The 55,374-nt window shown below is 42.1% G+C and carries 70 protein-coding genes, 3 tRNA genes and 1 pseudogene (1 of these 74 only partly in view); 53 read left to right on the forward strand and 21 right to left on the reverse strand.

Going from position 1 to position 55,374, the window contains the following annotated elements:
* From A9957_RS06635 to A9957_RS06660, 6 genes and pseudogenes are all read left to right on the forward strand, one after another.
* Positions 1-512 (forward strand): annotated as a pseudogene (locus A9957_RS06635) (hypothetical protein); the annotation flags it as partial.
* Positions 513-551: 39 nt separating this feature from the next.
* Positions 552-1,439, forward strand: coding sequence for an HD domain-containing protein (locus A9957_RS06640; RefSeq protein ID WP_292343602.1), 888 nt, complete (start codon positions 552-554; stop codon positions 1,437-1,439).
* 22 nt (positions 1,440-1,461) lie between these two features.
* Entirely contained in the window at positions 1,462-2,241 is a 780-nt protein-coding gene (locus A9957_RS06645) for a winged helix-turn-helix domain-containing protein (protein ID WP_292343604.1), read from the forward strand.
* A gap of 73 nt (positions 2,242-2,314) precedes the next feature.
* Positions 2,315-2,530: a hypothetical protein gene (locus A9957_RS06650; protein WP_292343605.1), complete on the forward strand. Its 216-nt coding sequence runs from the start codon at positions 2,315-2,317 to the stop codon at positions 2,528-2,530.
* Positions 2,531-2,589: 59 nt separating this feature from the next.
* Positions 2,590-3,138, forward strand: coding sequence for an Hsp20/alpha crystallin family protein (locus A9957_RS06655; RefSeq protein WP_258082523.1), 549 nt, complete (start codon positions 2,590-2,592; stop codon positions 3,136-3,138).
* 34 nt (positions 3,139-3,172) lie between these two features.
* Positions 3,173-3,544, forward strand: a complete 372-nt coding sequence (locus A9957_RS06660; protein ID WP_105459974.1) for a response regulator transcription factor — start codon at positions 3,173-3,175, stop codon at positions 3,542-3,544.
* Here A9957_RS06660 and A9957_RS06665 read toward each other — a convergent pair.
* On the reverse strand, positions 3,541-4,566 hold the full coding sequence (locus tag A9957_RS06665) for a methyltransferase domain-containing protein (RefSeq protein WP_292343607.1): 1,026 nt from the start codon (positions 4,564-4,566) through the stop codon (positions 3,541-3,543). The genes A9957_RS06660 and A9957_RS06665 overlap by 4 nt on opposite strands.
* Positions 4,567-4,969: 403 nt before the next feature.
* On the opposite strand from A9957_RS06665, the gene rpl3p reads away from it, so the two are divergent.
* The 29 genes from rpl3p (at position 4,970) to A9957_RS06810 (ending at position 21,020) form a co-directional block, all read left to right on the forward strand.
* Complete coding sequence (gene rpl3p, locus A9957_RS06670; RefSeq protein ID WP_292343609.1) at positions 4,970-5,983, forward strand: 50S ribosomal protein L3; 1,014 nt, start codon at positions 4,970-4,972, stop codon at positions 5,981-5,983.
* A gap of 5 nt (positions 5,984-5,988) precedes the next feature.
* Positions 5,989-6,750, forward strand: coding sequence for a 50S ribosomal protein L4 (rpl4p, locus tag A9957_RS06675; protein ID WP_096711762.1), 762 nt, complete (start codon positions 5,989-5,991; stop codon positions 6,748-6,750).
* On the forward strand, positions 6,747-6,995 hold the full coding sequence (locus tag A9957_RS06680) for a 50S ribosomal protein L23 (RefSeq protein ID WP_096711761.1): 249 nt from the start codon (positions 6,747-6,749) through the stop codon (positions 6,993-6,995). The genes rpl4p and A9957_RS06680 overlap by 4 nt, the downstream gene beginning before the upstream one ends.
* Before the next feature lie 11 nt (positions 6,996-7,006).
* The gene (locus A9957_RS06685; protein WP_096711760.1) at positions 7,007-7,720 is read left to right on the forward strand and encodes a 50S ribosomal protein L2; all 714 of its coding nucleotides are present in this window, start codon (positions 7,007-7,009) and stop codon (positions 7,718-7,720) included.
* A gap of 13 nt (positions 7,721-7,733) precedes the next feature.
* Positions 7,734-8,147: a 30S ribosomal protein S19 gene (locus A9957_RS06690; RefSeq protein ID WP_096711759.1), complete on the forward strand. Its 414-nt coding sequence runs from the start codon at positions 7,734-7,736 to the stop codon at positions 8,145-8,147.
* 11 nt (positions 8,148-8,158) lie between these two features.
* Entirely contained in the window at positions 8,159-8,614 is a 456-nt protein-coding gene (locus tag A9957_RS06695) for a 50S ribosomal protein L22 (protein ID WP_072359999.1), read from the forward strand.
* Between the two features lies 1 nt (position 8,615).
* Complete coding sequence (locus A9957_RS06700) at positions 8,616-9,560, forward strand: 30S ribosomal protein S3 (protein WP_292343611.1); 945 nt, start codon at positions 8,616-8,618, stop codon at positions 9,558-9,560.
* The gene (rpmC, locus tag A9957_RS06705; protein WP_105459977.1) at positions 9,560-9,763 is read left to right on the forward strand and encodes a 50S ribosomal protein L29; all 204 of its coding nucleotides are present in this window, start codon (positions 9,560-9,562) and stop codon (positions 9,761-9,763) included. The genes A9957_RS06700 and rpmC overlap by 1 nt, the downstream gene beginning before the upstream one ends.
* Position 9,764: 1 nt before the next feature.
* Positions 9,765-10,073 (forward strand): ribonuclease P protein component 1, encoded by a 309-nt coding sequence (gene rnp1 / locus A9957_RS06710; protein ID WP_105459978.1) that lies wholly within the window; start codon positions 9,765-9,767, stop codon positions 10,071-10,073.
* A gap of 5 nt (positions 10,074-10,078) precedes the next feature.
* Positions 10,079-10,408, forward strand: a complete 330-nt coding sequence (locus tag A9957_RS06715; protein WP_105459979.1) for a 30S ribosomal protein S17 — start codon at positions 10,079-10,081, stop codon at positions 10,406-10,408.
* Positions 10,405-10,803, forward strand: a complete 399-nt coding sequence (locus tag A9957_RS06720) for a 50S ribosomal protein L14 (protein WP_105459980.1) — start codon at positions 10,405-10,407, stop codon at positions 10,801-10,803. Before A9957_RS06715 ends, A9957_RS06720 begins: the two co-directional genes overlap by 4 nt.
* Positions 10,804-10,813: 10 nt before the next feature.
* Positions 10,814-11,167 (forward strand): 50S ribosomal protein L24, encoded by a 354-nt coding sequence (gene rplX / locus A9957_RS06725; RefSeq protein ID WP_096711754.1) that lies wholly within the window; start codon positions 10,814-10,816, stop codon positions 11,165-11,167.
* 4 nt (positions 11,168-11,171) lie between these two features.
* Entirely contained in the window at positions 11,172-11,882 is a 711-nt protein-coding gene (locus A9957_RS06730) for a 30S ribosomal protein S4e (protein ID WP_096711753.1), read from the forward strand.
* Between the two features lie 4 nt (positions 11,883-11,886).
* The gene (locus A9957_RS06735) at positions 11,887-12,384 is read left to right on the forward strand and encodes a 50S ribosomal protein L5 (protein ID WP_096711920.1); all 498 of its coding nucleotides are present in this window, start codon (positions 11,887-11,889) and stop codon (positions 12,382-12,384) included.
* Complete coding sequence (locus A9957_RS06740) at positions 12,384-12,536, forward strand: 30S ribosomal protein S14 (protein WP_013037793.1); 153 nt, start codon at positions 12,384-12,386, stop codon at positions 12,534-12,536. The genes A9957_RS06735 and A9957_RS06740 overlap by 1 nt, the downstream gene beginning before the upstream one ends.
* A gap of 11 nt (positions 12,537-12,547) precedes the next feature.
* On the forward strand, positions 12,548-12,940 hold the full coding sequence (locus A9957_RS06745) for a 30S ribosomal protein S8 (RefSeq protein WP_013037792.1): 393 nt from the start codon (positions 12,548-12,550) through the stop codon (positions 12,938-12,940).
* Between the two features lie 18 nt (positions 12,941-12,958).
* Positions 12,959-13,489: a 50S ribosomal protein L6 gene (locus A9957_RS06750; RefSeq protein WP_096711752.1), complete on the forward strand. Its 531-nt coding sequence runs from the start codon at positions 12,959-12,961 to the stop codon at positions 13,487-13,489.
* A gap of 14 nt (positions 13,490-13,503) precedes the next feature.
* On the forward strand, positions 13,504-13,929 hold the full coding sequence (locus A9957_RS06755; RefSeq protein WP_096711751.1) for a 50S ribosomal protein L32e: 426 nt from the start codon (positions 13,504-13,506) through the stop codon (positions 13,927-13,929).
* A gap of 1 nt (position 13,930) precedes the next feature.
* The gene (locus A9957_RS06760; RefSeq protein WP_096711750.1) at positions 13,931-14,377 is read left to right on the forward strand and encodes a 50S ribosomal protein L19e; all 447 of its coding nucleotides are present in this window, start codon (positions 13,931-13,933) and stop codon (positions 14,375-14,377) included.
* A 46-nt stretch (positions 14,378-14,423) separates the two neighbouring features.
* The gene (locus A9957_RS06765; RefSeq protein ID WP_072561679.1) at positions 14,424-14,945 is read left to right on the forward strand and encodes a 50S ribosomal protein L18; all 522 of its coding nucleotides are present in this window, start codon (positions 14,424-14,426) and stop codon (positions 14,943-14,945) included.
* A gap of 9 nt (positions 14,946-14,954) precedes the next feature.
* Entirely contained in the window at positions 14,955-15,590 is a 636-nt protein-coding gene (locus tag A9957_RS06770) for a 30S ribosomal protein S5 (protein ID WP_096711749.1), read from the forward strand.
* A gap of 2 nt (positions 15,591-15,592) precedes the next feature.
* Positions 15,593-16,054: a 50S ribosomal protein L30 gene (locus A9957_RS06775; RefSeq protein ID WP_096711748.1), complete on the forward strand. Its 462-nt coding sequence runs from the start codon at positions 15,593-15,595 to the stop codon at positions 16,052-16,054.
* Between the two features lie 4 nt (positions 16,055-16,058).
* Entirely contained in the window at positions 16,059-16,493 is a 435-nt protein-coding gene (locus tag A9957_RS06780) for an uL15m family ribosomal protein (protein WP_096711747.1), read from the forward strand.
* A gap of 87 nt (positions 16,494-16,580) precedes the next feature.
* Positions 16,581-18,059 carry a preprotein translocase subunit SecY gene (gene secY, locus A9957_RS06785; RefSeq protein ID WP_292343613.1) on the forward strand — a complete coding sequence of 493 codons (1,479 nt, stop codon included), beginning with the start codon at positions 16,581-16,583 and terminating at the stop codon, positions 18,057-18,059.
* Positions 18,060-18,076: 17 nt separating this feature from the next.
* A complete protein-coding gene (locus A9957_RS06790) occupies positions 18,077-18,727 on the forward strand; it encodes an adenylate kinase (RefSeq protein ID WP_105459983.1) in 651 nt (216 codons plus the stop codon).
* A gap of 12 nt (positions 18,728-18,739) precedes the next feature.
* Positions 18,740-19,378, forward strand: a complete 639-nt coding sequence (locus tag A9957_RS06795; RefSeq protein WP_292343615.1) for a DUF106 domain-containing protein — start codon at positions 18,740-18,742, stop codon at positions 19,376-19,378.
* On the forward strand, positions 19,379-19,918 hold the full coding sequence (gene cmk / locus A9957_RS06800) for a (d)CMP kinase (protein WP_292343617.1): 540 nt from the start codon (positions 19,379-19,381) through the stop codon (positions 19,916-19,918).
* Positions 19,899-20,927 (forward strand): RNA-guided pseudouridylation complex pseudouridine synthase subunit Cbf5, encoded by a 1,029-nt coding sequence (locus A9957_RS06805; protein ID WP_292343619.1) that lies wholly within the window; start codon positions 19,899-19,901, stop codon positions 20,925-20,927. Before cmk ends, A9957_RS06805 begins: the two co-directional genes overlap by 20 nt.
* A gap of 10 nt (positions 20,928-20,937) precedes the next feature.
* Positions 20,938-21,020 (forward strand) — tRNA-Ser (locus A9957_RS06810).
* A 52-nt stretch (positions 21,021-21,072) separates the two neighbouring features.
* Here A9957_RS06810 and A9957_RS06815 read toward each other — a convergent pair.
* Complete coding sequence (locus tag A9957_RS06815) at positions 21,073-21,567, reverse strand: inorganic diphosphatase (protein WP_096711742.1); 495 nt, start codon at positions 21,565-21,567, stop codon at positions 21,073-21,075.
* A 169-nt stretch (positions 21,568-21,736) separates the two neighbouring features.
* Here A9957_RS06815 and A9957_RS06820 point away from each other — a divergent pair, with 169 nt between their 5' ends.
* Positions 21,737-24,394: an HAD-IC family P-type ATPase gene (locus tag A9957_RS06820; RefSeq protein ID WP_292343621.1), complete on the forward strand. Its 2,658-nt coding sequence runs from the start codon at positions 21,737-21,739 to the stop codon at positions 24,392-24,394.
* Positions 24,395-24,758: 364 nt separating this feature from the next.
* Here A9957_RS06820 and A9957_RS06825 read toward each other — a convergent pair whose 3' ends face one another.
* Positions 24,759-24,938: a hypothetical protein gene (locus A9957_RS06825; protein WP_292343622.1), complete on the reverse strand. Its 180-nt coding sequence runs from the start codon at positions 24,936-24,938 to the stop codon at positions 24,759-24,761.
* A gap of 99 nt (positions 24,939-25,037) precedes the next feature.
* Positions 25,038-26,261: a glucosyl-3-phosphoglycerate synthase gene (gpgS, locus tag A9957_RS06830; RefSeq protein ID WP_105459988.1), complete on the reverse strand. Its 1,224-nt coding sequence runs from the start codon at positions 26,259-26,261 to the stop codon at positions 25,038-25,040.
* Positions 26,262-26,674: 413 nt separating this feature from the next.
* Here gpgS and A9957_RS06835 point away from each other — a divergent pair, with 413 nt between their 5' ends.
* The 5 genes from A9957_RS06835 to purQ all read left to right on the forward strand — a co-directional run bounded on the left by A9957_RS06835 (position 26,675) and on the right by purQ (position 29,013).
* Positions 26,675-26,947, forward strand: coding sequence for a tetratricopeptide repeat protein (locus A9957_RS06835; protein WP_096711738.1), 273 nt, complete (start codon positions 26,675-26,677; stop codon positions 26,945-26,947).
* A gap of 21 nt (positions 26,948-26,968) precedes the next feature.
* A complete protein-coding gene (locus A9957_RS06840; protein ID WP_367121906.1) occupies positions 26,969-27,301 on the forward strand; it encodes a tetratricopeptide repeat protein in 333 nt (110 codons plus the stop codon).
* Positions 27,302-27,416: 115 nt separating this feature from the next.
* The gene (locus A9957_RS06845; RefSeq protein ID WP_181079125.1) at positions 27,417-28,004 is read left to right on the forward strand and encodes a CDP-alcohol phosphatidyltransferase family protein; all 588 of its coding nucleotides are present in this window, start codon (positions 27,417-27,419) and stop codon (positions 28,002-28,004) included.
* Between the two features lie 68 nt (positions 28,005-28,072).
* Positions 28,073-28,324, forward strand: coding sequence for a phosphoribosylformylglycinamidine synthase subunit PurS (gene purS / locus A9957_RS06850; protein WP_072359950.1), 252 nt, complete (start codon positions 28,073-28,075; stop codon positions 28,322-28,324).
* A complete protein-coding gene (purQ, locus tag A9957_RS06855; RefSeq protein ID WP_096711736.1) occupies positions 28,321-29,013 on the forward strand; it encodes a phosphoribosylformylglycinamidine synthase I in 693 nt (230 codons plus the stop codon). The genes purS and purQ overlap by 4 nt, the downstream gene beginning before the upstream one ends.
* Here purQ and rnhB read toward each other — a convergent pair whose 3' ends face one another.
* Genes rnhB through A9957_RS06870 form a run of 3 tightly spaced genes read right to left on the reverse strand, consistent with a single transcriptional unit; the run spans position 29,014 to position 34,048 of the window.
* The gene (rnhB, locus tag A9957_RS06860) at positions 29,014-29,661 is read right to left on the reverse strand and encodes a ribonuclease HII (protein WP_128754216.1); all 648 of its coding nucleotides are present in this window, start codon (positions 29,659-29,661) and stop codon (positions 29,014-29,016) included. It abuts the gene before it with no gap.
* A gap of 14 nt (positions 29,662-29,675) precedes the next feature.
* On the reverse strand, positions 29,676-31,880 hold the full coding sequence (locus tag A9957_RS06865; RefSeq protein ID WP_292343638.1) for a type II secretion system F family protein: 2,205 nt from the start codon (positions 31,878-31,880) through the stop codon (positions 29,676-29,678).
* A gap of 14 nt (positions 31,881-31,894) precedes the next feature.
* Complete coding sequence (locus A9957_RS06870) at positions 31,895-34,048, reverse strand: type II/IV secretion system ATPase subunit (RefSeq protein ID WP_292343641.1); 2,154 nt, start codon at positions 34,046-34,048, stop codon at positions 31,895-31,897.
* Between the two features lie 186 nt (positions 34,049-34,234).
* On the opposite strand from A9957_RS06870, the gene pheT reads away from it, so the two are divergent.
* Positions 34,235-35,851 carry a phenylalanine--tRNA ligase subunit beta gene (pheT, locus tag A9957_RS06875; RefSeq protein WP_128754214.1) on the forward strand — a complete coding sequence of 539 codons (1,617 nt, stop codon included), beginning with the start codon at positions 34,235-34,237 and terminating at the stop codon, positions 35,849-35,851.
* A gap of 33 nt (positions 35,852-35,884) precedes the next feature.
* Here pheT and A9957_RS06880 read toward each other — a convergent pair.
* The 6 genes from A9957_RS06880 to A9957_RS06905 all read right to left on the reverse strand — a co-directional run bounded on the left by A9957_RS06880 (position 35,885) and on the right by A9957_RS06905 (position 40,762).
* A tRNA-Arg gene (locus A9957_RS06880) sits at positions 35,885-35,982 on the reverse strand.
* 56 nt (positions 35,983-36,038) lie between these two features.
* The gene (locus A9957_RS06885; RefSeq protein ID WP_105459995.1) at positions 36,039-36,812 is read right to left on the reverse strand and encodes a sulfite exporter TauE/SafE family protein; all 774 of its coding nucleotides are present in this window, start codon (positions 36,810-36,812) and stop codon (positions 36,039-36,041) included.
* A gap of 6 nt (positions 36,813-36,818) precedes the next feature.
* Positions 36,819-37,502, reverse strand: coding sequence for a TrkA family potassium uptake protein (locus tag A9957_RS06890; RefSeq protein ID WP_105459996.1), 684 nt, complete (start codon positions 37,500-37,502; stop codon positions 36,819-36,821).
* A gap of 13 nt (positions 37,503-37,515) precedes the next feature.
* Positions 37,516-38,520, reverse strand: a complete 1,005-nt coding sequence (locus A9957_RS06895) for a TrkA family potassium uptake protein (protein WP_096711729.1) — start codon at positions 38,518-38,520, stop codon at positions 37,516-37,518.
* 18 nt (positions 38,521-38,538) lie between these two features.
* The gene (locus tag A9957_RS06900) at positions 38,539-40,212 is read right to left on the reverse strand and encodes a site-2 protease family protein (protein WP_096711728.1); all 1,674 of its coding nucleotides are present in this window, start codon (positions 40,210-40,212) and stop codon (positions 38,539-38,541) included.
* Positions 40,213-40,318: 106 nt separating this feature from the next.
* Complete coding sequence (locus tag A9957_RS06905; protein WP_292343643.1) at positions 40,319-40,762, reverse strand: ester cyclase; 444 nt, start codon at positions 40,760-40,762, stop codon at positions 40,319-40,321.
* A 334-nt stretch (positions 40,763-41,096) separates the two neighbouring features.
* Here A9957_RS06905 and A9957_RS06910 point away from each other — a divergent pair.
* From A9957_RS06910 to A9957_RS06935, 6 genes are all read left to right on the forward strand, one after another.
* Positions 41,097-41,182 (forward strand) — tRNA-Leu (locus A9957_RS06910).
* 467 nt (positions 41,183-41,649) lie between these two features.
* Positions 41,650-41,964, forward strand: a complete 315-nt coding sequence (locus tag A9957_RS06915; protein ID WP_096711726.1) for a DUF6951 family protein — start codon at positions 41,650-41,652, stop codon at positions 41,962-41,964.
* Between the two features lie 78 nt (positions 41,965-42,042).
* A complete protein-coding gene (locus tag A9957_RS06920) occupies positions 42,043-42,897 on the forward strand; it encodes a universal stress protein (protein WP_096711725.1) in 855 nt (284 codons plus the stop codon).
* A 5-nt stretch (positions 42,898-42,902) separates the two neighbouring features.
* On the forward strand, positions 42,903-43,958 hold the full coding sequence (gene arsB, locus A9957_RS06925; protein ID WP_128754211.1) for an ACR3 family arsenite efflux transporter: 1,056 nt from the start codon (positions 42,903-42,905) through the stop codon (positions 43,956-43,958).
* A 66-nt stretch (positions 43,959-44,024) separates the two neighbouring features.
* Complete coding sequence (locus A9957_RS06930; RefSeq protein WP_292343644.1) at positions 44,025-44,879, forward strand: fumarate hydratase; 855 nt, start codon at positions 44,025-44,027, stop codon at positions 44,877-44,879.
* A complete protein-coding gene (locus A9957_RS06935; protein WP_096711722.1) occupies positions 44,864-45,439 on the forward strand; it encodes a FumA C-terminus/TtdB family hydratase beta subunit in 576 nt (191 codons plus the stop codon). The genes A9957_RS06930 and A9957_RS06935 overlap by 16 nt, the downstream gene beginning before the upstream one ends.
* Here the strand turns inward: A9957_RS06935 and A9957_RS06940 are convergent.
* A complete protein-coding gene (locus A9957_RS06940; protein WP_292343645.1) occupies positions 45,432-45,710 on the reverse strand; it encodes a hypothetical protein in 279 nt (92 codons plus the stop codon). The genes A9957_RS06935 and A9957_RS06940 overlap by 8 nt on opposite strands.
* Before the next feature lie 102 nt (positions 45,711-45,812).
* On the opposite strand from A9957_RS06940, the gene A9957_RS06945 reads away from it, so the two are divergent.
* A complete protein-coding gene (locus A9957_RS06945; protein ID WP_292343646.1) occupies positions 45,813-46,976 on the forward strand; it encodes an MFS transporter in 1,164 nt (387 codons plus the stop codon).
* A gap of 1 nt (position 46,977) precedes the next feature.
* On the opposite strand, the gene A9957_RS06950 is transcribed toward A9957_RS06945, so the two are convergent.
* On the reverse strand, positions 46,978-47,106 hold the full coding sequence (locus A9957_RS06950) for a hypothetical protein (RefSeq protein ID WP_258082526.1): 129 nt from the start codon (positions 47,104-47,106) through the stop codon (positions 46,978-46,980).
* A 537-nt stretch (positions 47,107-47,643) separates the two neighbouring features.
* Between A9957_RS06950 and A9957_RS06955 the strand changes: the two genes are divergently transcribed.
* Together A9957_RS06955 and A9957_RS06960 are read left to right on the forward strand one after the other, a co-directional pair.
* Positions 47,644-49,164 (forward strand): AMP phosphorylase, encoded by a 1,521-nt coding sequence (locus A9957_RS06955; protein WP_096711719.1) that lies wholly within the window; start codon positions 47,644-47,646, stop codon positions 49,162-49,164.
* Between the two features lie 42 nt (positions 49,165-49,206).
* The gene (locus A9957_RS06960) at positions 49,207-49,734 is read left to right on the forward strand and encodes a tRNA (cytidine(56)-2'-O)-methyltransferase (protein ID WP_096711917.1); all 528 of its coding nucleotides are present in this window, start codon (positions 49,207-49,209) and stop codon (positions 49,732-49,734) included.
* Position 49,735: 1 nt separating this feature from the next.
* Here the strand turns inward: A9957_RS06960 and A9957_RS06965 are convergent, their stop codons facing one another.
* A complete protein-coding gene (locus tag A9957_RS06965; RefSeq protein ID WP_164909016.1) occupies positions 49,736-49,885 on the reverse strand; it encodes a hypothetical protein in 150 nt (49 codons plus the stop codon).
* 9 nt (positions 49,886-49,894) lie between these two features.
* Positions 49,895-50,635, reverse strand: a complete 741-nt coding sequence (locus tag A9957_RS06970; RefSeq protein WP_292343648.1) for a Nif3-like dinuclear metal center hexameric protein — start codon at positions 50,633-50,635, stop codon at positions 49,895-49,897.
* 305 nt (positions 50,636-50,940) lie between these two features.
* Here A9957_RS06970 and A9957_RS06975 point away from each other — a divergent pair, with 305 nt between their 5' ends.
* Both A9957_RS06975 and A9957_RS06980 read left to right on the forward strand, forming a co-directional pair.
* Positions 50,941-51,732, forward strand: a complete 792-nt coding sequence (locus A9957_RS06975; protein WP_096711717.1) for a nicotinate-nucleotide pyrophosphorylase — start codon at positions 50,941-50,943, stop codon at positions 51,730-51,732.
* A 9-nt stretch (positions 51,733-51,741) separates the two neighbouring features.
* Complete coding sequence (locus A9957_RS06980) at positions 51,742-52,515, forward strand: DUF364 domain-containing protein (protein ID WP_096711716.1); 774 nt, start codon at positions 51,742-51,744, stop codon at positions 52,513-52,515.
* Between the two features lie 9 nt (positions 52,516-52,524).
* On the opposite strand, the gene A9957_RS06985 is transcribed toward A9957_RS06980, so the two are convergent.
* The 4 genes in view from A9957_RS06985 to A9957_RS07000 are tightly spaced (at most 9 nt apart) and all read right to left on the reverse strand, a layout consistent with a single transcriptional unit that may run on beyond the window.
* The gene (locus A9957_RS06985) at positions 52,525-53,295 is read right to left on the reverse strand and encodes a formate dehydrogenase accessory sulfurtransferase FdhD (RefSeq protein ID WP_292343649.1); all 771 of its coding nucleotides are present in this window, start codon (positions 53,293-53,295) and stop codon (positions 52,525-52,527) included.
* A 2-nt stretch (positions 53,296-53,297) separates the two neighbouring features.
* On the reverse strand, positions 53,298-54,605 hold the full coding sequence (locus A9957_RS06990; protein ID WP_292343651.1) for a formylmethanofuran dehydrogenase subunit B: 1,308 nt from the start codon (positions 54,603-54,605) through the stop codon (positions 53,298-53,300).
* 1 nt (position 54,606) lies between these two features.
* On the reverse strand, positions 54,607-54,996 hold the full coding sequence (locus A9957_RS06995) for a molybdopterin dinucleotide binding domain-containing protein (protein WP_096711714.1): 390 nt from the start codon (positions 54,994-54,996) through the stop codon (positions 54,607-54,609).
* A gap of 9 nt (positions 54,997-55,005) precedes the next feature.
* On the reverse strand, positions 55,006-55,374 hold the final stretch of the coding sequence (locus A9957_RS07000) for a formylmethanofuran dehydrogenase subunit C (RefSeq protein ID WP_292343653.1). The gene runs 441 nt beyond the window's last position; 369 of the gene's 810 nt are visible here — the last part of the coding sequence; its start codon lies beyond the right edge, outside the window; it ends in the stop codon at positions 55,006-55,008.

The following is a 55,374-nucleotide window of genomic DNA, read 5'->3' on the forward strand; positions in this document are numbered from 1 at the left end:
ATATGATGGCAATTGTATCCAATGATTCTGCTTCTCTGCAGTTGACTGACGCAGGTCCTCATTCCAAACTTGGTGAACTGATCTGTAAATGTGTAAACCAGGTCCTTTTAAAGGCCCTGGATCAGCAATCAGGTATATCAACTGTTTCCCAGAGGGATATGCTCGTAAGGCTTGATAGGTTTGGGATTGATGAAAAATACTTCTGGAAAGTTTCGACATCCCTTGAAGGGGAAAACAAAAAAGGTCCATTTTATGACAATCTCAGGAACATTTCACGTAATCCTGTTATGGTTGCATTGATTTCTTCTATTCTCCATCTTGTCGATGAATTGAGGTGGGGTTTGATCCCTGAAAACAGTGCAAAGAAAGTAGCTTTTTCCCAGATGGGTCAACTGGACAATATTTTGAATTTGGGTGTAGATGTTCCTTATGATTATTTGCTGGATCCGAAAGAATCAATAATTGAGAACTGGGTAAGAGTTACTTCCTGGATTGTAAAAAGAAATGTTTAATTCCTTTACTATAATATTAATATAAAAACGGGATTTACCATGAATCTGAGAAATTATATAGCCACTTATTGTACCGATTCTAAGAAAAAGCCAACAGGTGTCATAGTTCATAGCGCAGAAATAGGAGAACAACTTCCTGAATTGCCGGATCGCTTTTTCTACATGGCCGAGTGGTCTGATGTGCCTTCCAGGCGTATATGGAAAAGTGAACCTTATCAGTCAGTATTGATTCATGAAAATGGGCAACTCATCATACACGAACACCTCAGAAAAGCCAACTTCCGGATTCATCTGCTGGAGCTGGAAGAGAAATACGAGACCTCCTCACGAGCGGGACATTTCGTACTTTCAATCCCTGAAGCTTTCGAGTTTGCCTATAATGCACATCGGGATACAGCAAGACGATGTTCCAGGACACCCTATATCTCTCATCCAATGGACGTTGCATCCATCCTCTTAAAGAACAGTGCCCCTGATATAGTTGTAATTGCAGGTCTGCTGCATTCGATCAAAAAAGAGTCTAAAATAGATATGGTTGAAGTGGAGAATAAGTTTGGTGAGACGGTTGTAAATTTTGTAAGAGCAGTATCTGAATTGGACCAAACAGATGATCCCTCCCTGTTATCTGTTGATGAAAATATGTGGAAGGAGCGCAATGAAGCCTGCCTGAAGGCACTTGATGGTGTTGGAAGGGATGTCAAACTCCTATTCTGTGCCGGCAAACTTGCCAGCATCAGGGATATGAGGGATGAGGAAAAATTTCATGGAAATATAACATGGAATCATTTTGTAGTAGGAAAAGAATCTTATAAATGGTATTATAACCGATTGCTACGGTCCTTTGAATCCCCTCCTCATAGTATTATCGATAGCCCAATGTATAAACAATTGAAAGAATGTGTCAACCAGTTTTTCAGTGATGCTTGATTTTTTGTTTTGTGGTACTAATATGGGTGTATCTATAATCGAGCTTGTATGTCGCTCGGAAAAACGGAAAAACTTGCTTGTCTATCTAAAAGATGGCCCCCGTAACCTGGCCGCTATCAATAAGGCTCTTGATGTCACATCAACCGGTGTGCTCCCTCAGATAAAGCTTCTTAAAGATAATGATATTGTTATACAGAAAGATGATGAATATGAACTGTCTATTTTTGGTAATATTGTAGTGCAGAAGATGTTGCCGATTTTTAAACTGACCAGGACACTTGAAAAGAATCCGGAATACTGGTTTTCCAGGGATATTTCCACCCTTCCAATGCAATTTATGGAAAGACTGGGTGACCTGGAGGATTCAGAGGTCATTGAACCGGATATCAATTCTCTCTTTGATCCGCCTCAGGAATTGATAGACTATTTGTTTGTAAGCCGGCATGTTACAGCCATCACTTCTTATTTCCATCCTTATTATGTCAATCATTTTATGGGACTTGCTAAAAAAGGCGTGGAGATAAACCTGATTTTCTCCAATGATGTCTATGAACGCATTGCTGAAGATTATGGTGAAGAGGCAGAGTTTTTTTTTGGAAGAGGTAATACCAATATATATATCCACGAGGAGGATTTGCCGGTAGTTAGTATGGTCTGTGCGGAGGGGTTTTTCCTGTTGTCCCTCCTTAACCAGAAAGGAATATATGATCACAATAAACTTATCAGTATCAGTGAAGAAGCTGTAAAGTGGGGACATGACCTGTTCGAATACTGTTGCTTTGATTCACAAAAGAAGGAATGATTACTATTGTCCTGCGTTGATTATTAATACATGAAACGAAATAGTATTTATATGATAATGGTGGAGTTAAAGCTTGAAGAGTGTTAATTTGATGCCCAAAACCCTCGACATTGCAGAATTCAGAAATATGATAGAAAAAACTAAAAAGTTGCACGAAGACCTTTCTTCTCTATCCCATAAGATGGATGATGAGGTAAAATGCGATAGGGATTATGGGTTGTCCCGGCGCTCTTCTGAATTATATTATAAATCTGATTTACTTTCTGCCGATAAACGCAAGGGTAAGTAATCCTTGCTCATGTGCGGCTTTATGGCCAAATATATCTAAGTGACAAGTATTTACTATTTATGGAACGGGTCAATATGGCAGATAAAAAGAAAGGAAACAATCCGTCTGGCAGTGATGATTCTTTCAGTGATATTACTGATATGATCGAACAGATGATACAGAGATTCGGAGTAGGTATAGAAGAATTCTCTGATGAGCCTTTCATTTATGGTTTTTCTATTACACAACGTGCTAATGAGGATCCTGAAATCAGGGAATTTGGCAATATCCCATCTGATTATAATGATTTTGAAGAAGAAATTGATCCTTTAGATGGTCCCGTATCCATAGATGAGAAAAAGCCTCTGATAGACGTTCTTGAAATAGACGGGCAAGTGTATGTTACCGCAGAAATTTCGGGTATGTCCAGAGATGATATTTCTGTCTGTGCAACAGACCAGTACCTGGAGATCAATGCTTCCAATAAATATTATACATATTCCGAAACTCTCGAAATGCCTCTAAAAGTAGATCCTAATAGTGCAAAAGCAACTTTCCATAATGGTGTTCTTGAGGTAATTTTTTCTGTTAGGGAAGAAGCCGGGAGAGTGGATATTAAAATTAATTAACCCTTCTAATTAATTTATTTTGGTGGTGCACCAGGTGGATTGTTTTGGGAAGAAAGTACTTGTAGTGGATGACGAAGCGCATTTACGTGACCTTCTTCAAAATTTGTTGGAATTGAATGATATTTCTACATCGTGTGCTTCCAGCGGGGAAGAATGTCTTTTGATGCTTGAATCATCTCTGCCGGACCTTGTCCTTCTTGATGTTATGATGCCGGGTATGGATGGGTGGGAAGTTTTCCACCGCATTAAAGAAAAGTATGAACATTTACCAGTTGTTCTTCTGACTGCCAGGAATCATGATTTTGACAAAATGATGGGATTGGATATTCTCAAAGCTGAGGATTATATTACCAAACCCTTTGACAACGATGAACTCATAGAATGTGTTTGTAACCTTCTGGATTAATCTTTTTCAACAAGTGGCTGGCAGATAATCGCAGAATTGTCAGTAATATAGAGATGAATTGTCTTATCGCCATTTAATCCGGTTTCTATACGGTTACGGAAATTCCAGTAATTGTCAGGGTCGATTTTTCCTCTTATCAATGCATTTTTGGCATTTAATTCTTTGAGTTTCCTATTGATATCTTCAACAGATACCTTTGTCTCTGCCAGCACAACATACTGATTTTTAAGCAAGGGGGACTTCAATTTTTCATCAGATGTCATTAATGCCCTTTTCGAATCAATTCGGAACAAATATGTCCTATTATCTCCCTTTCTCATTTTTTCTGCAAGTTCGGGCAACAGCTCTGCTTTCACAACAGATGGTTCTGGTTCATATGCAAATTTTTTAATTATTTCCGATTCAGGGATTTCTCCTGTCCCGCTGCCACACAATGATTCTTCGGAAGGAAGTGTGATGGCGGATCGATTGCATTTTTTGAGATGGTTGAAGTATAGTGTAAGGCGATTGATTTTGCCATTAAGGGACAGGTATTCCATTTCACAATCAAAGGGAATTCTTTCTGGAGTCAGCTGGGGGGGTACTTCAAAGGCGAATCCTTTTGCCCGGGATGAATAAGCATTAATCATATCTTCTATGGATGGTGTAATGCTTGAAAGTAGGCGCCTCTTCTCTTTAGGGGGCCTTGCAGGATCAGAAAACACGACATCGAGTTCAGGAAGTTTATGTATTATTTCGGGGCCAAGGGCGTCACCACAGATAAATTCGACATTGTCCACTCCATATAACTGGCAGTTCTTTTTGGCATGTTCTATCTTTACAGGGTCGATTTCTATGGCATAGACTTTTTTGCACTCCTTTGCAAAGAAAATGGTCTGTCCGCCGATACCACAACTTATATCCGCCAGAACGTCACATTTAAGTCTTCTGGCCCGGTACTTTGCTACAATTTCGGGAGTAGCAAAGCGTAATCCATCATGATCAGAACTTATCGGTTTGGTGAATTTGTCTTTGTTTTTCATTGCATTCCAATGGTTTATTGGTGCTTTTAAAGGTGTTGTTTCCTGTATCACTGTTTTTGGTCCAAAGCATTTATATACCTAATATGACATCATACAGCCCAAGCTGAGAATATAGTATGTAGATGATACATACTTCGCAGGTAGGCAAAAAGTGTGGAAATGTAGGATTTAACATAGACCATCAGTGGGCCAATTCAATGAAAGCCCCCATGCATGCGCGTTGTGTATGTGTGGATGGTAGATGTGTAAATCTTTTTGTGATGATGTTGCAGTATTGCTGCTCCTATCCGCATAACGTAGAATATCCATGTTGAGCTCAAACCTTGATAGGTAGCCAACACACTTTTTTGTTAATTCAACCTGCGTAAGCGATTGAACATAAAAAAACTCAAGGAGAATACAAGTGCCAACAATACATAGACCAAGGCGAGGTTCTCTAGCGTTCAGTCCACGCAAAAGAGCAAAGAGCCACATCCCGAGGTTCAGGTCATGGCCTGAGGCTGAAGGTGAGCCAAAATTGCAGGGATTTGCAGGTTACAAGGTCGGAATGACCCATGTAATTATGATTGACGACGCCAAAAACAGTTTGACTGAAGGCGCTGAAATTGCCGTACCCGTTACTGTTATCGAAACACCGCAGATCGGTATTGCAGCAATACGTGCCTATAAGGATACTCCTTATGGAGAAAAAACAATTTCAGAGGCATGGTCAGCAAATCTGGATGGCGACATTGGACGCAGGATAAAAACTCCCAAAAATTACGATACAGAAAAATCACTTGAAAATATGGCTTCCTTTGTGGAAGAAGGGAAAGTTTCCGAGATTCGTGTGATCACATATACAATCCCCTCTTCAGTAAGGGGAATTCCCAAGAAGAAAGCGGATATTATGGAAACTGCAATTAGCGGTTCCGATGTAAAAGCCAAGTTTGAGTATGCAAAGTACATACTTGGCAGCAAGGTTGGAATCTCTGATATCTTCTCGGAAGGTAATATCATCGATGTAGCCGCTATCACAAGGGGCTACGGTACTGAGGGACCTGTGAAAAGATGGGGTATCCAGCTGGCAAAGAACAAACACTCTCGTCAGAGCAGTCTGCGTCAGGTAGGTACTCTTGGGCCATGGAATCCACCACATGTAAGCTGGAGAGTTCCACAAATGGGCCAGGCCGGTTACCATCAGCGTACCGAGTATAACAAGCGTATCCTGAAAGTATCTTCTGATGTGGATGAAGTAAATCCTGCAGGAGGCTTTGTGAACTACGGCCTTGTTGGCGGAGATTATATCCTTGTAAAGGGTACTGTCCCAGGTCCTTCCAAGAGGCTTATCAGACTCAGGGAACCAACCAGGCCAAAGACATCTGCTGTGGGAGAGCCCCAGCTTATGCATATAAACACACAGTCCCGGCAGGGGTGAGATAGATGGTCACAGCAAATATTCTTGATATTTCAGGTAATTCCAAAGGTGAAATAACCTTACCCGACGTTTTCGAAGAGATTTACAGGCCGGACCTTATCAAAAGGACCGTGCTTTCTTCCCAGTCTAAAAGGTATCAGCCCTATGGTCCCAAGATGTATGCCGGAATGGAAACTTCTGCAGTCTCCTGGGGATCCGGGAGAGGGGTTGCTCAGATTCCAAGGCTTGTCAACGGAAGTCGGGTTGCAAGAGTTCCCCAGGCAGTAGGCGGAAGGCGTACCCATCCACCAAAACCTGAAGCTGACAGGACAGAGAAGGTTAACAAAAAAGAGAAACGTCTTGCAGTTCGCTCTGCAATAGCAGCTACAATTAATGCAGAACTCGTGAAAGGACGAGGTCATGTATGTGACGCTACCCTGCCTCTTGTAGCAGAAGATGCCCTGCAGGATGTTGAGAAAACAGCAGAAGTTATTAAATTCCTCGAAGCAGCAGGTGCTTATGATGATGTCCTGCGTGCCAAAGACAGCCGTTCCATCAGGGCCGGTAAGGGTAAGATGAGAGGAAGGAAATACAAACATAAGAAAAGTGTTCTGATCGTTGCCGGTTCAGAAAGTCCAATATTCCGCTCGGCACGTAATCTGCCAGGTGTGGATGTTACAACAGTAGATTCACTTTATACTGAATTACTTGCACCCGGTGCAAAGGCAGGACGACTGACGGTATGGACAGAATCCGCAATATCCAGTCTGGAGGACATGTTCATATGAACGCTATTAAGTACCCGTTCATCACCGAAAAAGCTATGACGCATATGGAGGATAACAAACTTCAGTTTGTTGTCGATACCCGTGCCAACAAGAGCCAGATCAAGGAAGATGTGACAAAGATCTACGGTTTTCCCGTAAAGTCCGTTTGCACAACGACAACAATGAAGGGAGAAAAAAAGGCTCTTGTCACATTTGATGAAGTAGATGCAGCACATGAGATTGCTACACGTATTGGTTTGATGTGAGGTGTTGATTTATGGCAAGACGAATTATATCACAGAACAGGGGTCGTGGAACACCTACATACAGGGCACCTTCACATCGCTATAAAGCTGCTCTTAAACATCCTTCAGTTGAAGAAGGCAGCACAATTTTTGCCGATGTGGTGGAAATTGTCCATGATCCAGCAAGATCCGCGCCTATCGCAAGGGTTTCCTTTGAAAGTGGCGAAGAGCGTTTAATTCTCGTTCCGGAAAGTATCGGTGTAGGAGATCGCATTGAATGCGGTATCTCTGCAGAGATCAAACAGGGTAACATCCTCCCGCTGGCTGAGATCCCGGAAGGCGTACCTCTCTGCAACATAGAATCCAAACCAAACGATGGTGGAGCTTTTGCTCGTTCATCCGGTGCCTATGCTACCCTTGTGGGTCATGAAAGGAATAGGACAGTTGTCCAGCTTCCTTCAGGTGAAATGAAATGGCTGAATCCAAAATGCAGGGCCTCTATTGGGGTTGTTGCTGGTGGCGGACGTGCCGAGAAACCATTCCTGAAGGCCGGTAAGAAGTATCATAAGTTGAGATCCAGGGCAGCCAAGTATCCGAGAGTTTCCGGTATTGCAATGAATGTTATTGACCACCCATTCGGTGGAGGTAACAGGCAACATCCCGGCAAACCAACTACCGTAGGCAGGAACGCCCCGCCTGGCAGGAAGGTAGGACAGATTGCAGCCCGGAGGACCGGAAAGCGTTAAATGAGGTGTATATATGGCTAAAAAATCTTCATCAAGGTTACCAAAGAGGAAAGGAGAATATACCTATCGGGGCAAATCTGTGGATGAGCTCAAGGAATTGAGTATTGAGCAATTCGCTGAACTTCTTCCCGCAAGGGAAAGGAGGACCATTCACCGTGGGCTTCCCGATGGGCATAAAAAAGTCCTGGAGAAATACAGGGCTGGAAAGGATAGTGTGCGAACCCACCACAGGTCAATGATAATTTTCCCTGAAATGGTAGGTAAGCAAATTGCAGTTTACAACGGTAAAGAATTCGTAAGTGTAGATGTACAGCCTGAGATGGTAGGTCACAGGTTTGGAGAATTCGCACAGACAAGAGGCAGAGTTTCCCACGGAAGCGCTGGTGTTGGTGCAACCCGTTCCAGTAAATTCGTACCACTTAAGTAAGGTGATTGTTAATGGCAAGAATTGATTATTCAACGGAACTTGAGCCAGCAACAAGTGCCAGAGCTATGGGTTCAGAGCTACATATCTCTCCCAAGAAATCACGCGAACTCTGTCGCGAGCTTAAAGGAATGCGTACTACATCTGCAAAGAATTATCTTGGAGAGGTAATTGATTTCAAAAGGGCTGTACCATTCAGGAGGCACAATGACAGTCTGGGGCACAAGAAAGGTCCAATGGCGGCAGGTCGTTATCCTGTAAAAGTGGCTGCAGAAGTTCTCAAACTTTTAGAGAATGCTGAGAGCAATGCGGAATACAAGGGTCTTGATCCTTCTCAAATGTACATAAACCATGTTTCTACAAAGAAAGGTAGGGTTATCCATGGAATGCGCCCCAGGGCTCGTGGAAGGGCTACCCCCAAGAATACGGAAACCGTAAATATCGAAATTATTCTGAGCGAGGTGCGCTAAAATGGCAGTAGAGAAGAAATTTGTTGAGGACGGCTATGTGAAAGCCTCGCTTGACGAATATTTCGCAAACCAGCTGAGTCGGGCCGGTTATGGTGGCATGGAGATCAATCGAACCCCTATGGGAACACAGATTGTTGTTTATTCTGAAAAACCCGGTATGGTTATAGGCAAGGCCGGAAAGGTCATCCGCAAGCTTACAAGGGATGTCGGGCGCCTTTATAATCTTGATAACCCCCAGATTGACGCACAGGAAGTAAAGAGGCCAGAACTGAATGCCCAGATGATGGCAACAAGGCTTGCTTCTTCCATTGAACGTGGCTGGTATTTCAGGAAAGCAGGTCACAATGCAATGCGTGCCATTATGAATTCCGGTGCCCTTGGTTGTGAAATAATCCTCTCCGGAAAGGTTACTGGTGCAAGGTCAAGGGTCGAGAAAATGGTAAATGGCTATATCAAACATGCAGGAAAACCTGTTGATGATATTGTGGACGAAGGGTTCGCAGTAGCCGTTAAAAAACTCGGTACAATTGGCTGTAAAGTGAGAATTATCCATCCGGGTGCTGTGTTGCCAGATTCCTACCACCTGAAAGAGGTTGTGGAAGAGGCAGTTGCAGAAGTTCCTCCTGAAGAAGCTGAAAGTGCTGGCGTTGAAGAACTTGTGGAAGCAGAAGCAACCGGTGAAGTTGCAGAAGCTGAGGATGTCGAATCCACAGAAGAAGCAACAGAAGCAAAAGCTGCTGAAGAAGTACCTGAGGCAGAACCGGAAATTAAAGCAGAATCCGAAGAAGTTGAATCAACCGAAGGCTCCGAAGAAAATGTCCCGGAACCGGAAGATGAACAACTTCCAGGTGAGCAGCGCCGGCTTGTTGAAGGTGTATGGCAGCACAAGCATGAAGAACATGATTACTGGCATCCCATGGCACGTGTTCACAGGGGGGATAACTGATGGCAATCCTTCGTGTAAAGGAAATCAGGGATATGTCTCCCAATGAAAAAGTGGATGAACTTGAAAAACTCATGAATGAGCTTATCAAGGAACGTGCCCTTTCCTCTGCAGGTGGCGCGCCTGAAAATCCCGGTCGTATAAAGGAACTTAAGAGGACGATTGCGAGAATAAAAACCATCCAGAGAGAAATGAAGGAGATATAAATTGGATATATCACCCCAAAACCTGATCTATCACGAATTGATAGGATTGATGGTTGAGGTGGTTGATTCTACCAATCAATATCTTGCAGGTATTAATGGAAAAGTAGTTGATGAGACACGGAACATGTTGGTAATCGAGGTCGAGGATATGTACGAAAAACAAGTACCAAAAAAAGGTTCCACATTTGTGTTTCATCTTCCAGTTGGTTCTGGATGTTCCCCGGCCACATCAGTAGAGGTCGGGGGCACCCTCTTGCTCTCACAACCCGAAAACAGGACCAAGAATATCAGGAAATTACGCATGAGGTAATAATCATGGCACGAAACATTGGATTGAATGTTCCTGAACCTTCCGAAGAATGTGACGACGTAAATTGTCCTTTCCATGGCACTCTTCCCGTAAGGGGACAGGTGTTGTCTGGAAAGGTAGTTAGTGACAGTATGGACAGGACAGTTGTAATCCAGCGAAAATATGATAAATTCATCAATAAGTACCAGAGGTACGAGAAACGTCAGTCAAAGATACATGCTCATAATCCTCCTTGCATTGATGCAAAGGAAGGGGACATTGTAACAATAGCAGAATGCCGTCCCCTGAGCAAGACCAAATCTTACGTAGTTGTTAAGGCGGAGGCACAGGTATGAAAGGAATGCGTTCCAGTGTCTCTAAATGCCTTAATGCCGGTGCACGTATCGACTGTGTCGACAATACCGGTGCAAGGACTGTGGAAATTATTTCTGTCAAGAAATACCGTGGTGTGAAAAACCGTCAGCCAAAAGCAGGTCTAGGTGATATGTGTGTTGTCTCTGTCAAGAAAGGAACTCCTGAAATGAGAAGACAGATTCTCCACGCAGTAGTTGTCAGGCAGAAAAAAGAATTCCGCAGGCCGGATGGAACCCGGGTTAGCTTTGAGGATAACGCAGTGGTAATTACAGATCCCACCGGTTTCCCCAAAGGAACAGACATTAAGGGCCCTATTGCCAGGGAAGTCGCAGAACGTTTCCCCAAGATAGGGACTACAGCATCAATGATTGTGTGAGGTAATCAATATGGTGTCAAAACAGCCAAGAAAACAGAGAAAGGCACGTGGCACTGCCCCTCTTCACGTCAAACAAAAATACATGAAGGCTCCTCTTTCCCAGGACCTGCGTTCCAAGTATGGACGCAACACAACTGTAGCGGTAGGCGATACTGTACAGGTAATGCGTGGTGACCATGCAGGAACAAAAGGATTGGTAGAAGGTGCTTCTTTAAAAAGTGGAATGATTGTGATTGAGGGCATCTACGTCACCAAGGCAGATGGGACTGAAGTGCCCAGGCCGCTTTATCCGTCAAATGTAATGATTACATCACTGGATTTGAAAGATAAGCAGAGAGAATCAAGATTACTAAAGAGCAGGTGATAGTGTGGGCAAACATCAAAAGAGAATATCTGTCCCGAAGAGCTGGCAGATATCCAAGAAATCTAGGAAATGGATAACCTCTACCAGGCCAGGCCCTCACAGCAAAGACCAGAGCGTACCTCTTGCCGTAGTGCTGCGTGATATGCTTGGCATAGTGGATAACAGGGCAGAGGCAAAAAGAGTCCTTTCCGAAGGGAAAGTTCTGGTTGACGGTGTAGTACGGAAAGATGTTCGTTTTCCCGTAGGGATAATGGATATTATTACCATACCTTCCGATAACACTTCATACAGGGTTTTGCTTGACAGAATGGGAAGGCTTTCCCTCCAGAAAATGGAAGGTGTTGAGGATAAGAAACTTTGCAGGATCGACGGAAAGACCTGCATAAAAGGTGGCAAGTTACAGCTTAATCTGGACGACGGGTCCAATGTGCTCGGATCAAACGATTACAACAGGAAGGATTCTGTAGTGATGTCCATTCCTGATAAAGAGATCCTCAAGCACATCGAATACAAAGAAGGTAATCTTGCCCTTATTGTAGGCGGTAGCCACACCGGAGAGGTCGGGAAGATCGCCGAGATAAACACCGTTCTCAGTTCCAAGAAGAATACGGTTTCCATTTCAGGAGAAACCGATTTTGAAACAATTGAGGATTATGTTTTTGTAATTGGCGAAAACGAACCTGAAATTACAATGGGTGGTGAGCTGATTGACTAATCCCATGAAAGATCCCAGAGTTGACAAAGTAGTTGTCCATATGGGTGTAGGAGAGAGTGGTCAGCATCTTGTGGATGCAGAAGGAATATTGTCAACTATTACCGGACAGGGAGTTGTCAGATGTTATTCCAGAAGAACCATGCCTTCCTTTGGTATCAAAAAGCATGAACCAATAGGATGTAAAGTAACCCTCAGGGGAAAGAATGCAGAAGATTTTCTTTCAACGTCGATTAACATTATTGAAAAAAAACTTTCTGCTTCCCAGTTTGATAATGATGGAAACGTGGCTTTCGGAATCGAGGAGCACACTGATTTCCCTGGAATGAGATACGATCCGAATATCGGTATCTTTGGAATGGACATAAATGTCATAGTAAACCGTCCGGGTTACAGGGTCAAGAAAAGGCGTGCTTCTAAACACAAAATCTCCAGTTCACATAAAATAACAAAGGATGATTCAATTTCATTCTTCAAGGAGAAATATGCGGTGGAGGTCGTATAATGGTACAAACCAAGAAAAGTTTTGGACGTGGTGCCAGCGAGTGCAGAAGATGTGGTCGTAAGCAGGGATTGATCCGTAAATACGGCATCTACCTTTGCAGGCATTGTTTCAGGGAAGTAGCCCATGAAATGGGTTTTGAAAAATATACATGAGGTGATTGATTATGGTATTATTAGATCCTCTTGCAGATGCTCTGTCGGTAATTAAGAATGCAGAATCCGTAGGTAAACAGGAATGTACCGTCAAACCTGCATCAAAACTGATTGGCAACGTCCTGAAAGTAATGAAAGAGTCCGGATATATCGGTGAATTTGAGTTTGAAGATGACGGCAAAGCTGGTCTCTATAAGGTTGAACTTGCCGGAAGGATAAACAAATGTGGTGCTATTAAACCCAGACATTCAGTAGGTGCTGACAACCTCGAAAAATGGGAAAAGCAATTCCTTCCTGCAAGAAACTTCGGTACATTAATTCTCACGACTCCAGCTGGGGTAATCTCCCAGTACCAGGCACGTGAGCAGAATGTCGGAGGCCAGCTCCTTTCGTTTGTCTACTGATGAGAAGGGGAAGTTGATATGGTTAATGAAACGAAAAAGGCAATCCCAATCCCTGAAGGTGTGACAGTTTCTTATGAAAATAAGGTATTCACAGCTTCAGGAGAAAAAGGAACCAATACAAAGCGTCTCTGGTATCCCGGGATCACTATTACCGTTGATGAATCTGAAGTAACTGTGGATTGTCAGTCCGTAAGGAAAAGGCAAAAAGCAATGGTTGGAACTTTTGCATCTCACATCAGCAATCTTATGGATGGTGTTGTCAATGGTTTTGAGTATAAGATGAAAGTCGTTTACTCTCACTTTCCAATGCAGCTTAAAGTGGAAGGAGATAAATTGCTTATCAATAATTTCCTTGGTGAGAAAAGAGCAAGGGTTTCCAGGATAATTGGTGAAACCAATGTCAAAACCAGCTCTGATGAAGTGACAATTACTGGTATCAACAGGGAAGATGTAGGACAAACTGCTTCCAATATGGAACAGATTACCCGCATCAAAGCTTTTGATCCCCGTGTATTCCAGGACGGATTATATCTTATTGAGAAGAATTGAGATAGGTGGTCTTAATGGAAGAGAATACTGATTTAAAATGTGGGCTTTTCGAAGATGCCGAATATAAAAGGCTTTTCAAGGTACGCAGAATCCAGAAAAGTAAAAAACCCACTTTCAAAAGAGCGGGTTCCCACAAATTCAAGCGTCTTGATTCCAACTGGAGACGTCCCAGAGGTTTACAGGGCAAACTGCGTAGACATTATGTTGCCAAGGGTGCTATTGCACAGGCAGGTTATGGAAGTCCCAGAACAGTAAAGGGATTACATCCATCCGGCTTTGTAGAGGTGCTCGTGCACAATCCGGCTGATGTGGATGATATCGATGCCTCCATACAGGCAATCCGTATATCTGGTAAAGTCGGCGGCAGGAAAAGAGCTCTTATTGAATCCAAAGCGGATGAAATGGGTATAAAGATATTCAATCGCAAAGGAGGTCAGTGAGATGACAGATCTCACCAACCAGCGCAGGATTGCATCTAAAGTCTTAGGATGCGGACTGAACCGTGTCTGGCTTGACCCCGAAGCATCGGAGGATATCGCTGCTGCGATCACAAGGGAAGATATTCGTGAACTTGTTGAAAGTGGTAATATTAAGTCTGTACCGGTAAAAGGTGTAAGTCGTGGCAGGGCTCGTGCAAGGGATGCCAAGAGGAAATATGGCCATAGAAAGGGTCATGGGTCCAGGAAAGGTAAGAAAGGTGCAAGAAACCCTAGTAAAGAGCAATGGATGAAAAAGATCCGTGCACTTCGTCGCAGGCTCAAAGAACTTCGTGATGATGGTACACTCGACAGATCCACCTATTGTAAGGTTTACAGGAAAGCCAAAGGTGGGGAATACAGAAGTGTTGCTCATCTTGAAGCTCACCTCGATATCGGAAAAGATGAATGAGTATTGATTAAAATGAATTTACATATTATATGTTGGAGGATAAATCATGGCAACAGGCCCCCGTTATAAAGTTCCTTTCAGAAGACGAAGGGAAGGGCGTACTGATTATCACCAACGTCTGAGACTGCTCCTTTCAAAAGAAAATCGTCTTGTTGTTAGGAAAAGTATTAGGAATGTCAGGATACAGCTGGTAATTCCAAATAATGAAGGAGACGAAACTCTTGTCTCCGCAATTTCAGGCGAATTGGGCAAATACGGTTATGAGGGATCTACCAGCAACACCACCGCGGCTTATCTTACAGGCTTGCTTTTTGGAAATAAAGCGCTTGCTGAAGGCTATGAAACAGGTGTTCTGGATATTGGATTACAATCTCCCTCTGCCGGTTGTAAAGTCTATGCAGCTCTTAAAGGTGTAGTGGATTCCGGAATGGATATCCCGCACAATCCTGCTGTATTCCCATCAGATGAACGCATAAGTGGAGAACATGTGGCAGAATATCTTGAAGGATCAAATCTGCCAGAGGTTTTCGAGGCGACAAAAGAAAAGATCCTTTCGGATTTCAATTAAGGTGGTTATATGGCATATCAATATGAAGAAGATTGGGTTCCCCTCACAAGACTTGGCAGTCTGGTAGCTGAAGGACAGATAACTTCCATGGATGAAGCTATTGAGTCAGGTTTGCCAATCAGGGAATCTAATATTGTGGATATACTGTTACCCGGTCTTGAAGATGAAGTACTTGATATTAATATGGTCCAGAGGATGACTGACTCTGGAAGACGTGTCAAGTTCAGGGCAACAGTTATTGTAGGAAATGGTGACGGGTATGTGGGTCTTGGTCAGGCCAAAGACGGACAGGTTGGACCTGCTATCCGCAAGGCAATTCGCAATGCCAAGATGAACATTACTCGTGTAAAACGTGGCTGTGGTTCCTGGGAATGTGGTTGTGGACTTCCACATACTGTTCCTTCCGAGGTGCGTGGCAAAGCAGGCAGTGTTAATGTAGAACTCAAACCAGCTCCCAGGGGTCTTGGTCTTGCTGCAGGGGACACTGCAAGGAAAGTGCTTGAAAAGGCTGGTATCAAGGATGTCTGGACAAGGACCGAAGGTCAGACCAGAACTACCCTCAATTTTGCCAAAGCAACTTACAATGCTCTCAAGCATACCGGTACAATTAGGGAACCTCTCAAAACGGAATGTAAGGAGGCCTGAAAATGTATGCGGTTATAAGAATGCGTGGAAATGTTAATGTCAGGAAAACAATTGCTGATACATTAACTATGCTTCGTCTGAATCGTATAAATCACTGTGTGATACTCGATGAGACACCCAATAACAGTGGTATGATCCAAAAAGTGAAGGACTACGTGGCTTATGGTAAGATTGACGCGGAGACCCTTGCCCAGATTCTTGCCAATCGTGGTAAAATTGAAGGTGGGATTTCCCTTACCGATGAATACATTGCTGAAAATACAGATTTTGATTCGATTGCTTCTTTTGCAGAAGCCGTTTTTGAAGGCAAAGCCAGTTTTTCCGCAGTTCCAGGTCTGAAACCCGTATTCAGGTTGCATCCTCCAAGGAAAGGTCATTCAGGTATCAAGAGACCTACTCAGAAGGGTGGGGTACTTGGTAACCATGATGGAAACATCAATGTTCTTCTCAACAAGATGAGGTGAAATCATGGGTAAAACTCAAACAAAGAAGTATAGGGGTTCCAGAACCTGCGGGGGCGGTACTACCAAAAACAGGCGTGGTGCTGGAAACCGCGGTGGGCGTGGCAGATGTGGGGAAGTCAATCACCACTTTGTCCTTGCACTCCAGGGTGGTTACACTCACGGTAAGTATGGATTCAAACGTCCTTTAAAATCAATTCATGAAGTCTCCATTGTTAATGTGGGTGAACTTGATGAACTTGCAGACCAGCTTGTAGTGGATGGTCTTGCAAATGTTGAGGATGATATCTATAAAATCAATCTTGCAGACCTGGAAATTGAAAAAGTTCTGGGCTCAGGAAAGGTTAACAAAAAAATGGAAATTACAGCATCCAGTTTTTCCGGATCTGCCCGATCAAAGATCGAGGAAGCCGGCGGATCATGTGTTGCTATAGAAGAGTAATGTCTAAATGACATTACTCTTATTAACCTGTCCGATATATTTACATTTATATATTACAATATTGGAACCCAGCAAAAGGTGTAATTGATGAGCTTTAAGGAAAGTTTAGAACCGTTTTTTAACAGATTACCTGCTGTGGCAAGTCCACAAGGGCATATTCACTTCAAGAATAAACTGCTGTGGACTCTGGGGATCCTCATGCTGTACTTTGCTCTTGCAAATGTACCTCTGTTTGGGCTTTCCTCGGAATCCATTGACCTATTCGAACAATACAGGGCTTTCTTTGCTGGAGCTTCTGGTTCTTTGATGCTTCTTGGTATTGGGCCTATTGTTACTGCATCCATTGTTCTTCAGCTTCTCACCGGTGCAGATATTATAAAACTTGATATGTCAGATCCCCGGGATCAAGCCTTTTTCCAGGGTGCACAAAAATTCCTTGTATTTGTTATGATTGTCCTTGAGGCGTTGCCTCAGATTCTTGGAGGTTATATTCAACCCGATGCTGGTATTGCCGCATCTCTGGGAGTGGGTCTGGGAGTAATTACATTCCTGATATTCCTCCAGATATGTGTGGGTGGAGTATTGATCCTCTTTATGGACGAAATCGTTTCCAAGTGGGGTATTGGATCCGGTGTAGGTCTTTTCATTGTTGCGGGTGTTTCGCAGCAGATTGTAACCGGTTTAATTAACTGGGTGCCTGATTCATCCGGTTTACCTGCCGGTATCATTCCCAAATGGATTTATATAATTCAGAATGTAGGGGCAGATTACCTTTTCTCGGGTGACGGCTTAATGTTCATCCTGATACAGGGTGGAATATTGGCACTTATCACTACAGTTGCAATCTTCTTTTTGGTTGTATATGCAGAAAGTACCCGTATTGAGATCCCTCTTGCGCATAGTTCTGTGAAAGGGGCAAGAGGTCGTTTCCCTGTGAAACTTATCTATGCTTCAGTTCTGCCGATGATTCTTGTCAGGGCACTACAGGCAAACATACAGTTAATTGGTCTTATGCTTGCAGGTCGTGGTATTACGTTCCTCGGAGAATACTCCGGTTCAACCCCTATAAATGGGTTAATGTATTACCTGGCACCTCTAAATAGCCCTTATGACTGGATTCCTTCTTTAGTACAGGAAACCTTTACCGGTTATGGTGTGGCTGCCCCTGAACTCTGGCAGATTGGCCTCCATGTATTTGTAGACGCATTTATGTTGATTGCTGGTGGTATCATCTTTGCACTGTTCTGGATAGAGACTACAGGAATGGGTGCCAAACCCACGGCCAAAAAAGTGTTCAATTCAGGAATGCAGATTCCCGGTTTCAGAAGAAATATTGGCAGTATCGAAAAAGTGATGGAGCGTTACATACCAAAGGTTACGGTAATTGGTGGTGCATTTATAGGTGCTCTTACATTGGTTGCCAGTATGCTTGGTACCATTGGAGGAGCAGGCGGTACTGGTCTTTTGCTGACAGTAAGTATCATATATAGATTGTATGAGGATATAGCTTCTGAACAAATGATGGAAATGCATCCAATGATGCGGTCTTTCTTCGGACAGGAATAATATCAGGAAGTAAAAATATGAATGTGGTGTTATTTGGGCCACCGGGTGCCGGAAAAGGTACTCAGGCCAAAGAACTTTCCAATTACTATGATATTCCCCATATATCCACGGGGGATATCCTCAGGGCCAATGTAAAGGAAGGTACCAAACTTGGCAAAGAAGCAGAACAATATATGAACCGCGGAGAACTTGTGCCTGATGAAGTTCTGATTGGTATTATTAAGAATCGTCTGGCTGAACCTGATTGCAAGAAAGGTTACCTGTTAGATGGTTATCCACGTACTATACCACAGGCTGATGCCCTGGATGGTATTCTTGAAAAAATAGGAATGCCACTGGATGTTGTGTTGAATATTGATGTTCCGGATGAAGAACTTGTAGGACGTCTTTCAGGTCGTTACATGTGTAAATGTGGCGAAAGTTATCACATCAGGTTTAATCCTCCACAAAATGAAGGCGTATGTGATTCCTGTGGTGGCCAATTGTACCAGCGTGATGATGATAAGGAAGAAGTCATTCGCCAGCGTCTTGAATCCTATAAAAATAAGACACAGCCATTGATAGATTATTATGCTAATAAGAATTTAGTAGTGCATATCAATGGCGAAAAGGACATAAAGGATGTATTTGATGATATTCGTGATGTCCTTGATAAATATGTGAATTGAATTTAATGAAAAATGTCGGTGATGGTTGCCTTGGAAAATGCAAAATTAAAACAGCTGCTTGAAAGATTTGTCATAGCTGTAGGTATATCCCTTATGCTTGCAATCGTTCTGATTGGACAGGAAGGCAGAGAAATAGTTGGATCGGTTGTGGGAATTATAATGGATCCAATCATTATGCTGGTTGGTGAAAGTAATTTTCATGTTATGCTTTTTATCATGGCTGCCATTACTGCTCTTTATGCTTCTCTTATTCAGAAATATACTATTGACTGGGAACTTATGCGTAGTACTCAGGAACGTATGAAGGCTTTCCAGAAGGAGTATCGCGAAGCACAGTTGGCCCAGAACAATTACATGATCAATAAACTGGATGAGCAGCGTAAAGAAATGATGTCTGACCAGATGGAAATGTCCAAGCAACAGTTCAAGCCCATGGCCTATATTAGTATCATTTCCCTTCCCCTTTTCATGTGGGCATATTACTATATAAGTGAACATGGTGGTGCTGTACTGACCTTCCCCTTTATGGGAGAGACACTATTAACAACTCCTATAATCGGGCCTATCCAGTACTGGATATTCTGGTATTTTATCACTTCTCTGGCTATCAGTCAGGTTGTACGAAAGGCTCTGGATATCGGTGGCGCGTGAATGCTTGTTACGATAAGCGGTCTTCCGGGCAGTGGAACCACCACTGTATCCCGGATGCTTGCCTCATATTACGCCATCGAAATGATTTCAGCAGGTGACGTTTTCCGCAACCTTGCAAAAGAGCATTCTATGAGTCTGGGTGAATTTGGAAAACTTGCCGAATCCGATCCTGCAATAGACAGGATGATTGATGAGAGGCAGCAAGATATTGCTTTAAGCCGGGATAACATTATTCTGGAGGGCAGGCTGGCCGGTCATGTGGCAGGTGATGAAGCATTGTGTATATGGCTCAAAGCATCCCGAAAGGTTCGTGTTGAACGTATCGTCGGGCGTGAAGGTTCTTCTTTTGAAGCAAAACTTAACGAAACAATAGAAAGGGAATCTTGCGAAGCTTTGAGATATCGCGAAATTTATGATATAGATATAAATGACCTATCAATCTATGATATGGTGATCGAGTCAAACCGCTGGAACCAATACCAGATATGTGATATATTAAAGACTGCAATTGATAATCTGGGTGGGTTTTTTAACGAATAATATTAATGTTGATTACGATTTAACCCGACAAAGGGAATATATTCTCAAGGCAAATGCTCATACAAATCCGTCATATGGTTTTCCTCCTATTAAACGTCCTCTCTCTTTTTACATCAGAATGGGAGTGGTAAACCTTGACAAACCCGCCGGGCCTACAAGTCATGAGGTTACTGCGTGGGTCAGGGATATGCTTGAACTCCCCAGAGCAGGGCATTCAGGTTCACTGGATCCACGGGTGACAGGTGTATTGCCGATTATGCTGGGTAAGGCAACAAAAGCGGTCTCAGCACTTCGCCTTTCAGCCAAGGAATACATCTGTCTTATGCGCCTCCATGTAAATGTTCCTGAAGAACGTGTGCGGAAGGTCTGCGATGAATTTACCGGTCCTATATACCAGACCCCTCCTGTAGTTTCGGCTGTCAAGCGTGCTATCAGGACACGCAATATCTATTCCCTGGATGTGCTGGAAGTTGAAGACAATCTTGTCCTTTTCAGGGTTAGATGTGAGGCAGGAACCTATATACGCAAACTCTGTCATGATATCGGGCTTGTGATTGGTTGTGGGGCCCATATGCAACAGCTCAGAAGGATTGGCACAGGACCATTTAATGAGTCATCACTTGTCACTTTGCATGACCTGAAAGACGCTTTTGTATTCTGGCAGGAAAATGGTGATGAAGAGCACTTGCGTCGTATTATCAGACCAATGGAGGAAGCCCTTGTACACCTGCCGCACATCACAATCCGTGATTCCGCCGTGAGTGCGATTTGTCATGGGGCAGCACTTACAGTACCGGGTATTGTCGGTCTCGATTCTGATGTCCAAAAAGAGGGTGATGTTGCCGTTTTTAGTTTGAAAGGTGAAGTTGTTGCTCTTGCAAAAGCATCAATGGACTCCTCTGAAATCCTGGATTTCTCCAGCGGAATTGCTGCTATCACCGAAAGAGTAATAATGGATGCCGATGTTTATCCGAGTCGCTGGAATGCAAAACGTATGCAGCGTACATGAAATCATATTTGCTGAGGTAGTCTAGCGGTACGGCGCAAGCCTGGAAAGCTTGTGGGGCTTGACCCCTCGGGAGTTCGAATCTCCCCCTCAGCGTCTTTCTATTTTTAACTAAGTTTAAGGGTTAATAGGGATTACCTGCAGAAAGTTACCTTTGGTTTATGTGTCTGTTTTTAGATTCTTTAATTACATTGATTGCATTTCCCAGACTTTTCCAGCCGATTATCTCCACATCTTTATTTTCTAAATTTTTATACGTCTCAAAGAAATGGGTAATTTCCTTTAAAAGATGAGGTGGGACTTGATCTATTGTTTCTATGTGTATCCACAAGGGATCACTTTCCGGAACACATAGTATCTTTTCATCTCTGCCTTTCTCGTCCATCATATCAAATAGTGCAACAGGGTGCACATCTATCAAACAACCGGGGAATGTAGGTTCCCATGTTAATACCAGTGCATCTAAAGGATCCCCATCAAGGGCGAGTGTGTCGGGAAAGAAACCATAATCACAGGGATAGACCATCGAAGAGAAAAGCATCCTATCAAACTTTATCATTTCCTTTTCCTTGTCATACTCATATTTATTTCGGCTTCCTTTTGGAATTTCTATAAGTACACTTTCAATTTGTCTTTTAACCATCTTCACACCCTGTTTGATTATATTTGCTCCTATTATATTTCATCATGGTGCATATTTCAGTTACTTATACAAACATTGATGAAGATGTTACACCCGATATCCAGATGGGGATTTCTGGGGACGTTAATTCAATCACAAAAACTTTAAATCCATAAATCCATTCTTTTTTATGAATGGGGAGGTTAAGTGGTATCGTGCTAGTTTAAAGGAGACCTTTTCTCTCCTTGAAAGCAATAAGGAAGGCTTAAGTGAAGATGAAGCATCTTTCCGCTTATCTACCTATGGATACAATGAAGTTGAGGCAAAAAAGAAACATGGTCAACTGTATCTTTTTGCCAGACAATTTGCAAGCCCATTGATCTATGTGTTAATCGCTGCTGCAATAGTCACTTTCTTCTTAAAAGAATATGCAGATACTGCTGTGATTGCCGGAGTGGTCCTGGCTAATGCAATAATTGGTTTTGTGCAGGAAAAAAAGGCTGAAAACGCTCTGGAATCCCTTGCCCGGATGATGCGTCCCGAAGCTACTGTACTTCGCAATGGACAGCGCAAAGTCATCCCCAGTCGGGAACTGGTGGTAGGGGATGTGGTGCTCTTTGATGCCGGTGCAAGGGTGCCTGCCGATGTAAGGCTTTTCCAGACCAAGAACCTGCGTATCGATGAATCAGCTCTTACCGGCGAATCCATGGCGGTTGAAAAGAATACTACAGCCATTTCCGGTGAGGACGTACCACTTGCAGACCAGAAAAACATGGCTTTTTCAGCCACTCTTGTAACACAGGGTGTTGGATATGGTGTGGTGGTGGCAACCGGCCCTCGTACCGAGATAGGCAAGATCTCAGAACTCATCAAGGAATCGGAAAGTATTTCTACTCCACTGATACGCACTATCAATCACCTGAGCAAATTACTGTTTGTTGTCATCCTTTTTGTTTCGGTCCTGACATTTATTATTGGACGTCTGCAGGGCTTTGAATATCTGGAAATTTTCCTGGCCTCAGTTAGTCTTGCAGTGGCGGCCATTCCTGAAGGTTTGCCAGCTCTTATCACCATATCACTGGCCATAGGGGTAAAATCCATGGCCTCAAAGAATGCCATAATGAGAAACCTGCCTTCAGTGGAAACACTGGGATCCGCTACTGTCATATGCTCCGATAAGACAGGCACCCTGACTATGAATCAAATGACAGTAACAACAATATATACCTCAGAAGGGTGGTTTGATGTTACAGGTGAAGGTTATTTGCCCAAAGGGACCTTTGCCAGTGAAGGAGTGCAAGTTTCCCCTCATGATTATGGTTCCTTGATGGAGACCCTCAAGGCAGGTTTCCTGTGTAACGATGCGTATCTGCGTGAAGAAGGAGGTGTGGTTGGTGATCCCACAGAAGGGGCACTACTGGTATCCGCTTTGAAAGCATCATCTTTCCATTTACCTCGTATTGATTCACTGCCCTTTGAATCCGAAAAACGATTTATGGCAACTCTGCATGAAAAGGATGAAAAATCCAATATAATTTTTGTAAAGGGCTCACCGGAAACAATAATCAGGATGTGCTCCTCTAAATACGGAGATGAGGAGGTTTTTGATCCGACTGAAATACTTGAAGTTGCTTCAAACATGGCATCTGAAGGCCTGCGTGTTATTGCCATGGCATACCGGGAAGTGGGATCTGACAGGGAAGAAGTAAAGGAAGAGGATATTGACGATCTTATTTTTCTGGGGTTGCAGGGAATGCGTGATCCCCCCCGGGAAGAGGTCAGGGATGCTATCAAAAAATGCAAAACAGCCGGTATCCGTGTAATCATGATAACGGGGGATCATGGACTCACAGGTCACAGTATCGCAAATCAACTCGGTATAACCACAGAAGGTGTACTTACAGGTTCAGAACTTGATAGCATGTCGGATGAGCACCTGCATGAAAAATTAGAATATGTTTCTGTCTTTGCGCGTACTTCCCCGGAAAATAAATCTCGTATTGTCAGGTTGCTGCAGGAGCAGGGAGAGGTTGTGGCCGTCACGGGAGACGGGATAAATGATGCACCAGCCCTCAAAAGGGCAGATATAGGAGTTGCAATGGGCAAATCCGGTACAGAGGTTGCCAAGGAAGCCTCGGACATGGTGCTTGCGGATGACAATTTTGCTTCCATTGTAAATGCTGTGGAGGAAGGCAGGGATGTTTACGACAAAATCCAGAAGGTTATTTTATGGATGCTGCCCACCAATGCTGCCGAGGGGCTTGCTGTAATGGCTGCAGTGCTGCTGGGAATTACCAATCCTCCTCTATTGCCTCTACATATATTGTGGATTAATACTGTAACAGCAATCGGTTTGGGGGTACCCATCGTTTTTGAACCGAAGGAATCCTTGTTATTGAGAAGACATCCACGCCCTCCCGAAGAGCCACTTTTACTGCCGGTTATCAAGCAAAGAATTGTTTTAGTTGCCCTGCTGATGGTAACAGCAACATTCCTTTTGTTCTTCTTTGAGATTAACAACCAGAAAACCCCGGTAGCTACAGCACAGACCATTGCGTTGAATACCATTGTATTCTTTGAGATCTTCTATCTTTTCAGTTCAAAATCCATTTATGAAAATACATTTGGCCGGCTATTTTCTAACATGGCAATGTTGGCCGGGGTGATTGTGGTTGTCCTGCTACAGTTGCTGATAACCTATAACCCATTGATTAATGGTATCCTTGACACAGCACCTTTAAGGTTGGTTGACTGGGTAATTATAGTAATAATCGCCAGTTCTGTGTTCTTTGTGATCGAAACTGAAAAGATGCTGCGTAAGCGCCAGAAAAGCAAGATTGCCCGTTAAGGAAAGCATCAAGTATTTCCATTCCTTTTTCGATATTTCCTAAACTGTTGGCATACGAGAATATCACATGGCCTTCTCCACCGGACCCAAAGTCGATACCCGATGTGGTAACTCCGGTTTTTTCCAGAATCTGCCTGCTGAATTCAAGTGAATTCCCGGTAAACTTATTTCCATTGTAGAAACAAGGACTGCCTTGCCTCCAATGGCTTTGACGAAATTGGGATAACATGCATAGATTGGACATCGCTACCTTTACCCCTTCATCAACAAGCGCCATGAAACTCAACATAAGGGCAGGGCTTGTACCAGAAGTGATAACTACCTGAAGGGTCTAGGTTGAAACGTGTGTTGTAGTCGTCAGTGATTACCTCTCTGAGTTCGGGTATCCCCTGACTATGTGTGTAGGTTGTATTGCAGGCATCGAGGGCATATGGGCAGCTTCACATATATGGGGAGCAGTGGAAAAATCCGGTTCTCCAATCTCCAGATGAATAATACTTTTCCCCTCTGCTTCGAGCTGCTGGCCCCTCTCCAGTACCTCCATAACGTAAAAAGGTGGTATGTCTGCTACTTTCTGGGATATTATGGCAATGATATTGCGCTGTATTTGTTATTTAAACCTTTTCAATCTTTCATCTAATTCTCAAAAAACGTTACCATAAAATTCCCTGGCATCCTCGCGTGCTGCATAACAGATTTGTTCCCTTAGGTCAGGTATTGCGGAGAGAACCCTTGTCCAGTCTGGCAACAGCATATTATGGGGTTTATCAATATATTCTTCCCCGGATTTCATGATGACCTTTGAGAACATATCCACATAGGTTTCCTCTTCATGACGGTTAAAGTTGAGGCCATTGAAAAGGGCATCAGTATAATATTTTCTTATAATGTCCTGCCCCCTTCTCTTATATTTCACCTGTATACTATGCAAGAGTGAATGGGATATGGGGGTGGTTGATGATTCCGTGATTATACGTAGAAGCGTTGAGAAAATATCGCCGGTCATCTTGCAGAGGCCTTCAGTGCGGTCATGACCAAGTTCTTTGTGTTTGTGATCGTAAAACCCAAGATCTGTCTGGCATACTCTCTTGAAAGTGGCATTGTTGTAGACTTCTGCAAGTAATCCGACTTCAAGTCCCCAGTCTGCCGGGATTCTTATATTGAGTGCAAGATCGCTTGTCATTGCAAATTCGCCGGAGAGGGTGTAGCGGAAAGATCTGAAATAGTCCAGGATATCTGAATCACACCAACGTTCTTTGTGCAGGGTATTCATAAGGGGCTGGACAAAAAGACGATAAACACGTCCATGCATAGTTTTTTTGTCCTGGTTTATCCTTGCATAATAACCTTTGTTGAAAAAGAAATTCAGATCACGACTGACTATAGGATAAAGAAGCTTTAAAGGAATGGCAGATGTGTAATTGACAATATCCGCATCATGCAGGGCAATTGCATAAGAATTCAGGCTGGCAACACCCAGGCCCAGCCAGGCATCCATGCCCTTTCCCCTGAACCCTGTAAGGTCAAGATCAATCTCTTTCATATCATCAATGATTTTTTGGACCCTTTTGCCATTACACCATATGAGCATATGGTCGGTTTTTAACTGGCTGAAAAATTGTGCAGCTTTTCGGTATTGTTCAGGATTATCAGCTGCCATTGGAATAATTATCTGTTTAATACAGTCGCATTTATTTAGTGCCTCCACGATTTGCTGGAGAGGAAGTTTTTCGACTTCCTCGTATAATATCGGTATGATCAGGCAAGCAGGTCGTTTTTGTTCAAGTTGTTTAATTTTTTCTTCAAGTTTATTGACATCAATGCAAAAATCATGTATTGTAGTAATATCCTCCTGATGAAAATCCATTTAATTCCCCCCATTTATGGATGATGTTTTGTACTATGAATATATTTTTTATCCTGATTCTCTCCCCCTTAAAGTCGAATCAGTGATTGAATGTCTATTCATAATTCCATGTTTGCTCTATATAATGGAGCCAAAAAATTTATAGTTTTCTATTTCCCCACAATTTCCTATAAGAAAGGCGCAGGATATAAATTTGCCAGTTCTATCACGTCAGTATCTCAGAAAAGTATGATAATAGACTGCAGTGGATATATGGTTCAACAATGATTATGGTTGTAAATTCTATAAGGTTGAACTTTCGTGATGACCTTTTTGGATGATTATATGTAATGGATAATAAGTATTTTATACTTCGAATAACCTTATACTTTTACTTATACTTAATATCTGGCGTGCTCAGGAGCATACTATAAATGGAAGGAATGGCGGCAGAAAAATGGTTTCAGCTTGGTTTTCATGCCGAATATCCTGAAGACAAGATTCGTTGCTACTCACGCGTTCTCGAAGTGGAAAAAGATTCTTTGATCTGGGATGATGAAGCGATTGCCCTTGTATGGACGAACAAAGGCATCGCCCACAGCGATCTGACAGAATATCAGGAAGCTATTCGTTGTTTTGATAATGCTCTTGAACTTAATGGGAATAATCCCGATATTTGGTACAATAAAGGCATAGTTTATTCCTAGTTGAAATAGCCAGAAAAAGCGATTGAATGCTTTGACAGGTCTACCGAGATTGATCCAGATTATGATAATGCATGGCTGAATAAGGGAATGATGTTGTGTACTATGAAGAAATATGATGAAGCCCTTATTTGTTATGGACATATTAATATCAGGGAAACTGATTCTGCTGAAAAGAGGACTATTTTGTGGAACTGTAGGGGTGTATCATATTTCTTAAAAGGGGCATATGATGAAGCAACACGATGTTTTTCTCATGTATTAAATCTTGATCCTGAATGTGAAGAAGCAAAAAATTACCTGAAAAAGGCTATATCCCTGCTTAATCAGCAAAAAAAACAAACATCCAATTACTAAGTACCATTATTTGTGTTTAATTTTATATATGTGGAATCCCAATATCTCTACGATTATACTATCAATTTATGGAGAGGGATGGAAATACTTGGATACTACCAATTTATGAAGAGGGATGGAAATACTTGGTAATTTAAAAAACTCCATACGTCATTATGTATTGCCATTTGCATCCAGAATCCCCTTCTCCCCCGACGTAATCACATATCTTGGGCTTTTTGTAAGTTTTCTGGCAGCTTTCGAATTCGCAAAAGGCTATCTTTTATATGGTGCCCTTTTTTTAATTCTTGGAGGGGTACTTGATGTTTTAGACGGGGCCGTTGCACGTGCCAGTGGTACAACATCGGCTTTTGGAGGGGTACTTGATTCGGTATGTGATCGTTATGCAGATGCTATTGTTTTCGCAGGTTTGATTTATGGTTTTGTAAACAACACAATTCAAGGTACCGGATTTTTTATAGAAGGATGGATTTGGTGTATCTTTGCAATGATCGGCTCATATCTTGTCAGTTACACACGCGCCCGTGCCGAAGCAGCAGGTGCATCCAAACTTGATATAGGGGTGGCAGAAAGATCTGAAAGAATTATAATTCTGATACTCGGCGCACTTTCAGGTTTCCTCCTGCAAGCACTTGCACTTATTGCAATCCTGACCCATATTACTTTTATACAGCGGGTTATGGAGGCAAAACAGCGTCTATAGAAGAGATTATATAACACATCATTTATGTCTAGGGTTGGATTTCTTTACAATCACAGCTGAGGATTAATATGCTATATGAGGCAGAAGTCACCATCAATCTAAAGGCCGGTATGCTGGACCCTGAAGGAACTACTATCAAGCGTGCTCTGGGACACCTGGGTTATAATACAGAGAGTGTTAAAAGCACCAAAAGGTATGTGATTGAACTTAATGCAGAATCAGAAGAAAATGCACGCGGACTTGTTGACCAAATGTGCCAGAAACTGATTGCAAACCCTATAATTCACGATTACTCGATTGACCTGAGGGAAATAGAATGACCGTTGCCATCATACAGTTCGGTGGGAGTAATTGTGATAATGATGTCCTGCATGTCTTGCAGAATGTACTTGGAATTGATGCCGAACTTGTCTGGTATAAAGAAGAGAAACTCGATGGCTATGAAGCTGTTGTAATCCCGGGTGGTTTCTCATATGGTGACTATTTGAGATCAGGTGCTATTGCTTCAAGAACACCTATCATGGAATCTGTGAGAAAACTGGCTGACAATGGCAAGCCAGTTATGGGAATATGCAACGGTTTCCAGATACTTACTGAGTCAGGGCTGCTGGATGGAGCCCTTACAACAAACAGTTATCCCAAGTTCAAATGTGAATGGTCATACCTGAAGGTAGAAAATACGAATACACATTTTACTTCAATGTATGAAAAGGGTCAGGTAATCCGCATCCCGATTGCCCATAAGGATGGCAAATACTACCACGATGACATATCCCTGCAGCAGCTGGAAGATAATAAACAGGTTGTATTCAGATATGTAGATGAAAAAGGCAATCCAACCGAAGCTGTCAACCCAAACGGTTCACGTAATAACATTGCAGGCATCACAAATAGAATGGGTAATATACTGGGTATGATGCCACATCCCGAACGAGCATCGGAGACAATTATAGGTTCTGATGATGGTCTTTTGATGTTTAAGTCGATGGTTGAAGCCGGCTGGAAATAATCATCTGCTTGCTTTTAGTTTTGCAGCGGTTTTCCAGGAATGCCTGACAAAATCGGGTAAATTCCCATTTTTATCCATCCATTCCTGAAGGAATTTTTTGGTTTTGGGATCTGATGGATAACCGCTTCCAAAATCTTCATTGATAGATTCTTTGATATTTCCTATAAGCTCGTCTCTTCTGACTTTTGCAATAATGGAGGCTGCAGATACTATTGGGTATATGTCATCGGCACGATGCTCGGAAACAATTTCCAGTTTTTTTTCTCCTTCATGTTTATTTTCATATGCAGCAAGAAGTTTCTTGCCAAACCTTTCTGCGTTTACATCTGCAGCATCTACATATGCCAGATCGGGTTTCAGGTTTTCGAGGACACTAGAAAACCCTCTTATCATGATATCATTCATGCTCATTATGTTGCGTAACTCATCTATTTGGCAGGCTTCGATTTCCTGAATAAATATCCCTTCTGCATATTTACGTATTTGGCGGGCGAGATTTTCCCTTTTTTTAGGAGACAGTTTTTTTGAGTCTGCCACACCCAGATTCTTCAGGGCGTTTATGTTTGATTCATCCATAATAACACCGGCAACACACATTGGTCCGATTACCGGTCCTTTGCCAGCTTCGTCAATTCCTGCAATTTTCATAGTTGTCCTCATCTTCATATAAATAAAGTAAAGATAACATATGCAATTGTCATCATCACTATTGAATGTTTCAATCCGGCGAGGACTTTCCCTTCACCCATTGCACCTGCCATCAGGCCGGAACTCAGTCCCTGTATCAGACAGGCATGTTTGAACAATCTCGTATACTCATCCAGGTTAAAACTCGAAAGGAAACTTGCCTGTGTTCCCGAAGAAGCCATTTTCGCACCTGCAGATGCCATTTCTGTCAGGAAGGTAGTGGATATTACATAGATCACACCTACAAAAACAAAAAAAGCAATGTAGATAATTACTATATAAATCATCATGCTCATTGAACGTTCCCGTTTCATATCCTGTTCAGATGATGCATCACGGGATGCTACGAGTAAAACCTGACCTATATCTCCACTGGACTCATTGGCCTTGGTAATAAGGGTAAATGACCTTGCCACAACCTGGGTCCTCAGTCGGTTTGCAAACCTGATAAGACTGTCATTTATGTTTACTCCCCAGGAAATATCCCTCCATACCTTTTTTATTTCCTTACTGAGAGTATCAGTTTCCTTTCTTGACATAAGCTTTATTGAATCCTGTAAGGTCATCCCGGTCTCGTTAGTACTGGCCAGTTTTTTCAACAGGTCAGGAATATTTTGTTCCAGTTTCTTCTTGCGCCGGTTTTTCTTCTCATAGAATATTGTCAGGGGAACAACTGCTGCAAAAAATCCAAATACAAGATAATCATCAATAAAATCAATTATCCCGGAGGGTAATCCTCCATCATTCATATTGAGCAGGAGAGGAATTATTATTATGCATACACCAATCGGACCCGTTATAACCAGTGTATATTCGGGCTTTTCCAGCATTGGCTTTAAAGGATTCTTTATATATTTCTTATACTGAAGGCCTTTTTTTGATTTAATGAAACTTTCAAAATATCCGCGTTTTTGTACTTTTTCCTCTTTTTCATCTATAACATCCCCCTTTTCGTCATAAACAGGCTGGAGGTGTAGAGGTACTTCGGGAATTCCATGATCATATGTATCATTGGTCTTGAGTAACTTTGGTTCCCCGAGCTCGCCAGGTGTTATTATGCTGATCATAACAACAAACATTAGGGAACCGATGGGTAGGACAGCATATATGATTGCATATACCATTGATTTTGAGCCGGAACCCATAATTATCATCATGATTCCCATTATTATGATAAACAGTGGGCCGGCCACAAATGCGGTTACATATGATTCAGAAAGCAATGCCAGTGTTTCCAGGAAACCTTTCTGGTCCACCATACTTTTCTGCAAGTACTGGTCTGATTTATCCTGGAAATATTTTGCAATATCTCCTCCACTATCTATAATTGTAACAAGATTGTATATCAAATCCTGAAACCTGTCTGAAGGGGTAGTACTGGATATATTTGTCAGTGCTGTTCTGATGTCGTTGCCGAAATATTCCATATCCTTTACAATGGTATCGACTTCGACAGCCACTTCCCCATAGGTATCTTCCGCTTTTGCAAGGGCTTTGAATACATCCAGGATATTCATCCCGCCCCTTGTTAATGCATACATAAAAGTTACTGCATAGGGGAGTTGTTGATCGATATTATTTTTCCTCTCGCCAGCCTGGAATGCAGGATAAAACATGAAAAGGACATAAGTTATACCTCCCAACACAAGTGCCAGGAAAATAACAATAAAAAAACCTACTATAATATCCCTGTAAGCCAGCAACCATACAAACGATGAATTGATCTGGATGCCGGTTAGCTGATCGGGTAATCCTATGACTGTGACTATGAGGTATGCGCATAAAAGTCCCAGCAAAGCCCCGAAAACCCCGGCAACAACAGAATAAAATATCCCTGCTGATACATACATTTCATAAGACACAGGAATTCGTGCCTGTTTTAGCTGGAGCTGGAGACTTGAATACCTGTCACCTTTTTCCTTTACCCTCTCTCCCAGAAGGGCAAAAGGAATTTTTCTGGCAAGTTCAAAAAGAATTTGACCATAATCTTTTTCTGAATTGCTTGTTCCATTTAATTTGAAACGTGTCTTCAGATGCCTGGAAGAATTTATTATTTTTTGTTTGTGCGATATTTTATTGGTTTGAGGCAGGCGGGATGTCTTATTGACAGGATTCGTAGATTCCCCGATTACATTGGGCTCAACTGTGGCGTCATCTTCTCCATCTTTTGATCCATCCAAGTTTATCCCACCATTTATTGATCCATTCCAAATCTGGTAAGGGTCCTTTCAGGTGTTGCCTGGTACTCTTTAATGATGGTAGCAATCTCTTTGAAATCCCGGATACCATTGTCCAGCATATATTCAAGTATATTTTGCCGGGTTTGCAGTTCTCGCTTTATATCTTCTTCTTTCCAGCCCCTTTGTAGTTTTATATCGTTCAATGCTTTGGATTTACCGGTATGCCTGAAGGAATCAGCAGATGAATCCCACGTAAATATGTCATTGGTTCGAATATTGCGGGTATTTGGATCTATGTCGGTGATCTCCACAAGCTTCAGGTTTCTCCTGACACGTTTACCTGCTGAAAATGTCTGTGCCTGAATACTCATTATGTCAAGAGCCTGGATCATATTCCTGGGTACACTTATAGGAGGATTTTCCAGCCTGTGAATTGCCGATGACACCGAATCAGCATGCATGGTGGAAAATGTGGTATGGCCTGTAGACATTGCCTGAAATAAAGTCAGTGCTTCTTTGCCCCTGACCTCACCTACCAGCAGGTACTCGGGTCTCTGTCTCAAAGCCGCCTTCAGCAGGTCGTACATATCAACAGCTCCCCTGTCATCTGCTGTAAATGAATCCCTGGTTACTCCCGGTATCCAATTAATATGCGGTAATTTAAGCTCTCTTGTATCTTCAAGAGAAATGATTTTTGCCTTTTCAGGAATGAAGAGGGAGACTGCATTCAATGACGAAGTCTTACCTGAAGCCGTACCTCCTGCATATATAAGGCTCTTATTATTTTCAATACACAACCACAGATATGCCATTCCTGCCGAAGAGAAGGTGCCCCACTCAAGAAGGTCAATTGGTGTAATAGGAGTTTCACTGAATTTACGAATGGTGAAGGTACTGCCGTGAGTGGTTACACTTGTACCCAGAGTCATCTGGATACGGGACCCATCAGGCATTGTGGCATCTATCATTGGTTCGGCTACAGATATATGTTTACCACTTTTTTGAGCAAGCTGGACTATAAAGGAATTGAGTTCATCTTCCTCGAAGTAGATATTGGTGGAAATATTGCTGTATTTCTTGTGGTAGAGAAAAATAGGCTTGTCGTGTCCGTTACCTGATATATCTTCTATCCCTTCGTCATACATCAGTGGATCTATTTTTCCCAGTCGGACAAAATCTCTTTTTATATAATAAATGATTTTTCCCAGCATAAGGGGGGTAAATTTAATAGCATAATCCGTAAGGATGATCAGTATCTTCTCTTCCAGTATCTTTTCTTTGTCCGCCTGCCTGTCAATATTTTCCACGAGTAAAACATCACGCAGACGATCTTTTATCTCTGTCAGGAAGACTTCTTCAAATTCATCCAATTTTGGCTCTACTATCTGGTACAGATAATCATTGAGGAGTTCATTATAAAGAATGACTACAAAACAAAATGGCTCATCAAGCCAATATCTCTCAATTTCTTCATAATTTGCTATCCCTTCAAAATATGTAATGGGGCCATGGATAGCAGGGTCATACTGTTCTATTGGTTCGATTTCTCTTTCGAGGAGATTACGTATTTTCTGGATGAAATTAATATTTTTAAAACTTGTCTTTATTTTAGTTTGTGAATCAGTCTCTTCGCCTGATTCTTTATTTTCTCCTTTTGGTTCATCCTCTTGTAAATTTTCCGTATTATCAGTGGCAGTAGGAGTTTGAGATAAAGACGTTTTCATCATATCGTTGTCATTTAGGTCTTCTGTGTCAAGGGCTTCATTTGTTTTTTTCTGTACCTCATCAATATTTTTGTCAGCAGTTTCGTTTTCTGGATGTGGAGTGAATATATTTGGCAAATCCTCTTTAGAATCGGAAGTATTTGATTCTCCACCTGATAGTATTCTTTGCTCTTCATTATTTTCGTTTGCAGATGGATTTTCTCTACTTATGATTTTTTCACCTTTGGAAGGTGAGAAAATAATTTCATCCTTTTTTTCTTTAACAAACAAGGTATCTTTTTGAGAAGTTTTTTCTTTTTTACGGAAGGAGCCGGGTTTGAAAAGTTTTGGTTCTATTACTCCCGGTCCTTCTCGCTTGCCAGTGGATGAGCTTTTATTGTTCTTTGAATTATCTCCCTTGCCTGAATAATCCATACCCCTTTTTACGGAATCTTCATCACTCATTTTGTCACCGGAAATCAATTATTATTTATGGGTATTATGAGCCTATATGCAGCGTACATATATATCAGTAATAATATTATAATCATTATTATAGTTATGGATAATATTCTCCTTCTATCCATGAAAAACATTAAATCTTAGATACCCATTTTCCAAGCATACAAACCAACTTTACGGAAGATCCCCATGCCCATTATAACACTGGATTATGAAGACCTTGAGAAACTTACAGGTACTGACCGGGATAGCATAATAGATAGGGTTCCCATGATCGGAGCAGATATCGAACGTCTTGAAGACAAATCCATTGATATCGAATTCTTCCCCGACCGTCCCGATCTATATAGTGTTGAAGGTGTTTCCAGAGCAATGCGGGGTTTTATGGATATTGAAACAGGGCCTGTAAAATATAATATTAACGATTCAGATGTTGAAATATTTCTGGACAACGATATAAAGAGTATCCGTCCTGTGCTTGCTTGTGCTATTGTCCGCGGAGTCAAATTCACCGAATCCTCAATAAAATCCCTGATGGATCTGCAGGAATCCCTGCATTGGGGATTGGGCAGAGACCGTAAGAAAGTGTCAATCGGGGTTCATGATCTCTCCGGGGTCAAACCACCTTTCAAGTATATTGGTGGCGACCCATCAGTGGATTTTGTTCCTCTCGATTTCACCGAACCCATGAACCTGGCCGACATTCTTGAAAAGCACCCAAAGGGCACACGTTTTGCCCATCTCCTTAAAGGCTATTCCAAATATCCCCTTATACTTGATGCTGATGATCAGGTGCTTTCCTTCCCACCTATAATTAACGGAACACTAACCATGGTGAACAAAAATACCACCGATATTTTCATAGATGTAACAGGCCTGAGTGGCGAAGTTTATACAGCCCTCAACATTGTTGTGGCTGCACTAGCCGATCGTGGAGGCCGGATTGAATCAGTTAAGATTAATAATCCCGATGGGGAATCAAAGATCACTCCTGATCTCTCACCGGAAAAACGTATTATTTCAATGGATGAAGTAAAATCCCTTGTTGGTATGGACTTCACATCAGAGGAAGTAGCAGGTCATTTGAGAAGAATGCGTTATGCAGCATCACCTGCAGGCACCAATGCAGTGGAGATAGAAATTCCTCCCTACAGGGCAGATATCCTCCATAATTATGACATAATTGAAGACATTGCAATTTCGGTAGGTTTTGACAATATTGAAGCAATATTTCCATCTACTTCCACAATCGGGAAAGCACATCCCCTTTCCCTGATGCAGGATGATATCAGGGAAATTATGGTCGGGCTGGGATATTCTGAAGTGATGCCATTCACTCTTACCAGTGAGAAGGTGCATTTTGATAATATGAGAAGGCCACATACAGAAGATGTAACATTTGTAATGCATCCCATCAGTGAAGACCAGACAATGATACGCACGACCCTCCTGCCCAACCAGCTGGAAATTCTTTCCCTGAACCAGCATCATGAACTACCTCAGCGCATATTTGAGGTCGGTGAGGCAATCGTAAATTGTGCAAATAAACTGCATCTGGCAGCTATGTCTATCCATGCACTGGCAAATTTCGAGGAAATAAGAGAAATTGTTGATTCAATGATGATGGAGCGAAATATCCCTTATTCAGTCAAGCCATCAGAAGACCCTGCATTTATTGAAGGCAGGAGAGCAGATATCCTGGTAAATGGTATTAAAGTAGGTGTGATGGGAGAAATTCATCCGCAAGTCATACTCAATTTCGGGCTTGGACAACCTGTTGTAGGTTTTGAAATAAACCTGGAATGAGTAACTGAGGTTCAATTACGATCTAAAAAAGAACGGGCCCGCCGCGATTCGAACACGAGTCAATGGGTATCTTCGCACCTTTCTAGGTAACATCGAAGCCCATCAGGATATCCTGGCTACCCCACGGGCCCGCAGGAAGCAGCCTTATCATAGTGATTACCTCTATTAAACTTTTCTATAGCGGTATTTAGAAACTGATACGATATTGCAACAATACAGCAACTACTATAAGCATCAATCCGAATATTTTTTTGAAATATTTTCTGGAAAGGGTTTCAAGATTCCATTTTGAGGTATACATAATCCGGGAGCCAAACTGGCTTCCAATCAGTGAGGCAGTCGCAAATAGTATCATGGTAGTAACAGAAATTTCTATATTGTTAAGGTGGGAGAGAAGGCCGGACAGTGAAGAGATCATTACAATTAGCGATGAAGTGGCAGGTGCCTCCCTTATTCCGTATCCAAGACCAAGGAGCAGGGGCACCACGAAAGTTCCCCCTCCGATACCCAGCATTCCCGCAGATATTCCTACCCCAATACCCACAAGTGATCCCAAAAACAGTCTCCTGTGGGTTGCTGGTTCTGCTATATGTGCTTGTTTTTTGCCATTAATGAGCATGCTTAATCCGACAAGAACGATTACAACACTGAAAATAAAGAGAATTGTCTCCTCAGAAACTCTCATGCCAATATGTGTTCCAATCGGTGCTCCGATTACGGAAAAGATAAGGAAAGGAATTGCAGTATGAAAATCTATCATTTTCTTTTTCAGATATGTAAATGAAGCTGAACCGGCTGTGGTCACATTGAGTAGAAGGGCAAGCGGGATTGCTATTCTCAGGTCAATGCCCATCCAGTAAAAAAGGGGTACATATATTACTGCCCCCCCAATTCCCAATAATGCAAAAATGGAGGAAAGTCCCAGGATTAGGATTGTAAGAAGAAAGGGATCTACAGCCATTATATCTTACTTGTCCTTTACATCTTTGTATCTTTCTTTGAAGCGGGCAATATCCTCACGTGTGCCTACAACAGATATGACATCTCCCTTTTCAAGTACTACATCATCCAGTTCTTCTATCTTTTTCTTATCTCCTTGCATATAGCCGATTACACGGCATCCTAGAGTATTATAGAGGTCAAGTTCGCCGATTGTCTTATTCTCCATATTCTTACCCACGACATGACGCTCAATTTCAATTCCTTCATAAAGCATTATGTCTTCTATCGGACAGTATCCTCCGGTCCCATAACAAACAGAAGTTATTTTTGCCAGCATCTGGCCGGCAACTATAGAAAGGGAAGCAACGTAATCCGCTCCTGCTTTGTAAATTTTGTCAATGGATTCTACTGAATTTGCTCTGGAATATATTGTGGACTCCGGATTCAACCCTCTGGAGATAAGAGTGGCAAAAATAATATCTGTATCTTGATTCAGACAAATTATCACTGTAGAGGCATTCTCAATACCTGCATTTTTGAGTACCTCTTCTTCCGTACCATTACCCACTATATATTCAAAATCAGGTCTTGGGAAAAGCCCTTCTTTTGAATCAACAATGACAAAAGGGATGTCGTTCTCGTCAAGTACTTCTACAATTCTTTTACCTACATCCCCGTATCCAAGAACGATTATATGGCCCATTTGCATTCCAGATCACCTATCATTTTGTAAGATCTTTTAATTCACTCAAATGTTCCATTGTACCGGTTGCAAGCAGTACAGTATTTTCTTTAATTATTTCTTCATCCTCAACTTTCAGGAACAATTTACCTTCTTTCCTTACTCCTATTATATTCGCTCCTGTTTTCTTGTGGATATTAGCTTCGTTGAATGATTTGCCAACAAGCTGGCTTGCAGGGTATACGGGAAGTTCTACAATGCTGTATTTATCCAGGAATGTAGTTGCACCACCAAGACCCATTACATAAGGGTCCAGTGCTTTTTTTCCCAGGAACCTGCCAAGTACAAGCTTTGGGGAAACTACACGATTTGCACCTGCATATTTGAGGTATTTGATATTTGCTGAATCTTCGGCTACTGCTATTATGTGAACATCTGCAAGACTGGAAGCGGCAAGGACAATACTGGCGTTTTCTTCATCAGAGCGATTTGCTATCAAAAAGCGAGCATTGCCAACCCTGGCATTTTCCAGTGTTTCATCATCTGTGGCTTTACCGTATATGCATGGTAGCTTTTTTTCAATAAGGCTTCGAAGTATCTCTTCATTGTCTTCAATGATTATGAAATTGACTTTCTGCTCCTCAAGTTCATCTATAAGCGTTTCCATTAACCGGTTGTAGCCACAAATGATTATATGGGAAGAAAAGGAGTCCGGCGCTTTTGTTGGAAGGGGCATGTTCAGGGCTTTTTCAAACCACGGTGTTATGACAAAAGTAATCAAAATACCAAATACCATGACTACACCACTCAATTCTACGAAGATGGTAAAAAATTTGCCAATTGGACTTGTTAATACAATGTCTCCGTAACCTACAGTAGTGGTAGTTGTAATTACCCAATATAGAGCATCTACAGGATTAGAAAACTGCGTTTGCCCTTCATAATTTACCAGCAGGAGGAAGATGATCGTATCTATGATTACCACTCCCAGGAAAATTCCCAGGTAATGGTACAGTGATCGCCTCCATATGGCCGGTAATTTCATTTTCATCCATCCTTGTTTTTAGAAACCATGAACTATATAGGGTCCGAATATCATCAGGACAAAGGATAATATGATTAGGATTGTAAATGTGCCTGCTATGGTCCCTGCAAGGGTGGTTGACTTGATTTCATCCCCTGTAAACCTTTTGAGGAATGACTGGAGGTAATCCCTGAATACATGTCCTCCGTCCAGCGGGACAGCCGGAAGACAGTTGAATAAACCTACATAGAAGTTCAGCCATCCAATCCAGAGAAGGCTGTTGGCAATCCAGAAAATTCCTACACCGAGAGGCTCACCCCATCCAACAGGTTCATAGAACTGAGCAAAAGTGCCACTAAAGCCGGGGAAACCTTCTCCTGCAAATCCTATTATGGGCAGACCTAATAGAATTACCCAGCCAGCTACACCTGTAAGCATAGAAGGCAGGCCTTTGAGCATATCCAGATATTCGTGGGCGGGGTACTCGCCGATGGAAAGTCCTAGCGGTATATTTTTTACTCCATCTGTGCCATAATAAACTCCCAAAAACCCTTTTTCGGAATTGCCATCCGGGTGTTGCCCCAGTGTAAGGGTGTATATTTCATTTTCTCCCTCGGGTGTCTTCACCTCAATTTCCACTTCCTGGCCGGCAGTTGTGGTATTCATGAAATTGACAAACTCTTCAGGGGTTTGGGTGGTAACATTATTGATGGAAAGTAAAAACATCCCTTTTTCAAGATTACTTCTTTCTGCAGGTGAACCATCTACAATATCATTGATATATATCCCAAAATCTCCGGTATCCTGCCTGTCGGTTACTTTCAGTTCATACTCTCTTATCTCTCGGTCTTTGGCTGCCTTCAAGGTGACCGTGGAACCGGTTTCTGTTTTGTTCAAATAGGCTACAACATCGTTGGCATAACGTACTTCCCTGTCATCGATGCCGGTAATTACCATTCCTTTTTCAATACCTGCAATATCAGCTACAGAGTCTTCTTTAACATCCACTACCATTGTGTCGCTCATAGGAGCTACAGCCCCCAGTACTGGTCCGAAAAAGAGAACAAAAGCAATCAGAGCCACTGCAAAATTGGACATCACTCCGGCGGCCAGGATGCGTGCACGCTGGTTTCTGGTGGCCTTTTTCTCATTTATTGCAGGACTTCCAAATTCGTCTTTCCCTTCCCCGAAAAGTTGCTCCTCATCGGGTTCAGCAAATCCTCCAATAGGCACCAGGGCAAAAAGTATTCCCATGGATTTTACCCTGATATCTTCTACCCTGGCAAGAATGGCATGGGCAAATTCATGAACCACCAGTGTTATTACCAGGGCAATGATGCCCCAGGTAAGCGGAATAAATTCGTTGACTCCCGGAATCAGGAATACATTGCGGGCCTCGTTGAATTTCCCGGGTTGAGGCATTGCATTCTCTGTAAGGGAAGAAATAAGCGCGATATCTGAAAGAATGACAATAAAAAGCATGGCAAACATGCCTATGAACATTAGCACAATGCCGGTATTTGCAAATACTCTCCAGTAACGGCGGGGTTTTGCAAGTTTATCCAGAAGAGCCAGCCCCCTGACAGTTCTGATCATGAGTATGGGGCCGTATGCGGATATGTTGTACTTTTCCAGTACTCCCTTTTTGTTAAGATAGGCAACTGCAGCCCAGTATACTAAAAATATCGCCAATATGAGGTTAGTAGTGTCCAATTGAATTCTCCGATGGTTATGCCAGTGATGATTAGGTGGTTGAATTAATATCTTTTTATATTAAAATCAAATGGGCAAAGGATAGTGTAGCCTGCTATAGAATAAATCATATATCGTCGGGATAAACACCAAACTGCTGGGTGAAATTGAGCTGGTCTACTTCTTCCCAGTCCTCGGCAATCTTTTCATCCTTTACCCTGCTTATGGTTATGCCTGTAAAACTAACTTTACGGTTTGTAGGAAACACACCCTGAAATGTTTTTTTATGGGTCCCTTCTGCCTTCCAGCGTGTAACAACCTTGTCATTTTCAGCTATTATATCTTCTATTTCAAAATGGAGGTCTGGAAGGGCATGGTGTATGGCACCCATGAATTCCTTGAGATTTTCTCGGTCCAGCTTTTCTCCGCCATAATGCATCAGATAATCATCTGTACAGTGCTTATCTATTATAACAGGATTCCAGCCATCTCTGGCGACTTTCAGCACGATTTCTTTGTTTTTATCAAGAGAGCCACAGATTTGCTCATCGTTAGTCTCATTTTTTCCCATCGTTAATAATAGACAGGGTTTCTATTTAAAAAGTTTATTTCCCGAAAATTGCAGACTTATGACAAGGAAAAGAAATATTGGATGTTTCATGAAACCACCTCTGTATATGGAACCTGGAACTTATTGCAAAAATAGATTTTGTATGATGTATTGAGGTGTCCCTGCTTGCAATAAAAAATGTACTTTTTAGGGCACTTATTGGAATGGCTAGCAAGTTGTCGGTGCTGTCTCAATTACAGGTCTCCTGCGATAGATTTATAAAAAATCATGTTATTTAGAGGTTGCATATTCTGGTTGCAGGAAAATGTCAAACCAAATCTGCAATAAAAAGTGTGCGAGAGTAGCCAAGCGGCCAACGGCGATGGACTCAAGATCCATTCTCGTAGGAGTTCGTGGGTTCGAATCCCCCCTCTCGCACCAATCCATATTTTACATGTTTTAACTTCATTTAACAACTACCTCTTTAACCGGCTATATTTTCTCAGTTTTCAAGAATCATTTAGGGCAGAAATGTAAATGTATTTTGTTGCATTTATTTTTGTAGGTTGTTGTTTTTAATTTTAAATAACACTATGTGAGTATTTCATATTTACATTTTCAAAATTTCAGTTCTTCTGTCATGATTAATTCTCCATGACTTTGATACTTATGTAGCCCCTTTATCCACACTGAATCGATCAACCAAAGAGCTTTCAAGATCGTCTGTACCTCTACAGGGTTTAGATAAAAATTTCTTTAAAATAGGATGAATCAATTAAAGTACACGCAAAAAATCTATTTATATGCTGGTATTTCAAAATTCGTTGAAATACATATATATACAAGAAATAACAACCAATTAACTAGCGATATTCGATATATTAGTTGTCACACAACGGAGATAAAGAATGGCTGAAATTACCATTAATTCAAGCATATGTGGATTTGAACATAAAGTTGTTGGGAAAAAGGAAGGAAAAAACATAATTATTGACATCGAAACGGATTGTGCTAAAATAAAAAAGATGTCGCATATGGAAGTACCCATTGATCAGACACTTGATATCAAGGACAATTATGTGATATCAAAGGCCCAGGAATTGAACTGCTCATCCAATTGTCTTGTGCCCTGTGGAATATTACATGTGTGCAGGATGGAAATGGGAATTCTGTCTGAATCCCTGGCAAAGAAATCCGGAAGAGTCAGCATCGATTTCCAATAAATTATCGTATTGTAAATAGATATCTGATATTATATCAAGATCTCCTTGTCTATTAAGTAGATAATATTTGGGGAAAACATGATTCAAACTATACTTATACCTACTGATTTTACGATTGAGAGTGAGAAACTGCTCTCCTGTATTGCAGAATTGAAAAACACAGGCTTGAAGAAAGCTATATTGTTGCATGTTGTGGACATTTTTAAATCCCAGGGACTTGCTCCCATGTTCGAGGAAAATGCAAAGAAAAAAATTGCTGAATACAAGCAACTGCTGGAAGAAATGGGAATCGATACAGTCACACATGTTGTTGAAGGCGATGTTAATAAAACTATAATTAAAGTTGCAGATGAAGAAAACGTAGATTGTATTGTTATGGGTGCAACCACATCGGGAGTTATAAAAGGAAAGCTTACAGGCAGGACTACAAACTATATTTCCCGAAGGTCCGATAAGATTCTGCTCATTGAGAAATACAATAAACTTGAAAACGGTGAAGAAGAATTATATGCGAAGGCATGTTCTGCAAAGTTTTCAAAAGTAATGGTTCCGTTAGACTTCTCGGATAATTCAAGTAAAATACTTGATATGCTCCGGCAAATGACAGATGTCATCCATGAAGTTGTCTTTGTACATATTATAGAAAATGCAAAAAATAAGCCTCAACTTGAACATAAGAAAAAGGGAAGTCTTGATAAACTCTATGAGATCGGTAATGATTTGGAGAAAAAGCTGGTAGTCAATTATGTTGTAAAGGAAGGCAAACCTGCAAAAATACTGGATGAACTTGCAGAAGAAATGGGAATCACCCTGATAATGATAACCACACATGGAACCGAATCATTAAAGGATATTCTTCTGGGAAGTACTGCCGAAAACCTCCTCCGAAATACTGTCAAACCAATATTGCTAATTCCTGCAGATAACAGGTGAAAACAATGGAAGAAGAAAGAGAACTTGATTTTTTCAGCAAGTATTTGTCCATATGGGTAGCCATCTGTATTGTACTGGGTACTGCAATAGGTTCCCTGTTCCCCAAATTTGCAGATACAATTGGTCAATATGAAATTGCAAATGTGTCTATTCCAATTGCAATCGTCCTCTTGATCATGATGTATCCCATCATGTTAAAAATAAGTTTTGAAGAAATACTAAAAGTAAAAGAAAATAAAAAACCTCTTTATCTGACCGTTTTTGTAAACTGGGCAATCAAACCATTTACAATGACCATAATTGCCTGGATATTTATCAGTATATTTTTCTCTGGTCTTATACCGCTTAATCTTCAAGCGGAATATATTGCGGGTTTAATTATACTGGGACTTGCACCCTGTACCGCAATGGTACTGGTATGGACATATTTAGCAAACGGTAATATCAATTACGCTCTTGTACAGGTTTCTGTAAATGACCTGATTATATTGATATTGTTTGCTCCCCTGGGAGCGTTTCTTGTTGGCCAGACCACTGACTTCCCAATACCTGTACTGACCATATTCTATTCTGTACTATTCTATGTAGCGCTCCCTCTCGTCCTCGCAATGTTAACCAGACATTATGTCATTAAAAGCAAAGGCCTAAGCTGGTTTGAAAACAATCTCATCAATAAAATAGAATGGATTACACCCGCGGGACTCCTTATAACCCTGGTCTTGATTTTCACTCTTCAGGGTGAAATGATAATCAAATATCCTTTACATATTGTCCTGATTGCTATACCTATCATAGTGCAAACATATTTTATATTTGCAATCAGCTATTATGCTGCAAAAAGACTGAAAATCCCCTTCTATGAAGCTGCACCTTCTACATTTATTGCACCAAGTAACTTCTTTGAACTGGCAGTAGCCACCACATTAATACTGTTTGGTGCAACTTCAGGAGCAACGCTGGCAACTGTAGTAGGTGTACTGGTAGAAGTACCTGTAATGTTATCACTTGTAAAGATAATGAAAATGAACAGGCACAAATTCCAGTTTGAAGAGGGAATGTGACAGCTGGTCTGAAAATTATAATGCAGCGTAGTCATCTTCCTTTTTTTATAATGCAGGTGATTTTTCTTGGAATCAGGAATAAAATATGAAGACATTGTGCAGGCAACAGTCTCGGCCATACAAAGGGCAGAGACTGAATTGCCTGATGATGTGGTTGCTTGTCTGGAAAACGCTGAGCAGGAGGAGAGCAGTGAGATTGCACGCTCCCATTTGCAGGCAATACTGAAAAATACAGGGATTGCTCGCAGACATTCTGTGCCCATATGTCAGGATACCGGAATTATCATTCTTTTTGTGGAAATCGGCCGCAAACTCTCACCCCTTCCAGATATTGAACAAGCTCTTATTGAGGGGGTGATGAAGGCCACATCTGCTGTACCTCTGCGGCCCAATGCCGTACATCCCCTGACACGTATTAATAGTGGGGATAATACTGGAGATGGGTTACCGGATATAAAATATTATTTAAATAATTCAGAAGAATTGAGGATCACAGCCGTTCCCAAAGGTGCAGGCTCGGAAAATATGAGCATACTGAAAATGCTTAATCCCACAGAAGGTGATTCAATCGACCGTCTTGTCCTTGAAACCGTCAGGAATGCCGGGGGAAAGCCCTGCCCGCCTGTGATCCTGGGTATTGGTGTTGGTGGATCATTTGACAAAGCCGCTCTGCTTGCCAAGTGCGCTTTGCTGGAGCAGGTAAATGACATGGATGAAAAGGAAAATGCTCTGCTGAAAAAAGTCAATTCCCTCGGAGTTGGTCCTATGGGTACAGGTGGCGATACGACGGCTCTGGCGGTACATATCAGGACAGCCCACTGCCACACTGCTTCCCTGCCCGTGGCTATCAACATCCAGTGCTGGGCCAACAGGCATGCCACAGCTGTTATTGGAGGTAATGGCAAATGGAATATCATCTGAAAACCCCTCTTTCCATCGAGGACATATCACCCTTGAGAATTGGTGATATAGTTTACATATCAGGCAAAGTCCTCACAGCCCGTGATGAGGCTCATAAACGTATTCTGGAAACCCCTCTGGAAAATATGCCCTTTGATCTGGACGGGTCTACTATCTATCATTGTGGTCCTCTTATTCAGGAAAAGGAACCTGGAATATGGCAACCTGTGGCAGCCGGCCCGACCACCAGTGCACGCATGTCTGCAATGACTCCTCAACTTCTGAAAAAGCACAATGTGAGAATGTTGATAGGTAAGGGTGGAATGGACAATGTCGCCGATTCAATGAAAGGAAAATGTGTCTATCTTGCCTATACGGGAGGATGCGCTGCACTGGCGGTCAATTCCATAACAAAGGTTTGTGATGTCCACTGGCTTGATCTGGGTATGCCAGAAGCAATATGGGTACTTGAAATGAATGAATTCGGCCCCTTGGTTGTGGGAATAGATACTGGGGGAGAAGACCTTTTCAGGAATATCAGGGAAAAGGTAAACGAAAATCTTGAAAAGGCTCTCAGATAAGGAAGGTGAAAGTGGTCCGTGCTATGATGGTCAGCAATAAGAAGTACTTTAAGCCTGCTGACACCTGTCCTTCCCTCATCTGGCCCGCTACGATTCCTGTAACAAACCCCAGGATCACAGAAGCATGGAATAATATACGGGTGAACTGATCCGGATCAAAAACACCTGAGAATTGACTTCTTGCACCTGCAAGAGCTGTGGCTACATTGGCAGAAACAGTAGTTTTGCCGGTTTTCTCTTTCCCCCGGGCAAATGTATAAATCGAAGCCACTTTATTACCCAATAAATATTATATTTATCGATAATTCAGGGATCTATAAATAATGATATCCCGGTTAAAATACAACTGATAGGACTGATTATAATGGGATTCATGGATAAGTTGGTGCTTTCTATCATATGTCTTGTTGCTTTTTTCGGTATGGCTGGCGGTGCACTAATGGGGCCTGTATTACCATCAATGGTCGAGCCGCTTAATACATCCCGTGAAGCGGTTGGATGGGTGCTTGGTGTATATACGATTTCTACCGCATTGTTCATGGTACTGTTAGGTGTGGTGACAGATAGAATAGGTCGCAAAAAAGTGCTCATACCCTGTCTTTTAATAAATGGAGTAGCTGGTTTGGCGGGTTATTTTGCACCAAACCTTCCAATACTTCTTGTATTCAGATTTATCCAGGGTATCGGTATTGCAGGCATGGTGCCTGTGGTAATGACCATGATAGGCGAACTCTATGATGGACTTGAAAGAGTTCATGCTATGGGCATAATGAGCATGACCACAGCCGTAGGTTCGGTGTCGGCACCATTTATTGGGGGAACCCTTGCAGTTTTCGGGTGGAATTACTCCTTCCTGTTTTATGGGTTGACTATTCCTCTTGCATTTATAGCAATGCTTGTCTTGCCCGAAACCATGAACATGAAGGCCAATCCAGAACAAAGAACAGGTTTTAAAAAAATGTTCATGTCTCTCAAAGATATCAGAGTGGCATATACAGTGTTTTTAAGTTTTGCAGTATTCTTCCTTTTATACACAATTGTAATTTATGTCCCATTTATATTGAAAGATAATTTTGGTTTTACATCACAGGGTGCAGGTCTGGCTCTTGGTGTAGAGGGTGCTTCTGTGGTGATATTTGCATCCCAAGCAAAACGTCTGGCATCAAAATATCCAAAATATACCATACTTGGGATTGGGTTCACCTTACTAGGTATTGCAGTCGTGGGAATGTCTGGTGCTAACTCTATACCACTGGTATTCATGTTATTGCTGGTTTTTGGTGTTGGTTTTGGGATGGTTCAACCGTTGCTAAACGCACTTATCACTCAGGTGGCTCCTGATGATGAAATGGGAAGTGTTGTGTCACTGTTTAATACAATGAAGTATGTCGGCCAAACTGCAGCACCTGCGGTACTTGGTGTAATACTGTTAAATTCCAACCTTGCTGTAGTCTTTATAATCTCAAGTTTGCTGGGTTTTTGTGTTGCTATATCTACCTTCATAATGAGACACAAAATCTATACAACAGACACCTGAATCACTGCACAATCGTGAAAGGTACCGATGTGAAGCAGAGTGCTCCAAGAGCAAAAGTAACAATTCCTACTCCAAGTCTTCCTTTATCAAGGTTTATATTGTCTTCAAGAGGTTCTGGATGTCCAACCATTGAAAAAACGACAATATAAATCCCCCATATCAGCCATATAGAACCATTTTTATTTAGTATATAATTTACATGTATGCCGATACCAAGAAATAAAAACGGCATGGTCGACGATATTTATCTGGATTTGTTACCAAATATTGCTTTTAATATATGCCCATCATCAAGCTGTCCTGCAGGAAGCAGATTCAATCCTTGTTTATTGGATGTAGATCTACAACACTTATTAGTATAATGTCCACCCAGCGTGATATAATATCAATGTACACACATGGTAATTATTATCACAAAAAAACATCCAATGGGTGATATGGACACTTGTAGGGATCTCCATGTGTAAGCGTGGTACAGTTCATTTATTATATATTAAGATTTGTTTTCCTGCAGAAGTTTATATAGCTTTTTCGATATATGATTCCATTAAGATTTGCTTTGAATAAGCATAAATGAAAAGTAGATAACTTGGATAAACAAAATCTTCTTGAAAAGTTAAATAAATTATCGATGTAATATAATATAAAACTCATATAAGGTGTAAGAATGGAACTTAAAGTCCAGCCAATCGATATCAAAGTCGGAAAATACAAAATTATACTTAACTCCATAGATGCTAAAGAACTGGGTGTTTATGAAGGAGACCGGGTTCGTGTAACAGGGCATGTTACAGTTACAGCAATTGTGGATTTTACAGAAGATATGATATCTCCGGGAATGATCGGACTGTATCACGAAGTTAAAGAACAGCTTCAGAGGGAGTGGACTGAAATTGTAGAGATCGAACCTGCAGAGAAACCCAAATCTGCACGATTGATCCGCAAAAACATGGATGGGGAAAAACTTGTTCAGGAAGAGATATATGGCCTTGTCAAAGATATTGTGGAAGAGAACTTGAGTGAAATCGAACTAGCTGCTTTCCTGACATCCACTTATATAAATGACATGACGGATGATGAAACCGAATGGCTTACCCGGGCGATGATAGATACAGGAGAAAAACTTGAATTTGCGAAGGGTCCGATCATGGATAAGCATTCTATCGGAGGAGTGCCGGGTAATAAAATTTCTCTTCTGGTAGTACCTATTGTAGCAGCTAACGGGCTACTTATTCCTAAAACAAGTTCCCGTGCAATTACAGGTGCAGGGGGGACATCCGATCTTATGGAAGTTCTGGCACCCGTTGAATTTTCCGCTTCCCAGGTAAAGGAAATGACAGAAAAGGTTGGAGGTGTTCTGGTATGGGGTGGTGCCACCAACATAGCCCCTGCAGATGACAAACTTATCAAAGTAGAATACCCCCTCTCCATTGATCCACACTGTCAGCTGTTGGCATCAATAATGGCTAAGAAGGGAGCTGTTGGTGCTGATAATGTGGTTATTGACATACCCACCGGCCCCGGTACCAAGATTGCAAACGTGCAGGAAGGTAGAAAACTTGCTCGTGATCTTATCAATCTGGGTGAGCGACTCGGAATGAATGTGGACTGTGCCCTTACCTACGGTGCTTCTCCGATTGGTCGGACTGTGGGACCAGCCCTTGAAGTACGAGAGGCTCTCAAAGTGTTGGAAACAGGTGAAGGACCTAACAGTCTTATCGAAAAAAGTATGGTTCTTGCAGGAATGCTGCTTGAGATGGGTGGAGTGGCTGCCCGTGGCCAGGGTAATGAACTTGCCATGGAAACTCTTAAAAATGGCAAAGCTCTTGCCAAATTCCGGGAAATAATAGAAGTACAGGGCGGCAATCCCGATGTGACTTACAAGGATATTACTGCCGGTGAGCATACAGCTGAGATAACCGCACCTGCAAATGGATATGTACTTGAATTCAAAAATAAGAGAGTGGTGCAGATTGCACGGCTTGCCGGTGCACCCAATGATAAGGGAGCGGGTGTGCTGATCCATAAGAAACAGGGAGAGCCGGTCAAAAAAGGTGAACCCGTTCTTACCATTCATGCAGAAAAGAAAAATAAACTGGAAACAGCTCTGCGGAATGCCCAAAGAGACTCCCCTATAGTGGTTGAAGGTATGCTACTTGAACGAGTACAATCCTTTAAGGAAGTGTAAAGCGGCCATTACGCTTTAATATCCTTTTTCCTATTTTTGCCCATGAAAAGAATTGTAATACTGCGTCTGGGACACAGGCCTCAAAGAGATAAACGTATCACAACCCACGTGGCCCTTACAGCAAGGGCTTTCGGTGCTGAAGGGATACTCCTTGCAAGTAACGATCCCTCTATTACCCGGAGCGTGACCCAGCTGTGCCAACGCTGGGGAGGAGAATTTTATATCCGCAATGATGTAAAATGGAAGACCGAGATTAAAAAATGGAAATCAGAAGGCGGGAAGGTTTGCCATCTTTCAATGTATGGTATCAATCTGCCAGATGCCGTTGCGTCTATGCAGGAATGTGAAAAACTCATGATCGTTGTCGGTGCGGAAAAAGTCCCCTTTGAGGTCTATGAACTGGCTGACTGGAATGTTGCGGTGGGTAACCAGCCTCATTCAGAAGTGGCCGCTGTAGCTGTTACTCTGGACAGGATCGCAGAAGATGAGCCCTTGAAGAATGAATTTAAAGATGCACAACTTCATGTTGTACCAATGGATCACGGGAAGAAAATAATCGAAAATCCCTGATTCAGTCTTCCTTTTTGTCCTTTACCTCGGCACCCCTGTATATCTTATTGCGCTCGTATCCACCAAATCCCCGGTGTTTGCGATCCCTTTTTCTGGATGATTCTGCAAGCATGTTTTCCAGTTCATCATCCGATATTTCATCTGAACCCATATTATCACTTCAGGAAGTGCGTATCAGGGGATTGTGGTCAATAAATTCGGTGTCGATACCCAGGTCATTTTCCAAACGGGTTGCAAGGGCTTGCATTGCAGGATTTTCGGTGGCATAATGGGTTGCATCCACCAGCAGCATATCTGTAAAACTGCGGATCACATCATGTTTGAGTTCGGAGGACACATAGGCATCTACCTCCATTGAATTAGCAATATCAAGAAAAGGTCCTTTAAATCCACTCCCACCGAAGACCATAACTTTGGAAATCATCTCTTTTTCACCGACGTATTGTACATGGGTGTTCAGGGACCTGCACACGTGATTGATGAAAACATCCTTCGAGACAGGATCCATTTCTCCTATACATCCCATGTCCAGTTTCTCAATATTTTTAAGACCCAGCTTTTCAGCAAGAATGTCATTCACTCCTCCTTCTGCGCGGTCATAGTTGGTATGCATTGCATAGAGGGAAATATTGTTATCCAGCGCGATCTTCAGGTGTGTGGCCAGCTTGCAGGATATTGAATTAATCGAATGGAATAATAGGGTATGGTGTGTAATAAGCAGGTCTGCTCCAATATCTGCTGCCCGGTTAAGCGTATATTCAGTAGGATCCAGGGCCACAGCTATCCGATTAACTTCATTTTTCAGGTCAAGCGTTAATCCAATCCTGCCTTCATCAAATTCTTCTGCCAGTTCGGGAGGTGCTATTACTTCCAATTTTCTGACAATTTCTGAAAGGTTCATATTCCTGAAATTAATTTGTCCCAATATTAAACTGTCGGGTTTTAGATCGATAGCTTTTTATTGATATGTATGTATGTACATAACGCATAGGAAATAGCCGATTGTCTCTGTCGGAAAAAACACTGGCCGAATAGATGTTACCTCTCTTAAAAATCGTTACATGCATCATTTATCGGTAGTCTCCAAACCTTTTTATTCTATTCGGAAAGTGTTATATTCTATGCAGCTGGCAAAATGAGGGATGTCCAGGAACTTTTATACACTTAGGATTTGAAAGGCTGGCGTAAATTAAAGGTTGGTTTAGTATGATAGAGAATTTTGAACATTACTTGCAGGAAGACTGTCCTTACGGGGATGAAACCACAGAATTGCTTCAGATAAATGGTGGAGGTACCCTGAACATTCTGTCACGGGATGAGGGAATTGGAGCATGTGCTGATGATCTGGAACAATTCTACAAAAACAAAGGACTGGATGTGACCTACAGGGTTGAGAACGGTGAATATTTCGAAGGAGGGGCTGTAATATTCTCCGCACAAGGAAACCTCAGAATATTGTTCAAACTCTGGCGTGTCTCTCAGACTTTCCTTTCAATAGTATGTGCGATTGCAGCGCGGACTCATAATTTCGTAGAGGCTGCAAGAAAAGAAAATCCCGATATAATGATTGCCACAAGTCGCAAAACCCATCCGGGATTCAGGAAATACGAATTAAAGGCAGTAAAGGTAGCCGGAGGAACTCACCACCGTAATTCCTTGAGTGATTCCATTCTTGTGACACAGAACCATCTGGATGTGGCAGATTCTTTTGAGAATCTCAAGGCAGTGAAAAAAATAGAAATAGAACCACGTGATAATGACGAAGCACTCAAATACGCTGAAATTGCCGATGTCCTGTTACTTGATCATTATTCTCCCGAAGAAATGGCTGTGCTTGTTACCAAACTTAAAACAATAAATCCCGGCCTTGAGATTGCTGTGGGTGGTATTAAATCGGATGAGATTCCGCAATATGCTCCTTATGTGGATATTATTGTCTCCACTGCACCTTATTATGCTCAACCTCTTGATCTGACCACCAGAATTGAAAGAATTTGAGGTGTTCCAATGGGTGATATACTAACCGGATTGATTGACAGGCTTGCTAAAGAAAATGCTGATACTTTTCCTGAAAGCATTGTAGATGAAATATCTCTGGGAGTGGTTTACAGTGGTGCCAGAATTGGTATCCACGGCGGTGTTGCTGCAACTCAGATTCCTCAATCAGCCCATTGTGAAATCCTTTCATCCGCAGGTAAAATTCATAATAACCCTTTGCCCCGGGTTCTTGAGATGGGTAAATCATCCAATTCCCTAAAACGAACAGTTGCGACCAGTGCACTCAATGCTTTCATCAAAAAAACCGGGGAAGAGATTTCTTCTTACGAATCGTCAGATACCAGTGTATTGGATATTATTAAAAATAATGACAGGGTAGCAATGGTGGGCCATTTTGCCCCCATGATTCCCGGTATACTAAAAAAAGCCTCAACCCTTTATGTGGCGGAAAAAAGGCCAATAAAAGATGAAAGGATAACCATTGTACCCGAGGAAGAGCTGAAAGAAACAATAGCATCATCAGATGTTGCTATAATCACAGGTACCACTCTTTTGAACAACTCCCTTGGTCCTTTGATGGAATCAGTAAGCCAGGCATCTAACGCGATTCTGCTTGGACCTACTACTCCCCTGTATCCAGAACCTTTCTTTGAGGAAGGCTTTACTGCTGTAATGGGTACAAGAATTGATGATGCACCAACAATGTTAAGAATAGTTAGCCAGGCTGGCGGGACAAAGCAGCTTCACAGAAATTGTGGTACAAAGATATCTTTTGTTCAGTAAATATTATCCTTAGATCAATCGCTCAGGATTGGAATAAATATAGAGATTTGGCCTGCGTGCAAATCCCACAAGCGTCATATTATTTTGTCTTGCGAGCCTGATTCCCTTATCCATTGGTGCAGCTTTACTTACCATGAGGGGAATTCTGGCATTGACGCCTTTTCCTACCATTGTAACGGACAATCTGCCAGAAGTTGCCATTATGCAATCATTAAGTTTGACACCTTCAAATGCAGCTTTGCCGATTGCTTTATCAACTGCTGATGCCCGGCTGACGTCCTCACAAAATGTGAGTATTTCTCCTTTAGATGTTGCGATTACAGTCGAATGGGCACCACCGGTACGCCTCCAGATTTTGCCCTTTTCAAAAATGTGGTCGATAAGATCGAACAGGGTACTGCTTTTGACCTTCATTTCAGGGTTAGGAGTGGTCTTATCTAAGGATGATGGTTTTGTTTTGCAGAACAACTTATTTTTATCTATAACAATTGAAATGATCTGGTCAATATTTTCAATATGTCCTTCACATATGAGGTGACCTGCAGCCATTTCCTTAAGTTGTCGGGGACTTGCCAAAAAAGAAGATATGAAGTTGCCATTCAGGAAAATTTCAAAATTTTCCTCAATAACAACATCCACACTGATTTCTTTTGGAGAAGCATCTCCTTTCACTTCGATACACTGGATGGGAATATAAGGAGCGGTACTATCCCGCTCCTCCTCTTTCCACGTAATCTCAGTATCCGGTTTATTATCGAAGTGCCAATCTTTTTCATTCATACTTAGCTCTTCATTTCCTTAACCTTGGCAAAAAGCTGTTTGAGGGTATCCTCATTGCTTTTCGTAAAGTCAAAGGGAGAGGAAGTAAAGGGTTTGAAATAGACAGACACGTTGTCCAGCCTGTAGAATGTACCGTCACATTCCATGGCATCAATTACACCGGGCAGTATTACATCCGCTGCAGTTGGTGTTGGACCTGGAGCAATGTCTATGCATACCATTGGAATTTCTGCAAGATAGGATGCACAGTCTGCCGGAGTATGTGCTATAAGGTCGGCACCTACAACCATTGCCGCATCCGTGTCCTTTTCCCTGAGAATATCCACACATGTGGTCTCACCAGGATTGTATCTGGGGTAGCCGCGTGTGAAATCAAGACCGAAGGGATAACCGTAGAGATAGGATGCAACCATGTTGAATCCTGCAACATTGCAGTGACCACGAAGGGCACCGATACTGGCTTTAGTACCGTGGTTGTTGTTCAGTTCTTTGACCACGTTAAGCGCCATTTCGATGTTGCGGTGTTTTCCATATGATGAACTTACACCCAGACCAACGGAGAAACTGGCAAAGTTGGCATCGAGAATCATGTCCGCCATTTCTTCCATGACAGCAATCGGAACACCGGTTACTTTTTCAACGGAATGGTGAGGCTCTTTGCCGTTAAGGATTGTCAAAAGAGCATTGAACAGTTCATAGTCACTGTTGGGATTGAGCTGGACATGAAGGTCTGAAGCATCGGCTGTAGGGGTTCTTCTTGGATCTACAGTAATAACTTTCCTGTCGAAACGTCCTCTCTTGGTCCAGTAACCTCTGGGGAAAATACCATACTTGGACATATGCCTGGGCATGGATTCCAGTGGGTTGGTACCCCAGTAGATGCTTACGTCACTGCGGTTCTTTTTTGTACCCGCAGTTGCTGCGGCACATCCTGCTTCCTGGATACCCATTACAGTTGGGCCGTGACAGATTGTCGCATTGGAGTCTACTGTTCCACCAAGATATTCGCCTATATGCAGACCAACTTCCTGGGCTTCGCAGGAGGTTTCACTTCCTATAAAGAGCATGGGTTTTCTAGATGCTGCGAGAATTTCTGCGGCCTTTGTCAGGGCTTCTTCCCAGCTGACTTCCACGAATTCCCCATCTTTTTTTACCATGGGTTTTTTGATACGGTGGTCGCTTACGACCTCCTGGAACTTTGCATTGCCCATCTTACATGCGTTCTTGACAGTGATGCTGTTATCTTTCAGTTCAACCTGTACATCATCACAAGAAGCACCACAGACGGGACAGAATATGTTCTTGAACATTTCACTTACCTCCTGCATATACTTTCAATACAATATCCTCGGCTGTAAGAACCTCCTCGTCAGTGGGTTCTATATCTACAGGACTTCCCTTGTAGATCGGTGATCCTGTGGAGAAGGTGTGTGGGTCGATTACCACATTGGACCAGATAGCACGGGGCATGAATATGTTACCGCACATTACCCTGTCAGTGCATCTTGTGTATACAGCTACGGTATGTTTACCATCCATGCTGGTTACTTTAACCTTTTCAGGACATCCCAGTTCTTCAAAATCTAAGGGGGAGATCCAGCACAGGGCACATTCCTTCATGTAACCTTCAGAATATTTTTCGCCACCCTTGGCAAATTGTCCTTCGTAAATTGTACTTCCGGTATTTAGTAATGCTTTCATAATATCACCTCAGAGTTCCAGGTTTGCTTCCTTGCCAGCATACAGGATCCCTTTTGGTTTTTTGGATATGGCAAAGTCACCTGTGAATCTTTTGAATACTCCGCCACATTCGATGTCTTCGAAACAGAGATCATATTGCTCGTCTTCATACTGCATACCGGGAGTGAAATTGGTAATATGGCCTTCGACCACAATTGTCCCACCGCTCATTTCGGCACCAATTGCACGTATAGCATTTCCTCTGATGACAATAAGACCACCGGACTGGCGTATACCACAGAAATTTTCGGCATTACCGTTAACGATGATCTCGCCACCAGTTAATCCTCCGCCGATCTGGCTCTGGGCATTTCCGTCAACAACGATACGACCACCGGT

This window comes from Methanohalophilus sp. DAL1 (assembly GCF_001683555.1).
Taxonomy (GTDB): Archaea; Halobacteriota; Methanosarcinia; order Methanosarcinales; family Methanosarcinaceae; genus Methanohalophilus; species Methanohalophilus euhalobius.

Excerpts from the sequence above, each read along its gene's own strand:
- A9957_RS06885 (WP_105459995.1), bottom strand. The coding sequence starts at position 36,812 with ATGGCTGTAGATCCCTTTCTTCTTACAATCCTAATCCTGGGACTTTCC.
- A9957_RS06955 (WP_096711719.1), top strand. The coding sequence starts at position 47,644 with ATGGAACTTAAAGTCCAGCCAATCGATATCAAAGTCGGAAAATACAAA.
- A9957_RS06905 (WP_292343643.1), bottom strand. The coding sequence starts at position 40,762 with ATGGGAAAAAATGAGACTAACGATGAGCAAATCTGTGGCTCTCTTGAT.
- A9957_RS06815 (WP_096711742.1), bottom strand. The coding sequence starts at position 21,567 with ATGGTTAAAAGACAAATTGAAAGTGTACTTATAGAAATTCCAAAAGGA.
- A9957_RS06695 (WP_072359999.1), top strand. The coding sequence starts at position 8,159 with ATGGCAAGAATTGATTATTCAACGGAACTTGAGCCAGCAACAAGTGCC.
- A9957_RS06740 (WP_013037793.1), top strand. The coding sequence starts at position 12,384 with ATGGTACAAACCAAGAAAAGTTTTGGACGTGGTGCCAGCGAGTGCAGA.
- A9957_RS06735 (WP_096711920.1), top strand. The coding sequence starts at position 11,887 with ATGAAAGATCCCAGAGTTGACAAAGTAGTTGTCCATATGGGTGTAGGA.
- pheT (WP_128754214.1), top strand. The coding sequence starts at position 34,235 with ATGCCCATTATAACACTGGATTATGAAGACCTTGAGAAACTTACAGGT.
- A9957_RS06945 (WP_292343646.1), top strand. The coding sequence starts at position 45,813 with ATGGATAAGTTGGTGCTTTCTATCATATGTCTTGTTGCTTTTTTCGGT.
- secY (WP_292343613.1), top strand. The coding sequence starts at position 16,581 with ATGAGCTTTAAGGAAAGTTTAGAACCGTTTTTTAACAGATTACCTGCT.
- A9957_RS06995 (WP_096711714.1), bottom strand. The coding sequence starts at position 54,996 with ATGAAAGCATTACTAAATACCGGAAGTACAATTTACGAAGGACAATTT.
- A9957_RS06915 (WP_096711726.1), top strand. The coding sequence starts at position 41,650 with ATGGCTGAAATTACCATTAATTCAAGCATATGTGGATTTGAACATAAA.
- A9957_RS06890 (WP_105459996.1), bottom strand. The coding sequence starts at position 37,502 with ATGCAAATGGGCCATATAATCGTTCTTGGATACGGGGATGTAGGTAAA.
- A9957_RS06835 (WP_096711738.1), top strand. The coding sequence starts at position 26,675 with ATGGAAGGAATGGCGGCAGAAAAATGGTTTCAGCTTGGTTTTCATGCC.
- A9957_RS06965 (WP_164909016.1), bottom strand. The coding sequence starts at position 49,885 with ATGGGTTCAGATGAAATATCGGATGATGAACTGGAAAACATGCTTGCA.
- A9957_RS06950 (WP_258082526.1), bottom strand. The coding sequence starts at position 47,106 with ATGGTTGGACATCCAGAACCTCTTGAAGACAATATAAACCTTGATAAA.
- A9957_RS06820 (WP_292343621.1), top strand. The coding sequence starts at position 21,737 with ATGAATGGGGAGGTTAAGTGGTATCGTGCTAGTTTAAAGGAGACCTTT.
- A9957_RS06845 (WP_181079125.1), top strand. The coding sequence starts at position 27,417 with ATGGAAATACTTGGTAATTTAAAAAACTCCATACGTCATTATGTATTG.
- A9957_RS06645 (WP_292343604.1), top strand. The coding sequence starts at position 1,462 with ATGGGTGTATCTATAATCGAGCTTGTATGTCGCTCGGAAAAACGGAAA.
- A9957_RS06655 (WP_258082523.1), top strand. The coding sequence starts at position 2,590 with ATGGAACGGGTCAATATGGCAGATAAAAAGAAAGGAAACAATCCGTCT.
- A9957_RS06750 (WP_096711752.1), top strand. The coding sequence starts at position 12,959 with ATGGTTAATGAAACGAAAAAGGCAATCCCAATCCCTGAAGGTGTGACA.
- rnhB (WP_128754216.1), bottom strand. The coding sequence starts at position 29,661 with ATGAAAATTGCAGGAATTGACGAAGCTGGCAAAGGACCGGTAATCGGA.
- A9957_RS06970 (WP_292343648.1), bottom strand. The coding sequence starts at position 50,635 with ATGAACCTTTCAGAAATTGTCAGAAAATTGGAAGTAATAGCACCTCCC.
- A9957_RS06960 (WP_096711917.1), top strand. The coding sequence starts at position 49,207 with ATGAAAAGAATTGTAATACTGCGTCTGGGACACAGGCCTCAAAGAGAT.
- A9957_RS06690 (WP_096711759.1), top strand. The coding sequence starts at position 7,734 with ATGGCTAAAAAATCTTCATCAAGGTTACCAAAGAGGAAAGGAGAATAT.
- A9957_RS06765 (WP_072561679.1), top strand. The coding sequence starts at position 14,424 with ATGGCAACAGGCCCCCGTTATAAAGTTCCTTTCAGAAGACGAAGGGAA.
- gpgS (WP_105459988.1), bottom strand. The coding sequence starts at position 26,261 with ATGGATTTTCATCAGGAGGATATTACTACAATACATGATTTTTGCATT.
- A9957_RS06685 (WP_096711760.1), top strand. The coding sequence starts at position 7,007 with ATGGCAAGACGAATTATATCACAGAACAGGGGTCGTGGAACACCTACA.
- purQ (WP_096711736.1), top strand. The coding sequence starts at position 28,321 with ATGACCGTTGCCATCATACAGTTCGGTGGGAGTAATTGTGATAATGAT.
- A9957_RS06775 (WP_096711748.1), top strand. The coding sequence starts at position 15,593 with ATGTATGCGGTTATAAGAATGCGTGGAAATGTTAATGTCAGGAAAACA.
- A9957_RS06935 (WP_096711722.1), top strand. The coding sequence starts at position 44,864 with ATGGAATATCATCTGAAAACCCCTCTTTCCATCGAGGACATATCACCC.
- A9957_RS06990 (WP_292343651.1), bottom strand. The coding sequence starts at position 54,605 with ATGTTCAAGAACATATTCTGTCCCGTCTGTGGTGCTTCTTGTGATGAT.
- A9957_RS06770 (WP_096711749.1), top strand. The coding sequence starts at position 14,955 with ATGGCATATCAATATGAAGAAGATTGGGTTCCCCTCACAAGACTTGGC.
- A9957_RS06920 (WP_096711725.1), top strand. The coding sequence starts at position 42,043 with ATGATTCAAACTATACTTATACCTACTGATTTTACGATTGAGAGTGAG.
- A9957_RS06760 (WP_096711750.1), top strand. The coding sequence starts at position 13,931 with ATGACAGATCTCACCAACCAGCGCAGGATTGCATCTAAAGTCTTAGGA.
- rpl4p (WP_096711762.1), top strand. The coding sequence starts at position 5,989 with ATGGTCACAGCAAATATTCTTGATATTTCAGGTAATTCCAAAGGTGAA.
- A9957_RS06870 (WP_292343641.1), bottom strand. The coding sequence starts at position 34,048 with ATGAGTGATGAAGATTCCGTAAAAAGGGGTATGGATTATTCAGGCAAG.
- A9957_RS06895 (WP_096711729.1), bottom strand. The coding sequence starts at position 38,520 with ATGAAATTACCGGCCATATGGAGGCGATCACTGTACCATTACCTGGGA.
- A9957_RS06980 (WP_096711716.1), top strand. The coding sequence starts at position 51,742 with ATGGGTGATATACTAACCGGATTGATTGACAGGCTTGCTAAAGAAAAT.
- A9957_RS06795 (WP_292343615.1), top strand. The coding sequence starts at position 18,740 with ATGTCGGTGATGGTTGCCTTGGAAAATGCAAAATTAAAACAGCTGCTT.
- A9957_RS06715 (WP_105459979.1), top strand. The coding sequence starts at position 10,079 with ATGGCACGAAACATTGGATTGAATGTTCCTGAACCTTCCGAAGAATGT.
- A9957_RS06640 (WP_292343602.1), top strand. The coding sequence starts at position 552 with ATGAATCTGAGAAATTATATAGCCACTTATTGTACCGATTCTAAGAAA.
- rplX (WP_096711754.1), top strand. The coding sequence starts at position 10,814 with ATGGTGTCAAAACAGCCAAGAAAACAGAGAAAGGCACGTGGCACTGCC.
- A9957_RS06680 (WP_096711761.1), top strand. The coding sequence starts at position 6,747 with ATGAACGCTATTAAGTACCCGTTCATCACCGAAAAAGCTATGACGCAT.
- cmk (WP_292343617.1), top strand. The coding sequence starts at position 19,379 with ATGCTTGTTACGATAAGCGGTCTTCCGGGCAGTGGAACCACCACTGTA.
- A9957_RS06780 (WP_096711747.1), top strand. The coding sequence starts at position 16,059 with ATGGGTAAAACTCAAACAAAGAAGTATAGGGGTTCCAGAACCTGCGGG.
- A9957_RS06745 (WP_013037792.1), top strand. The coding sequence starts at position 12,548 with ATGGTATTATTAGATCCTCTTGCAGATGCTCTGTCGGTAATTAAGAAT.
- A9957_RS06700 (WP_292343611.1), top strand. The coding sequence starts at position 8,616 with ATGGCAGTAGAGAAGAAATTTGTTGAGGACGGCTATGTGAAAGCCTCG.
- A9957_RS06825 (WP_292343622.1), bottom strand. The coding sequence starts at position 24,938 with ATGGAGGTACTGGAGAGGGGCCAGCAGCTCGAAGCAGAGGGGAAAAGT.
- A9957_RS06720 (WP_105459980.1), top strand. The coding sequence starts at position 10,405 with ATGAAAGGAATGCGTTCCAGTGTCTCTAAATGCCTTAATGCCGGTGCA.
- purS (WP_072359950.1), top strand. The coding sequence starts at position 28,073 with ATGCTATATGAGGCAGAAGTCACCATCAATCTAAAGGCCGGTATGCTG.
- arsB (WP_128754211.1), top strand. The coding sequence starts at position 42,903 with ATGGAAGAAGAAAGAGAACTTGATTTTTTCAGCAAGTATTTGTCCATA.
- rpmC (WP_105459977.1), top strand. The coding sequence starts at position 9,560 with ATGGCAATCCTTCGTGTAAAGGAAATCAGGGATATGTCTCCCAATGAA.
- A9957_RS06755 (WP_096711751.1), top strand. The coding sequence starts at position 13,504 with ATGGAAGAGAATACTGATTTAAAATGTGGGCTTTTCGAAGATGCCGAA.
- A9957_RS06985 (WP_292343649.1), bottom strand. The coding sequence starts at position 53,295 with ATGAATGAAAAAGATTGGCACTTCGATAATAAACCGGATACTGAGATT.
- A9957_RS06975 (WP_096711717.1), top strand. The coding sequence starts at position 50,941 with ATGATAGAGAATTTTGAACATTACTTGCAGGAAGACTGTCCTTACGGG.
- A9957_RS06665 (WP_292343607.1), bottom strand. The coding sequence starts at position 4,566 with ATGAAAAACAAAGACAAATTCACCAAACCGATAAGTTCTGATCATGAT.
- A9957_RS06790 (WP_105459983.1), top strand. The coding sequence starts at position 18,077 with ATGAATGTGGTGTTATTTGGGCCACCGGGTGCCGGAAAAGGTACTCAG.